We start from the raw sequence: 45,287 nt of genomic DNA on the forward strand, positions 1-45,287 counted from the left end.
CTGACGACGCGTCGGCTTCACCGCCCGCGCGAGCCGGGCCGCCGACGGGCCCGGAAGGCGTGCCGGGTACAGCAGAGCCGGGCGGCCGGCCCCCGAAGGGGTCGGCCGCCCGGCTCACCGGTCGCGCGCGGTGCGCGACCGGACACAGCACGACGCCGGCTGCTGGTTTTGGCGCCCGGGATCAGCGCTCGTCGTCTACGGCCGTGGCGGCGGCGGTCGTGGTCAGGCGGCCACTCTCGTCCTGTATCTCCACGGCGATCTTCTTGAGCTCGGGCTCGAACTTCCGGCCGTGGTGGGCACAGAAGAGCAGCTCTCCGCCGCTGGCGAGTACGACGCGCAGGTAGGCCTGGGCGCCGCAGCGGTCGCAGCGGTCAGCCGCGGTGAGCGGGCTCGCAGGGGTCAGAACAGTAGTCACGTCGCCTCTTCTCTAGCTCGACGAGCTGTCGTACCAGGGTCAACATCCAACCAGGCCGAAAACGTTCCCGCTCGTGGCTTTTCTTCTCTGAGGATTCTGCTGTGTTGATGAGGACGTGCCCCGGGCGTCGGTGGTTCATGCGTGCCGAAATCCCGGGATCCGCCCGCCGCTCGAACGCCCGATCGGGATCGGGTGCGGCGTCCGCGTAGCATAATCCTCTGCCGGGTTGGAGCATAAGCCCCGCCCCGGGCCCCGGTAGCCTGCATAACGGCAGTTCCGGAGCCTGCGCCGGGCCCCACGATCCGCCAGGACCGGTGGTACCGGGAGGAGATGGCGCCCCTGGGGCCCGCGCCCGGGTGCGGTGCTTGTTCGCGCAGCGCGTACAAGCTGCGCGGGGCCGGCCCGCCGTGCTGCGCACCCGGTGTGGGGGATCGGGCACGCAGGGCGACGGGTGTCGGTGCGGCGTGCTGCACTGGCGTTTGGTCCGGATGCGTCCGGATGTGACCGATGAGACAGAACTTCACCGAGGAGAGTGCCGCGTGAGTGCCGAAACGACCGTGCCGTCCGCGCTGCTGGCCGGCGACGACGGTTCCAACTACACCGCGCGGCACCTGCTCGTCCTGGAGGGCCTGGAGGCGGTCCGCAAGCGCCCGGGCATGTACATCGGCTCGACGGACAGCCGCGGCCTGATGCACTGTCTCTGGGAGATCATCGACAACTCCGTCGACGAGGCGCTCGGCGGCTACTGCGACCGCATCGACGTCGTGCTGCACCCTGACTCCTCGGTCGAGGTCCGGGACAACGGGCGCGGCATCCCGGTCGACGTCGAGCCCAAGACCGGGCTGTCCGGCGTCGAGGTCGTGATGACCAAGCTGCATGCCGGCGGCAAGTTCGGCGGCGGCTCCTACGCGGCCTCCGGCGGTCTGCACGGTGTCGGCGCCTCGGTCGTCAACGCGCTCTCCGCCCGCCTCGACGTCGAGGTCGACCGCGGCGGGCACACCCACGCGATCAGCTTCCGCCGCGGCACTCCCGGCATCTTCACCGAGACCAGCCCGGACGCGCCGTTCGAGCCCGGCAACGGCCTGACCAAGGCCCGCAAGGTGCCCAAGACCCGTACCGGCACCCGGATCCGCTACTGGGCCGACCGGCAGATCTTCCTCAAGGACGCCAAGCTCTCCCTGGAGACGCTGCACAGCCGCGCCCGGCAGACCGCCTTCCTGGTCCCCGGCCTAACCATTGTGGTGCGTGACGAGCGACTCACCGAGAGTGAGCAGATCGAGGAGTCGGTCTTCCGCTACGACGGCGGCATCGCCGAGTTCTGCGAGTTCCTGGCCCCCGACAAGCCGGTCTGCGACGTGCTGCGGCTGCGCGGCGAGGGCACCTTCAAGGAGACCGTGCCGGTCCTGGACGACCTCGGCCACATGACCCCCACCGAGGTCACCCGCACCCTCGGCGTGGACATCGCGCTGCGCTGGGGCGCCGGTTACGACACCACCCTGCGGTCCTTCGTCAACATCATCGCCACCCCCAAGGGCGGCACCCACGTCACCGGCTTCGAGCGCTCGCTGGCCAAGACGGTCAACGAGGCGCTGCGCGCGAGCAAGCTGCTGCGCGTCGCCGAGGACGACATCACCAAGGACGACGCCACCGAGGGCCTCACCGCGGTGGTCACCGTCCGGCTCGCCGAGCCGCAGTTCGAGGGCCAGACCAAGGAGGTGCTCGGCACCTCGGCGGCCAACCGGATCGTCGCCGCCGTCGTCGCCAAGGAGCTCAAGGCCTTCCTCACGTCGGCCAAGAAGGACCAGAAGCTCCAGGCCAGGGCCGTGCTGGACAAGGTCGTCGCGGCCGCCCGCACCCGGGTCGCAGCCCGGCAGCACAAGGAGGCCCAGCGCCGGAAGACCGCGCTGGAGACCAGCTCGCTGCCCGCCAAGCTGGCCGACTGCCGCAGCGACGACGTCGAACGCAGCGAACTGTTCATCGTCGAGGGGGACTCCGCGCTCGGCACCGCCAAGCTCGCCCGCAACTCCGAGTTCCAGGCGCTGCTGCCGATCCGCGGCAAGATCCTCAACGTCCAGAAGGCCTCGGTGAGCGACATGCTCAAGAACGCCGAGTGCGCCGCGATCATCCAGGTGATAGGGGCCGGTTCCGGCCGCACCTTCGACATCGACCAGGCCCGCTACGGCCGGGTCATCTTCATGGCCGACGCCGACGTCGACGGCTCGCACATCCGCACCCTGCTGCTCACCCTCTTCCACCGCTACATGCGGCCGATGGTCGAGCAGGGCCGGGTCTTCGCCGCCGTGCCGCCGCTGCACCGGATCGAGCTCACCAACCCCAAGCGCGGCCAGGAGAAGTACCACTACACGTACTCCGACGCCGAACTGCGCTCCACGCTGCTGGAGTTCCAGCGCAAGGGGCAGCGCTGGAAGGAGCCGGTGCAGCGCTACAAGGGTCTGGGCGAGATGGACGCCGACCAGCTGGCCGAGACCACCATGGACCCGCGCCACCGCACGCTGCGCCGGATCAACCTGGGCGACCTGGAGCAGGCCGAGAGGATCTTCGACCTGCTGATGGGCAACGACGTCGCCCCGCGCAAGGAGTTCATCGTGGACTCGGCGGCCACCCTGGACCGTTCGCGCATCGACGCCTGACGCGGGCGCCCCGCGCGTCCCGCGCGTCCCGTCCGGCCGGGCCTCCACCCACGGGTGGAGGCCCGGCCGTTCGCGTTCCACCCGGGGTCCACCCCGGCTCCGATCAGCGGGAACCGGCGGATCCGTAGCGTCGGAGAGGTCAGCAACAAGCTTCTCCACGGGACGGAGTAGTCCGATGACCACCCTCACCAACCTGCTCGTGATCGCCGCGGTGATGGTCCTGGTCGTCCGGCGCCAGATGCGCGTGCAGCGCCTGGACTCCGAGCGCCGCTTCTGGATCCTTCCGCTGATCCTGGGCGCGCTCGCGCTGCGGGACCCGCAGATCATCGACCACCAGCACGCCGTGCTGTCCGGGGGCCTGCTGGCCGCCGGGCTGGTCGCCGTGCTCGCGATGGGGTCCGTCTGGGGCTGGACCGTACGGCTCTGGCGGGCCTCGGACGGCTCGGTCATGCTCAAGGGCACCAAGGCCACGGTCGCCGCGTGGACCGGGATGCTCGCCATCCGGCTCGGCCTGTACGGGATCGGCGCGGCGCTGCACGTCCACCAGTCCGGCAGCTCCCTGATGCTCGGCATGGCGGTCCTGCTGCTGGTCCGCTCGCTCGTGGTGAACTGGAGGGTCCGGGCGCTGGAGCCCGTGCCGCCCACCGCCGTCCTGCACTGAACCGCACCGGTCCCGCCGCGCCGACCCATCGCCGTGAGCACCGCCGTGAACACCGAGGAGGCAGCCGTGTCCGGCTGGTACTGGACCCGCTGGCCGGCCCGCGAGGGGATGGACCGCGAGGCCGAGAGCCGGCCGCGGCGGGCCCTGACCGTGCTGGGCCGCATCGTGCTGGTGGCCACCGTCACCTGGGGGACCATCGCCGACGGCAGGTTCGCCGGCTGGGCGGCGGTGGCCGCGACGGCCGGACTGGTCGCCGCCTTCGGGCTCTGCGCGGCCTGGCTGCGCGCCACCCGGGAGCAGCGTCGGCTGCCCGCGTACCTGCTGACCGGAGCGCTGCTCGGCGCCGCGTGGCTGGCCAACACCGGTGGGGCGACCCTGCTCGCCGACGTGCTCTGGTACGGCCTGGCGGTGATGGCGCTGGTCCGGATGCCGCTCGCGCCCGGGCTGATCACGGCGGCGGCCTCGCTGGCCTCGTACGCGGTGGTGACCACGTCGAGCTGGCTCAGCATCGCGGCCACCGTCGGCGGGATCGCGCTGCTCGGCTACCTGCTGCGGCTGGACATCGAAGCGCGCGGCACCTCCCGCCGGCTGCTCGCCCAGGAGCGGGCCGCCCGGGCCGCCGAGGCGGAGAGCGCGGCGCTCGCCGAACGGGCCAGGATCGCCCGGGAGATCCACGACGTGCTCGCCCACAGCCTGTCCGCGCAGCTCGTCCACCTGGAGGCGGCCCGGCTGATGCTGGACGCGGGGACGGACCGTGAGCAGATCCGCGAACGGGTCGTCGCCGCACGGCGGATGGCGCAGGACGGGCTGGCCGAGACCCGGCAGGCGCTGTCCGCGCTGCGCGGGGAGTTCACCCCGGTCGGGGAGTTCCTGGTCGAGCTGGCAGGGCGGGAGCGCGCCGAGCTCACCGTCACCGGCACGCCCCGGCCGCTCGCCGCCGAGGCCGCCCTCGCGGTGCGGCGCACCGCGCAGGAGGCGGTCACCAACGTCCGCAAGCACGCGGCCGGCGCCCGCTGCTCCGTGCGACTGCGCTACCTGGAGGGGGTGGTGGAGCTGGAGGTGCGCAACGCCCGGCCGCCGCGCGGCCCGTCCGAAGACCGCTCGGAGCAGGGGGAGCTGGCCGACAGCGGCAGCGGGTACGGTCTGCTGGGAATGCGCGAACGCGCGGAACTGCTCGGCGGCACGCTGCTGGCGGGCCCTGAGGACGGAGGGTGGCGCGTGCTGCTGCGGGTGCCGGCATGACGGCGGCGGGGGCGGGGGCGACCAGGGTGCTGGTCGCGGACGACCAGACGGTGGTGCGCGAGGGCATCGTGATGCTGCTGGGGCTGCTGCCCGGCATCGAGGTGGTCGGTGCGGCGGGGGACGGGGAGGAGGCCGTCGCCCTGGTGGAGCGTCATCACCCGGACGTGGTGCTGATGGATCTGCGGATGCCGCGTTGTGACGGCGTCGAGGCGACCCGGCGGATCCGCGCCGCGCACCCGGAGACCGAGGTGGTGGTGCTCACCACCTACGCCGACGACGACTCGCTGTTCCCGGCGCTCCAGGCCGGGGCTCGCGGCTACCTCACCAAGGACGCCGGCGCCGAGGAGATCGCGAGGGCCATCGCGGACGTCCGCTCGGGCGCCGCCGGGCTCTCCCCGCAGGTCCAACTTCGGCTGCTGGAAAGGCTTTCGGAGCAGCCGACCGGCTCCCGGAAGGCCGCCGAGCGGCCCGCGGCGCGGCCGGGGGAACTGCCCGACGGGCTGACCGTCCGGGAGGCCGAGGTGCTGGCGCTGATCGCCGAGGGGCTGTCCAACGCCGAGATCGCCCGGCGGCTGTTCGTCAGTCCGGCGACCGTGAAGACCCACATCAACAATCTGTTCGCCAAGACGGCGGTGCGGGACCGCGCCCAGGCGGTCGCCTACGCCTTCCGACACGGAATCACCGGGACGCAGCAGTAGTCCGATGAGTGTCTGTCGGATGATCGATCACCTCATCGAGTGAACGTATCTGCGATGGTCAGGGGCGTTGTCCGGGGGCCGCCATCATGGTTCGGGTCAGAACATCCGGCCGTCCAGGAGCAGCAGTGCCACAGCAGCAGACGAGCAGTCCCGGCCCGGGACAGCAATTCGACTGGTGGGCCGCTCCGGCCGCCGGCGCCCCCGTTGAGTCCGCCGAGCCATCGGCCGCGCACCGCCGGACGGCGGTACCGACGCAGTCGGGCCCCGACCGTACGGCCCAGTCGGCGGAGGCCGCCGGCGGGCCAGTGGCCGTCGGCGCACCGGTCCACGGGGCCGCCGACGAGCCGTTCGCCCAGACCACGCCCGACGACCAGGAGGCATCGGCCCTACCGCACGCGCCACTTGACGAGGAGCCGGTCGCCGACCGCACCGAGGTCTACCGGGCGGTCCAGGCCAGCGACACGTTCCGGCAGATCCGCCGCAGCTACCGGACCTTCGTCTTCCCGATCACCGGCGCCTTCCTCGCCTGGTACCTGCTGTTCGTCGCCGCCCAGGCCGGAGCCCCCGACCTGATGCGCAGGACGGTGGCCGGTCCGCTCAACGTGGCCTGGCTGCTGGGCCTGCTGCAGTTCGCCACCACCTTCCTGCTCACCTGGCTCTACGCCCGCAACTCCCGGACCAAGCGCGACCGCGCCGCCCTGGGCTTGCGCTGGGACACCCAGGACCAACTGCGATGACGACCGTGATGCCCACCATGCCCACCGACGCCGCCGTGGCCGCCGTCCGGACCGCGGTGCGCACCGCGGTGACGACCGCCACCCCGCCGCCCGTCGCCCCCACCGGCGACCACCACTCGCTCGCGATCGCGCTGTTCGCCGTCGTCGTCCTGGTCACCCTGGGGGTCACCCTCTGGGTCGGCCGCCAGGGCAACGCCGCCGAGGACTTCTTCGCCGGCGGCCGCGACTTCACCCCGCTGCAGAACGGTTTCGCGCTCTCCGGGGACTACCTCTCCGCCGCCTCCTTCCTGGGCGTCGCCGGGCTGATCGCGCTGTACGGCTACGACGGCGTGCTCTACAGCATCGGCTTCCTGGTCGCCTGGCTGGTGGTGCTGATGCTGGTCGCCGAACTCGTCCGCAACGCCGGCCGGTACACCCTCGCCGACGTGCTCGCGCTGCGGCTGCGCCGCCGCAGGGTGCGCGCCGCGGCCGGCGGCGCCAGCGTCGTGGTCACCCTGCTCTACCTGGTGGCCCAGATGGTCGGCGCCGGCTCGCTGGTCGCCCTGCTGCTCGGCACCGGCAGCCCGCACGCCCGCACCTGGACCATCATCGCCGTCGGCGCCCTGATGATCGTCTACGTCACCATCGGCGGGATGCGGGCCACCACCTGGATCCAGATCATCAAGGCCTTCCTGCTGACCGGCGGTTCGGTCCTGCTCACGGTGCTGCTGGTGGTCCGCTTCCACGGGGACCTCGGCGAGCTGATGCGCCAGGCCGCCCAGCACAGCGGCGCCGGGCACCGCTACCTGGAGCCCGGGCTCAAGTACGGCGGCAGCCTCACCAGCCGGCTGGACTTCGTCAGCCTCGGCCTCGGCCTGGTGCTCGGCACCGCCGGCCTCCCGCACATCCTGTCCCGCTTCTACACGGTGCCCACCGCGCGGGCCGCCCGCCGCTCCACGATGTGGGCGATCGGCCTGGTCGGCAGCTTCTACCTGATGGCGATCGTGCTCGGCCTCGGCGCCACCGCGCTGATCGGCTCGGCCGAGGTGCGGCACGCCAACTCGGCCGGGAACACCGCCGTTCCGCTGCTCGCACTGACGCTCGGCGGCGGCAACGGCAGCACCGGTGGGGTGGTGCTGTTCGCGCTGATCTCGGCGATCGCCTTCGCCACCATCCTCGCCGTGGTCGCCGGGCTGACCCTGGCCTCCTCGGCCGCCTTCGCCCACGACATCTGGGCCGGCGCCTGGCGCGCCCGGCCGGGGCGCGAGCAGACGAAGGACGGCCGCGGGCGGCGCCGCCGGGGCGAGGCCGTCCCGGCCTCCCGGGCGGCGAGGGAGTCGGAGTCCGAGGTCAGCGAGCAGCAGGAGGTGGTGGTCGCCCGGATCGCCGCCGCCGGGATCGGTGCGACGGCGATCGTGATCAGCCTCTTCGCCCAGCAGCTGAACGTCGCCTTCCTGGTCGGCCTGGCCTTCGCCGTCGCCGCCTCGTCCAACCTGCCGGTACTGCTGTACAGCCTGTTCTGGTCGCGGTTCACCGCTCGCGGCGCGGTCTGGGCGGTGTACGGAGGGCTGATCCCGGCGATCGTGCTGGTGTGCTTCTCGCCGGTGGTGTCCGGCTCCCCCGAGGCGCTGTTCCCGGGCGTCGACTTCCACTGGTTCCCGCTGGAGAACCCGGGCATCGTCTCCATCCCGCTCGGCTTCCTGGCCGGCTGGATCGGGACGGTCACCTCGTCCGAGCCCGCCGACCCGGACCGGTTCGCCGAGCTGGAGGTACGTGCCCTCACCGGTGCGGGCGCGGCCTGAGCCGTCGCGCCCGGGGAACCCCGGCGGGCCTGGGGCCGCCGGGGTTCCCCCCTGTCCGGCCCCTGTCCGGCCCCTGTCCGGCCCCGGGCCGGACAGGGGCGCGCCTCAGGCCCGGGCCGCCGGCGCGTAGCGGTGCTCCGGGCGGCCGGTGTCGCCGTACCGCAGGGTCAGCCGCAGCCGGCTGTCCCGCTCCAGCTGCTTGAGGTAGCGCTGCGCCGTGGAGCGGCTCAGCCCGGTGGCCTCGGCGACCTCCTGGGCGGAGAGCGGCCGGCCGGCCCGGCGCAGCACGCCCATCACCAGGTCGGTGGTGGGCGCCGAGTGGCCCTTGGGGAGCGTTCCGGCCGGGGCGGCGGCGCTGCGCAGGGTCGCGAACAGCCGGTCCACCTCGTCCTGACCGGCCTCCCTGGCGGGGGCGGCGAGCGCGTGCCGCAGCTGCGCGTACGCCACCAGCTTCTCCCGCAGCCCGGCGAAGGTGAACGGCTTGACCAGGTACTGGAGCGCGCCGTGCTGCATCGCGGCGTGCACCGTCGACACGTCCCGGGCGGCCGTCACCATCATCACGTCGCAGGCCACCTGGCGGTCCCGCAGGCGGCGCACCAGGGCCAGGCCGGTCTCGTCGGGCAGGTGGTGGTCGAGCAGCAGCAGGTCCACCGGGCGGCGCTCCACGGCGGCCAGTGCCTCCCCGGCCGAGTGCGCGGTGCCGGTCACCCGGAAGCCCGGGACCTTCGCCACGTAGGCGGCGTGCACGTCCGCGACCCGGAAGTCGTCGTCCACCACGAGTACGTCGATCATCACGCCTCCACGAGCCGAGTGGTGAGCAGGGCCTCGGGCAGCTCGACGGTGAACCGGGCGCCGCCGAGCGGCCCGCCGTCGAGCACGATCCGGCCGCCGGTCCGTTCGACCAGCCGCCGCACCATCGCCAGCCCCAGCCCGCGCGGACGGTGCGCGGGCGCGTCCTTGCTGGTCCACCCCTCCTCGAAGACCTGCTCGCGCAGTTCCTCCGGCACCCCCGGGCCGCTGTCCGCGACCTGCAGCAGCAGGGTCGGGCCGGCCGCGGCCAGGCTCACCTCCACCCGGCCCCCGCCGCCCGCGGCCAGTGCGTCCACCGCGTTGTCGATCAGGTTGCCGAGCACCGTGACCAGTGCCCGGGGGTCCACCACGGCGTCCGGCAGGTGCGCCGCCGGGGCCAGCGCCAGCCGTACCCCGCGCTCGCCCGCCACCGCGGTCTTGCCCGCCAGCAGTGCCGCCACGTGCGGGTCCCGCACCTGCTCGGCGATCCGCGCGGCGACCACCGCGTGCGAGCCGGACTGCTCCGAGATGAACGCCACCGCCTGCTCCTGGCGGCCCAGCTCCAGCAGGCCCAGCAGGGTGTGCATCCGGTTGGCGTGCTCGTGGTCCTGGGCCCGCAGGGCCTCGGTGAGACTGCGGGTGGTGTCCAACTCGCGGACCAGCGACTCCAGTTCGGTGCGGTCGCGGAGGGTCACCACCGCGCCTCCCTCGGGCGTGGCCATCCGGTTCACCACCAGGACGCGGTCGTCCCGGACGGCCGGCAGGTCGGTGCCGGGGATCCGCCCGGCGAGCACGTCCGCCAGCCGGCCGGGTGGCAGCACCGCGCCGATCGGGCGGCCGGCGCAGTCCTCGGGCAGGCCGAGCAGCCGCAGGGCCTCGTCGTTGGCCAGCCGGATCCGGCCGCGCTCGTCCAACGCCACCATGCCCTCGCGGATGCCGTGCAGCATCGCCTCCCGCTCCACCAGCAGCGCGGAGATGTCGGCCAGCGCGATGTTGTGGGTGCGGCGCTTGAGGCGGCGGGCCAGGAGGAGGGTGGCGATGGTCCCGGCGGCCAGGCCGGCGGCCGCGCACAGCAGGATCCCGGTGAGCATCGTCAGCAGCCGGCGGCGGATCGAGTCGTCGCTGATGCCGACCGACACCTCGCCGACGATCCGGCCGTCCGCCGTCCGCAGCGGCACCTTGCCGCGGGCGGTGCGGCCCAGGGTGCCCTCCTGGATGGCGGTGACGCTGCGGCCGCTGAGGGCCGGCTCCGGGTCGGTGCTGACCCGCTGGCCGATCCGGCCCGGGTCGGTGTGCGAGAGCCGGATGCCGTCCAGGTCGGTGACCACCACGAAGCTGGCGCCGGTGGCCAGCCGGATCTGTTCGGCGTTGCGCTGCGCGGCCACCACATCGCGGGCGGCGGCGGCCCGGGCGATGCTCTCGTCGGTGGCGGTGGCCTGGGCGATCGACAGCGCCCGTTGCATCGCGTCGTGGTCCAGCTCGCTGCTGACCGGGGCCAGGAACAGCCCGGCGGTCACGGCGGTGACCCCGACGGTGACGACGGTCTGGCTCAGCAGTAGCTGGGCGAAGACCCGGCGGGGTCCGCGGGGGAGCTTCATCCGGGCCTCCTCTCGGCGGCTGCGGGGGATCGGGCGTCCTCGGAGGGCGGTCGGGGGCGCCGGTGGGTGGGTCGGGACACCCTATGTTTCCGGGATGTTCCTGTCAGCCGCGTCCCCGCAGTTGTAGCGGAAGCAAAACGAGCAGAACACCCCTCTATGCGGAGAAGTCGCACTACGCGAAGAAGGCTCCCGCCGGGGCCGGGCCCGCTCCTACCTTTCCGGGGCAGGCACAGACCCCGGAGGATGGACATGAGCAACACCCCGGCGATCGAGCTGACCGGCGCGACCAAACGGTTCCGCACCCCGTCCGGGGCGCTGCACACCGCCGTCCGCGATCTCGATCTGACCGTCGCCCAAGGCGAGTTCGTCGCCGTCGTCGGCCCCACCGGCTGCGGCAAGTCCACCACGCTGACCCTGGTCAGCGGCTTGGAGGAGCCCACCGAGGGCGAGGTCAGGGTGTACGGCGAGCCCGTGCGCGGGATCGACCCCAAGGTCGGCTTCGTCTTCCAGCAGGACGCCGTCTTCCCCTGGCGCACCGTCCTGTCCAACGTGACGGCCGGCCCGCGCTTCCGCGGCGTGCCCGCCGCCGAGGCCAGGGAGCGGGCCCGGGACTGGCTCGGCCGGGTCGGCCTGGCCGCGTTCGAGGACCGCTACCCGCACCAGCTGTCCGGCGGCATGCGCAAGCGCGTCGCGCTCGCCCAGACCTTCGTCAACGATCCGGCGATCCTGCTGATGGACGAGCCGTTCTCGGCGCTGGACGTGCAGACCAGGGCGCTGATGTCGGACCAGCTGCTGGAGCTGTGGGCCGGTACGGGCTCGTCCGTCGTCTTCGTCACCCACGACCTGGACGAGGCCATCGCGCTCGCCGACCGGGTCGTCGTCATGACGGCCGGCCCCGCCACCGTCAAGGAGGTCTTCACCGTCGACCTGCCGCGCCCGCGCACCGTGGAGGCCGTCCGGCTGGAGCCGAGGTTCGTCGAGCTGTACCGCGAGATCTGGGCCTCGCTCGGCGAAGAGGTGCGCATCACCAGGGAGAGAGGAGCGGGTCGTGCCGCTTGAGACCGAGTCCGAGTCCGCGTCCGCATCCGAGCCCGTGCCGGCCGGCGCCGGGAAGCCCACGGCCGGCACGACGAGAACCGAGGCCCGCGAACGGGCCGCCCGCCAGCGGAAGTCGCTCGTCCACGGCGCCCGGGCCGCGGTGCTGCTCGCCTTCCTCGGGCTGTGGGAGGTCTGCGCCCGTACGGACGTCATCGACCCGTTCAACTTCTCCCAGCCGTCGAGGATCTGGGACCAGATATGGCAGTGGATCACCCACGGCACCGCCCAGGGCTCGCTCGGCGAGCAGATCGGCTACACCCTCTACGAGGCCCTCACCGGCTGGGTGATCGGCGTCGTCGGCGGTGTGCTGCTGGGCATCGCCCTCGGCCGGGTCCGCTTCCTGGCCGACGTGTTCGGGCCGTACATCAAGGTGCTCAACGCCATCCCGCGGATCGTGCTCGCGCCGATCTTCCTGATCTGGTTCGGCCTGGGCCCGGCCTCCAAGGTCGCCTCCGCGGTGGTGCTGGTGTTCTTCCCCGTGTTCTTCAACGCCTTCCAGGGCGCCCGCGAGGTGGATCGCAACCTCGTCGCCAACGCCCGCATCCTCGGCGCCGACAACCGCAGGGTCACCCTCCAGGTGGTCATCCCCGCCGCCACCACCTGGATCTTCACCAGCCTGCACGTCAGCTTCGGCTTCGCGCTGATCGGCGCCATCGTCGGCGAGTACATCGGCGCCACCAAGGGCCTCGGCCTGCTCGTCGCGGCCGCCCAGGGCACCTTCAACGCCGCGGGCGTGTACGCGGCCATGACCATCCTCGCCGTCGTCGCACTGCTCACCGAAGGGCTGCTGACCTTCGCCGAGAAGAAGCTGTTCCGCTGGAAGCCCGCCGACGCGGGCGACGGCCGCTGAACTCCCCCTGCCAGAACCGAGAAAGAGGCCCCCACCCATGCGCCCCAACCCGATCGGCAGACCAGCCGCGGCCGCCCTCGCCGCCGTCCTGCTCCTCCCGCTGTCCGCCTGCGCCAACGACGCCGCCACCGCCGGCCACGGAGCCGTCGCCGCCCCCGCCGGGCAACAGGTCGACGGGCCCAAGGTCAAGATCATGGTCGGTGGCCTGGACAAGGTCATCTACCTGCCCGCGATGCTCACCCAGCGGCTCGGCTTCTTCGCCGAGGCCGGCGTCAACGTCGAGCTGATGACCGAGCCCGCCGGCGTCAACGCCACCACCGCGCTGCTCGCCGGGGACGTCCAGGGCGCCGTCGGCTTCTACGACCACACCATCGACCTCCAGGCCAAGGGCAAGAAGGTCGAGTCCGTGGTGCAGTTCGCCCAGGCGCCCGGCGAGGTCGAGGTGGTCTCCACCAAGCAGGCCGACGCGATCAGGTCCGGCGCCGACTTCAAGGGGAGGAAGCTCGGCGTCACCAGCATCGGCTCCTCGACCGACTTCCTCACCAAGTACCTCGCGGTCAAGAACGGCACCGCCGTCAGCGAGTTCAGCCCGATCGCGGTCGGCGCCGGCCAGACCTTCATCGCCGCGCTCCAGCAGGGCAGCATCGACGCCGGGATGACCACCGACCCGACCGTCGCCGCCGTCCTGGACAAGGGCCTCGGCAAGGTCCTCTACGACATGCGCACCCCCGAGGGGTCGCGCGAGGCGCTCGGCGGCCTCTACCCGTCCTCGTCGCTGTACATGAACACCGACTGGGTGGAGAAGAACAGGGACACCACCCAGAAGCTCGCCGACGCCTTCGTCAAGACCCTGAAGTGGATGGCCACCCACAGCCCCGAGGAGATCGCCGCGAAGATGCCCGCCGACTACGCGCAGGGCGGCGCCGAACGGTACGCGGCGGCGATCAAGGCGACGCTGCCGATGTTCACCACGGACGGCGTGATGCCGGCCGACGGGCCGAAGACCGTGCTCGCGGTGCTCGCCGCGTTCCACCCGGACGTCAAGGGCAAGGAGGGGTCGATCGACCTGGCGAAGACGTACACCACGGAGTTCGTCGCCAAGGCCGCCGGCTGACACCCCGGCGGCCACGGCTCCGGCCGCAGCGGTCCCGCGCTCACCCCCACGGGCGCGGGGCCGCTCCTCACAGGCCCCGGACCGACAGCACCTCCATCCGGGAGGGCGTCCCCGCCGCCTTGCCGCAGCTCTCCGGACGCGCCGGCTCGCTGACCGTCTCGATCACGTCCACCTCCCAGGACCGCCCGTCCCGGTGCAGCACCGTCACCAGCCAGCGGCCCTCGCCGTCCGGCCGCTGGGTGAGCGTCAGCACGTCCACCGCCGTCTCGCCGGTGGCCAGCCGCACCGCGTGCTCGGCCGCCTGGCCCGGACGCTCCCAGCCCGAGCAGCCGCGCGACCACTCCGGCACCGTGTGCCCGGCCGCCGTCGCCGCCAGCACCTCCTTGGCGGTCTCCGGCGTCAGCCGCCCGTACGCGTAGCCGTACGGCAGCACCAGCATGGTGGGGGAGAAGCGGTGCCCGCCCAGGTGGGTGACCTCCCACACCTCGCTGTGCCCGGCCGCGGCCAGCTCCGCCGCGAGCGGACGGCCCAGCAGCGCGCAGCAGCGGTCCCGCCGCCCGTTGGTGCACACCAGGGCCACCGGGCCGCCGACGTGCTCCGCCCCGAAACCGGTGTGGTCACCGGCGCCCAGCGCCGCGAAATCCAGCTCCAGCAGCTCCGCCGGATCCGTCACCCCCGCCCGGCGCACCCAGCCGCGGCCGGGCACGGTGTGCGCCACCAGCACCTCGTGGCGCGCGGTCGGCAGGCAGTCGGCGTGCCGCCCGGGCCGTCGGATCAGGGCCACCCGCACGCCCGTCCCGGCCGCGGCCGCCTCCAGCGCCCGCCCGACCGCGGCGTCCAGGTGGCTCTCGCCCAGCGCCTTCGCGCCCCACGGTCCGTTCTGCTCCACCAGCAGCCAGGTGGTGGCCACCGCCGCCGTCGCGGCCAGCGGCTCCGAAAGTTCACGCGACACGGTCGCACAGGTGCTCACTTGGGCAAGGCTACCCTCACCTGATCACCCCCACGCGAACACCCGAAGGCGGCCCTCACCCGCCGTGCCACCGCCTCGTGGCGGAGCGCGGAGACGGTCGGGAGGCCGCCGGTACTCGTCCGGCAGCGGCAGGTGACCCGCTCGGTGCCGAGCACCCGTGGAAGACGGGTCCGCGTTCCCCACCGGACGGGCACGACAAGGCGGAGGGGTACCGGACGACTCCGGTACCCCTCCGCCCGCGCCAGGGCGAGAGCCGCTACGCCGGGCCGGCGACCACCGCGATCGGGGTGGTGACCGGAGTGCCGGAGCCGTCGCGGCGCGGGTCGCGCTCGGGCAGCTCGACCGGGGCGCCCTTGGCGGTGGCGGCACGGGCCGGGACGGCACCGGCCCAGGCGAAGGCCAGGCCGTCCTCACCGCGCAGGAAGCGCTGGCAGCGCACACCACCGGTGGCACGGCCCTTGCGCGGGTACTGCTCGAACGGGGTGACCTTCCAGGTCGTCTGCTCGCCGTCGGACAGCGTGCCCGTGGCCGTGGCCACCGAGACCACCACCGCGTCCGCCGCCGGATCCACCGCCGTGAAGGACAGCACCCGGGCACCGTCCGACAGCTTGATGCCCGCCATGCCGCCCGCCGGGCGGCCCTGCGGACGGACCTGGCCCGCCGGGTAGCGCAGCAGCTGGGCGTCCGAGGCGATGAAGACCAGGTCCTCCTCGCCGGTGCGCAGTTCGACCGCGCCCACCAGCTCGTCACCCTCCCTGAGAGCGATCACCTCGAACTCGTCCTTGTTCGCCGGCCACTCCGGCACCACCCGCTTCACCACGCCCTGCAGCGTGCCCAGCGCCAGCCCCGGCGAGGACTCGTCCAGCGTGGTCAGCGCCAGCGCCCGCTCCCCGGCCTCCAGCCGCAGGAACTCGCCCACCGCGGCCCCGCCCGCCAGCGTCGGCGACGGCGTCGGAGGCAGCGCCGGCAGGTCGATCACCGGCAGCCGCAGCACCCGGCCCGCGGACGTCACCACACCCACGTCCGCCCGCGCCGTCGCGTGCACCGCCGACACGATCACGTCGTGCTTCGCCCGCTTCTCCGACACCTCGAACGGCTCGCCGTCCGTCGTCCGCGCCAGCAGCCCCGTCGACGACAGCAGCACCCGGCACGGGTCGTCCGCGACCTCCAGCGGCACCGCCAGCGCCGCCGACGGCACCGCCCCCGCCTCCAGCAGCACCGTGCGCCGCTCCGTGCCGAACTGCTTCGCCACCGCGCCCAGTTCGGACGACACCACACTGCGCAGCTTGGTGTCCGACTCCAGGATCTCGGTCAGCTCCGCGATCTCCGAGGTCAGCTTCGCCTTCTCCTGCTCCAGCTCCACCCGGTCGAAGCGGGTCAGCCGCCGCAGCGGGGTGTCCAGGATGTACGCCGTCTGCGTCTCCGACAGCGAGAAGCGCTCCATCAGGCGCTCCTTCGCCTGCTGCGCGTTGTCACTCGACCGGATGATCGCGATGACCTCGTCGATGTCGAGCAGCGCCACCAGCAGGCCCTCGACCAGGTGCAGCCGCTCCTCGCGCTTGCGGCGGCGGAAGTCGCTGCGCCGGCGCACCACGGTGAAGCGGTGGTCGACGTAGACCTCCAGCAGTTCCTTCAGCCCGAGCGTCAGCGGCTGCCCGTCCACCAGCGCCACGTTGTTGATGCCGAAGGTCTCCTCCATCGGCGTCAGCTTGTACAGCTGCTCCAGCAGCGCCTCCGGCACGAAGCCGTTCTTCACCTCGATGACCAGCCGCAGCCCGTGCTCACGGTCGGTCAGGTCCTTGACGTCCGCGATGCCCTGGAGCTTCTTCGCGTTGACCAGGTCCTTGATCTTCGAGATGACCTTCTCCGGGCCGACGTTGTACGGCAGCTCGGTGACCACGATGCCCTTGCGGCGGGCCGTCACCGCCTCCACCGACGTCGTCGCCCGGATCTTGAAGGTGCCGCGGCCCGACTCGTACGCGTCCCGGATGCCCGACAGGCCCACGACCCGCCCACCGGTCGGCAGGTCCGGACCGGGCACGAACCGCATCAGCGTGTCCAGGTCCGCGTTCGGGTGCTTGATCAGGTGCCGGGCCGCGGCCACCACCTCGGACAGGTTGTGCGGCGGCATGTTCGTCGCCATGCCCACCGCGATGCCCGTGGCGCCGTTCACCAGCAGGTTCGGGAACGCGGCCGGCAGCGCCAGCGGCTCCTGCTCGCTGCCGTCGTAGTTCGGGCCGAAGTCGACGGTGTCCTCGTGGATCGACTCCACCATCGCCATCGACGCGGCCGTCAGCCGCGACTCGGTGTAGCGCATCGCGGCCGGCGGGTCGTCGTTGCCCAGCGAACCGAAGTTGCCGTGCCCGTCGATCAGCGGCAGCCGCATCGAGAACGGCTGCGCCATGCGCACCACCGAGTCGTAGATGGACGCGTCACCGTGCGGGTGCAGCCGGCCCATCACCTCGCCCACCACGCGGGCGCACTTCACGTGCGCGCGGTCCGGGCGCAGGCCCATCTCGTTGGCCTGGTACAGGATGCGGCGGTGCACCGGCTTCAGGCCGTCCCGCGCGTCGGGCAGCGCACGCGAGTAGATCACCGAGTAGGCGTACTCCAGGAAGGAGCCCTGCATCTCGTCCACGACGTCGACGTCGAGGATCCGCTCCTCGAAGTCTCCGGGCGGCGGGGTCTGCGAACTGCGGCGGGCCATCGCGGCGGGGCTCCCTTACGTGTCGCTGGCTGTGTCTCGGTCCGTCTCGGCCGGCCGCCGCGCGCCGTGGGGCGAACGTCGGCCGTCTCCTCGCCACTCCCGCCGCCGGACCCGTCAACCGGGCACCGTCGACAGGGCGCGGCGCCCCCATTGTGGACCCTCGGGCCGACACTCCCGGTCAGCGGCCCTCTTCCGCCCCTGGCGAACGCCCCCCTCCGCGCGGACACGAACACGGCTCCCGCGCGTTGCACCACAATGGGGGACGCCACACGAACCCCCGACATCGACGACGGGAAGGACCCGAGCGCATGGCCAACCCGGCCCCCGCCTCCAGCCGAGGCATCGCCATCACCGAGCACCGCCTGGCCAACGGCCTGCGCGTCGTCCTCTCCGAGGACCACCTCACCCCGGTCGCCGCCGTCTGCCTCTGGTACGACGTGGGCTCCCGCCACGAGGTCAAGGGCCGCACCGGCCTCGCCCACCTCTTCGAGCACCTGATGTTCCAGGGCTCGGCCAACGTCTCCAACAACGGGCACTTCGAGCTCGTCCAGGGCGCCGGCGGCTCGCTCAACGGCACCACCAGCTTCGAGCGCACCAACTACTTCGAGACCATGCCCGCCCACCAGCTGGAGCTCGCCCTCTGGCTGGAGGCCGACCGGATGGGCTCGCTGCTCGCCGCGCTCGACGAGACGTCCATGGAGAACCAGCGCGACGTCGTCAAGAACGAGCGCCGCCAGCGCTACGACAACGTCCCGTACGGCACCGCCTTCGAGAAGCTCACCGCGCTCTCCTTCCCCGACGGCCACCCGTACCACCACACCCCGATCGGCTCCATGGCCGACCTCGACGCGGCCACCCTGGAAGACGCCCGCACGTTCTTCCGGACGTACTACGCGCCCAACAACGCCGTCCTGTCCATCGTCGGCGACATCGACCCCGAGCAGACCGTCGCCTGGGTCGAGAAGTACTTCGGCTCCATCCCCGCGCACGACGGCAAGCAGCCGCCGCGCTCCGGTGAACTCCCCGAGACCATCGGCCGCGAGATCCGCGAGGAGATCCACGAGGACGTCCCCTCGCGTGCCCTGATGGCCGCCTACCGCCTCCCGCACGACGGCACCCGCGAGGCCGACGCCGCCGACCTCGCCCTCACCATCCTCGGCAGCGGCGAGTCCAGCCGCCTCTACAACCGGCTGGTCCGCCGCGACCGCACCGCCGTCGCCGCCGGCTTCGGCCTGCTGCGCCTGGCCGGCGCCCCCAGCCTCGGCTGGCTCGACGTCAAGACCTCCGGCGACGCCACCGTCGAGCAGATCGGCACCGCCGTCGACGAGGAGCTCGCCCGCTTCGCCGCCGAGGGCCCCACCGCCGAGGAACTCGAACGCGCCCAGGCCCAGATCGAGCGCGAGTGGCTCGACCGGCTCACCACCGTCGCTGGCCGTGCCGACGAACTGTGCCGCTACGCCGTCCTGTTCGGCGACCCCAAGCTGCTCAACGACGCCCTCCCCAAGGTCCTCGACGTCACCGCCGAGGAGGTCCAGGCCATCGCCAAGGCCCGGCTCCACCCCGACAACCGGGCTGTGCTCGTCTACGAGCCCACCGCCGCCGAGACCGACGCCGACTCCGACGCCGCTTCCGAAGAGGAGGGTGCCGCCGTATGAGCACCGACTACGTCCCCGCCATGACCTTCCACCCGCAGCCCCAGCCGGGCACGCCCAGCCCCTGGGACTTCCCCGCCCCCGAGCGGGCCGCCCTCGGCAACGGCATCACCGTCCTGCACTGCCACCGGCCCGGCCAGCAGCTGGTCGCCGTCGAGGTGCTGCTCGACGCCCCGCTCGCCGCCGAGCCCGACGGCCTCGACGGCATCGCCGGCATCCTCGCCCGCGCCTTCAGCGAGGGCACCGACACCCTCAGCGCCGAGGAGTTCGCCGCCGAGCTGGAGCGCGCCGGCGCCACCCTCGACGCCCACGCCGACCACCCGTGCATCCGGATCTCCCTGGAGGTCCCCGCCTCCCGGCTCCAGCGCGGTCTGTCCCTGCTGGCGGACGCCCTGCGCGCCCCCGCCCTGCCCGAGGCGGAGATCGAGCGGCTGGTCGCCAACCGCCTGGACGAGATCGTCCACGAGCAGGCCAACCCCGCCCGGCGCGCCGCCAAGGCCCTGTACGCCGAGCTGTTCGACGCCGCCGACCGGCTCTCCCGGCCCCGCGCCGGCACCGCCGACACCGTCAAGTCGATCGACCGCGCGGCCGTCAAGGCCTTCTACGACGCCCACGTGCGCCCCGCGACCAGCACCGTCGTGGTCGTCGGCGACCTCACCGGCGTCGACCTGCCCGCGCTGCTGGAGAGCACCCTCGGCACCTGGACCGCGGCGGCCGCCGAGCCGTCCGCCCACGCCCCGGTCACCGGCGACGACCGCGGCCGCGTCGTCATCGTGGACCGTCCCGGCTCCGTCCAGACCCAGCTGCTCATCGGCCGGATCGGGCCCGACCGCCACGACCCGCTCTGGGCCGCCCAGATCCTCGGCACCTACTGCCTGGGCGGCACCCTCACCTCCCGCCTCGACCGCGTCCTGCGCGAGGAGAAGGGCTACACCTACGGCGTACGGGCTTTCGCCCAGCCGCTGCGCTCGGCCGCCGACGGCAGCGGGCGCGCGATGCTCGCCATCAGCGGCTCGGTGGACACCGCCTCCACCGCCCCTGCGCTGGCCGACACCTGGACCATCCTGCGCACCCTCGCCGCCGAGGGCCTCACCGACGCCGAGCGCGACGAGGCCGTGCAGTTCCTGGTCGGCGTCGCCCCGCTGAAGTACGAGACCGCGGGCTCGGTCGCCGGCACCCTGGCCGACCAGGTCGAGCAGTACCTGCCGGACGACTACCAGGCCGAGGTCTACCGGCAGCTCGCCGAACTGCCCACCGCCGCCGCCACCGAGGCGGTCGTCGCGGCCTTCCCGCCGGACCGTCTCGTCACCGTCCTGGTCGGCGACGCCGCCGTGATCGCCGACGACGTGCGGGCGCTCGGCATCGGCGAGGTCACCGTCGTCAGCTGATCCGTCCGTCGGATCCCCGTCCGGCCCGGTGGAGCACCCGCTCCGCCGGGCCGGACGCGTTGTTAAACCCGTTGCGGGCCGCCCCCGTTCCGTGGATAGATGTTCCCCGGCGCACAGCACGTGCGAACCACGACGAGGGAAGGGAGGCGGTCATCATGCGGGTCGAGCGAGTCATACGACGCTCCCCACGGCCGTATTCCCCCTGCCCCGTCGCCCTGGGCCGCTGAGCCCCACCCCCTGAACTTCCCCGAGCCGCGCCGGGATTCCACGCGCGGCAGCTTCCTCACGTGAACTTCCCGACCTCTGGAGGTCGTTCGACCATGACGTACACCGAGGTGCCCGGCGTCCGGGTGCCGATCCGGATGTGGACCGACCCGGCGACGGTCGAGGGCCAGGCCATGCAGCAGCTGCGCAACATCAGCTCCCTGCCCTGGCTGCACGGCCTCGCCGTGATGCCCGACGTCCACCTGGGCAAGGGCGCCACCGTCGGCTCCGTCATCGCCATGAAGGACGCGGTCTGCCCGGCGGCCGTCGGCGTCGACATCGGCTGCGGCATGAGCGCGGTGAAGACCTCGCTCACCGCCGAGGACCTCCCGGACGACCTCTCCGGCCTGCGCCGCGAGATCGAGCGGGCCATCCCGGTCGGCCGCGGCCTGCACACCGACCCGGTCGACCCGGCGAAGCTGCAGGGCTTCCGCGCGGCGGGCTGGGACGACTTCTGGCGGCGCTTCGACGGCATCGCGGAGGACGTCAGGTGGCGCCGCGAGCGGGCGATGCAGCAGATGGCCACGCTCGGCGGAGGAAATCACTTCATCGAACTGTGCGTCGACACGACTGGCGCGGTCTGGCTGATGCTCCACTCCGGTTCCCGCAACATCGGCAAGGAGCTGGCCGAGCACCACATGGGCACCGCCCGCTCGCTGCCGCACAACCAGGGCCTGATCGACCAGGACCTGGCCGTCTTCCTCGCGAAGACCCCGGAGATGGCGGCCTACCGCCAGGACCTCTTCTGGGCGCAGGAGTACGCGAAGCACAACCGGGCGGTGATGATGGCGCTGTTCCAGGACGTCGTCCGGCGGGAGTTCACCAAGGCGGAGGTCGCCTTCGACGAGGTGATCAGCTGCCACCACAACTACGTGTCGGAGGAGCGGTACGACGGCGTCGACCTGCTGGTGACCCGCAAGGGCGCGATCCGGGCCGGCTCCGGGGACCTCGGGATCATCCCGGGTTCCATGGGGACGGGTTCCTACATCGTCCGCGGCCTGGGCAACGCGGCGTCGTTCAACTCCGCCTCGCACGGCGCCGGCCGCAAGATGAGCCGCAACGCGGCGAAGAAGCGGTTCACCACCGAGGACCTGGTCGAGCAGACCAAGGGCGTGGAGTGCCGCAAGGACGGCGGCGTGGTGGACGAGATCCCGGGCGCCTACAAGAACATCGAGAAGGTCATCGAGCAGCAGAAGGACCTCGTCGAGGTGGTCGCGCACCTCAAGCAGGTGGTCTGCGTGAAGGGCTGACCGAAAGCCGATCGGGGTGGCGCCACAGTGTGGCGGCACCCCGATCGGGTGGGCGTCGCGAGGCTCAGACCGCGGCGGGGAGCTCGTCGAGGCCCTCGGAGACGAGCTTGGCGAGGCGGTCGAGGGCGTCGTCCGCGTTCTCGGCGTCGGAGGCGAGGATGACCTCGTCGCCGCCCTGGGCGCCCAGGCCGAGGAGGCCGAGCATGGAGGCGGCGTTGACCGGGTTGCCGCCCGGCTTGGCGATGGTGATCGGCACGCCGGTGGCCGTGACGGCCCGGACGAAGACGGAGGCGGGACGGGCGTGCAGGCCCTCGGCCCAACCGATGGTGACGCGGCGCTCAGCCATGAGACGTGCCTTTCCGGTGAAGCTGGTCACGGCCGTGCTCGGGGGAGCGGGGGAAGCGGCCATGTTGTCTAGACCAGTGTTGCACGCAGGTGGCCCCTGGGAACCGCTGCGTTCAGGAGTTGTGATTGTTTCTTTTCGGGGCATAAACCCCGGTCGATGGGTCCTGCCCACCCTGCCGTGGGTACGCGTCCGGCGCCATTCGGCTCATTGCCGGATAACCTGACGAATGTGGAAGACCCCGCGGTGGCGAACCCCGAGCAACCCGACTACCCGCAGCACTGGGAAGCGGACATCCTGCTGCGCGACGGAGGTACGGCCCGGATCCGTCCGATCACGCCCGACGACGCCGGACGGCTCGTGGAGTTCTACGAGCAGGTGTCGGACCAGTCCAAGTACTTCCGGTTCTTCGCCCCCTACCCGCGGCTCTCCGACAAGGACGTCCGCCGCTTCACCCACCACGACTTCGTGAACCGGGTCGGCCTCGCGGTGGTGGTCCGGGACCGCTTCATCGCCACCGTCCGCTACGACCGGATCGACGCCGAGGGCCGCCCCTCCGACACCGGCACCGACGCCGAGGTGGCCTTCCTGGTGCAGGACGCCCACCAGGGCCGCGGCGTGGCCTCCGCCCTGCTGGAGCACATCGCGGCGGTCGCGCAGGAGCGCGGCATCCGCCGCTTCCAGGCCGAAGTGCTGCCGGAGAACCGGAAGATGGTGAAGGTCTTCACCGACGCCGGCTACACCCAGCACCGCAGCTTCGCTGACGGCGTGGTGCACCTGGAGTTCGACCTCGAACAGACCGACCGCTCGCTCGCCGTGATGCGTGCCCGCGAGCACCGCGCCGAGGCGCGCTCGGTGCAGCGGCTGCTCACCCCGCGCTCGGTGGCGGTGATCGGGGTCTCGCGCACCCCGCAGACCGTCGGTCGCGCCATCCTGCGCGACCTGCTGGGCGACGACGCCCAGGCCGACCGCCCGGTGTACGCGGTGAACCGCAACGCCGTACCGGGCACCGAGCTGGACGGTGTCCCGGTCCACCGTTCGATTCTGGACATTCCCGGGCCGGTGGACCTCGCGGTGATCGCCGTCCCCGAGGGCGCCGTCCCGGCCGCCGTCGCCGACTGCGGCGCCCACGGGGTGCAGGGCCTGGTGGTGGTCACCGCCGGCTACGCGGAGACCGGCCCGGAGGGCCGGGACCGGCAGCGCGCGCTGGTCCGCCAGGCCCGTGCGGCCGGCATGCGGGTGATCGGCCCGAACGCCTTCGGCCTGATCAACACCGACCCGAAGCGCCCGCTGAACGCCTCGCTCGCCCCACGGCTGCCCGGCAGCGGCGGCTTCGGGATCTTCTGCCAGTCCGGCGCGATCGGCGTGGCCCTGCTGGAGGCCGCCCACAAGCGCGGCCTCGGCGTCTCCTCCTTCGCGTCGGTCGGCAACCGCGCCGACGTCTCCGGCAACGACTTCCTCCAGTACTGGGCCGAGGACGAGGCCACCCAGGTGGTGCTGCTGTACCTGGAGTCCTTCGGCAACCCGCGCAAGTTCACCCGGATCGCCCGCCGTCTCGCCGCCGTCAAGCCGGTCGTGGTGGTCAAGGGCGCCCGGCACACCGGCAGCCTGCCGCCCGGCCACGCCGTCCCCGCCACCGCCACCGGTCTGCGTGACGCCACCGTGGACGCGCTGTTCGAACAGGCGGGCGTCACCCGGGTGTCGACCATCACCGAGCTGTACGACACCGGCGAGCTGCTGGCCCAGCAGCCGCTGCCGCCGGGCAACCGGGTCGCGGTGGTCGGCAACTCCGACTCGCTCGGCCTGCTCACCTACGACGCCCTGCTGAGCGCCGGCCTGCGCCCGTGCACGCCTGTCGACCTCACCACCGCCGCGACCGGCGAGAACTTCCGGATCGCCCTGGACGTCGCTCTCGCCGACCCGGCCGTGGACGCGGTGATCGCCGTCGCCATCCCGCCGATCGGCACCTCCGCCCACGCCTTCATGGGCGGCCGGCTGACCGGCGAGGACGACCCCGCGATGGGCTCGGACGACCCGGAGATCGCCGCCGCCCTCCTCGACGCCGGCCACCGCGCCCGGGAGCTGGGCAAGCCGCTGCTGCTCACCCACCTGGCGCTGACCGACCTGCCCGCCCGGTTGCGCCCCGGCGGCATCCCCGCGTACGCGGCGCCCGAGCGGGCCGTGCACGCCCTCGCCCACGCCGTGCACTACGCGCAGTGGCGCCGCCGTACGGCCGAGGCGGAGGAGACGGCGCGCGTCCCGGAGCTGGACCGGATCGACGAGCCCGGCGCCCGCCGGCTGGTGGAGGCGGCGCTGAGCACCCGGGCCGCCGCCCGCCCGTCGCCCACCACCACCCTTGCCCGAGGCGCTACGCGCCGCACCGTCATGCTGCGCACCCAGCCCGGCGGTGCCCGGATCACGCTGTCCGAGGCCGAGGCGCAGGAACTGCTGGCCCGCTACGGGATCGACGTCTCGCCGGTGCTGCCGGCCCCGGACGAGGAGGCCGCCGTCAGGGCCGCCGGGACGCTCGGCTACCCGGTGGCGCTGAAGGCGACCGCCCCGCACCTGCGCCACCGCCCCGACCTGGGCAGCGTCCGGCTGGACCTGACCGGCGAGGCGGGCCTGCGCCGCGCCCACCGTGAGCTGGACGCGCTGCTCGGCGGCGCCGCCCCGGCCGACCTGGTGGTCCAGCGGATGGCGCCGCGCGGGGTGGACACCGTGATCGCCGCCACGGTGGACCCGGCGGTCGGCGCGATCCTGTCCTTCGGCCTGGCGGGCGCCCCGGCCGAACTGCTGGGCGACACGGCGCACCGGCTGGTTCCGGCCACCGACCAGGACGTCGCCGGGCTGATCCGGGAGGTCCGGGCCGCGCCGCTGCTGTTCGGCTGGCGCGGCGCCGAGGCGGTGGACACCGACGCGCTGGAGGAGCTGCTGCTGCGGGTGTCGCAGCTGGTGGACGACGTGCCGGAGATCGCCTCGGTGGATCTCGAACCGGTGGTCGTGGCCCCGCACGGACTGGCGATCCTGGGGGCGCGGGTGCGGGTCGCACCCCTGCCGGTCCGCAGCGATCTGGGTCCGCGCGCCATGAGCACGCTGTAACCTTCCTTGGTTGCGCCCTGCCCGGGCGCTGTTGTCCGAAGCTCGGCGCCGTGCCGCCCGCTTCGTCGGCGGACCATGCCAGGATGGAGATATGGCGAAGACCGGTACCACCACCACTCAGGACCTGCGCTCGGCGATCGAGCGCAGCGGCTACTACCCGGCCCTGGTGTCCGAGGCGGTCGAGTCCGCGGTGGGCCCGGAGCCGATCAGCTCCTACCTGGTGCACCAGGAGACGACCTTCGACGCCAACGAGGTGCGCCGGCACGTGACGGTGCTGGTGCTCACCCCGACCCGGTTCGTGGTGAGCCACACCGACGAGCAGTCCGGCGCCGAGGGCAGCCCGGCGGTGCCGTTCGCGACGACGTCGACGGAGAGCGTCCGACTGGACCGGATCGGCTCGGTCGTGGTGAGCCGGATGGTGGCCAACCCGGAGACGTACACCCCGGGCACCCTGCCGCGCGAGGTGGTGCTGACGATCGGCTGGGGCGCCGTGCAGCGCCTGGACCTGGAGCCGGCCGGCTGCTCGGACCCGAACTGCGAGGCGGACCACGGCTACACCGGTTCCGCCACGGCCGACGACCTCTCGCTGCGGGTGAGCGAGGCCGGTGACGGCCCGGAGACGGTGGCCCAGGCGCTGGTGTTCGCCCGGGCGCTGTCCGACGCGACGATCGACAACGGCCCGCGGGTCTGATCGCCGCCGTCTGACCGTCGCCGTTTCCGCCCGCTACGAATCCGGTTCCATGTCCTTCGTTCCTGCCGACGGCTTCGACGCCTTCGAGATCCTCGACCCGGCCACGGCCCCCGCGCCCCCGTACGGCAGCGGCTCGCTCTGCGACCTGCTGCCCTCGGTGGCGGCGGGGCTCGGCGTTCCCGGGTTCACCGCGACGCTCCCGATCGCCCCGGCGGACCGGGTGGTGGTGTTCCTGGTGGACGGCCTGGGCTGGGAGCTGCTGCTGCGCCACCCCGAGTACGCGCCGTTCCTGTCCTCGCTCGCCGGGAGTTCGCTGGGCGGCAGCGGCCGTCCGCTGACGGCGGGCTTCCCGTCCACCACGGCGACCTCGCTGGCCTCGGTCGGCACCGGTACGCCGCCGGGCCTGCACGGCCTGGCCGGGTACACCGTGGCGGTGCCGGGCGCCGGCTACCTGATGAACCAGCTGCGCTGGCAGCCGCCGACCGACCCGCACGCCTGGCAGCCGTACCCGACGGTCTTCCAGCGCACCCACGAGGCCGGGGTGGCGACGGCGCAGGTCTCGTCCCCGCTGTTCGCGCAGACCCCGCTGACCAGGGTGGCGTTGTCCGGCGGCACCTTCATGGGCCGCACCACGGGCGAGGAGCGGATGGACCGGGCGGCCGCCTGGCTGGCCGAGCACGACCGGGCGCTGGTGTACACCTACGTCAGCGAGCTGGACGGCGCGGGCCACCGCTTCGGGGTGGACTCGGACGAGTGGCGGATGACGCTGGACGCGGTGGACCGGCTGGCCCGCCGGCTGGCCGAGCAGCTGCCGCCGCGCTCGGCGATGTACGTGACGGCCGACCACGGCATGATCGACATCGCGCCGGAGGACCGGATCGACTTCGACGAGGACTGGGAGCTGGGCGCCGGTGTCGCCCTGCTCGGCGGCGAGGGCCGGGCCCGGCACGTCTACGCGGTGCCGGGGGCGGCGGCCGACGTGCACACGGTCTGGAGCGAGGTGCTGGGCGACCGGATGTGGGTGGCCACCCGGGACCAGGCGATCGCGGCGGGCTGGTTCGGCCCGGCGGTGGACGACCGGGTGTACGCCCGGATCGGCGACGTGGTCGCCGCGGCGCGCGACGACATCGCGATCGTCGCCTCCCGCAACGAGCCCGGCGAGTCCGCGATGATCGGTCTGCACGGTTCGATGACCCCGGTCGAGCAGTTCGTGCCGCTGCTCGAAATCCGCGGCTGATCCGCTCACTTGACTCTTCTGTGCCCGAACTCCCCTGATTTGAAAGGCCCTTGCTCCACCCATGGCTGAACTTGTGTTCTTCTCGGGCACGATGGACTGCGGCAAGTCGACGCTGGCGCTGCAGATGGACCACAACCACACCGCGCGCGGCCGGCAGGGCGTGATCCTCACCCGCAACGACCGGGCGGGCGCGGCGACGATCTCCAGCCGGCTGGGCCTGCGCGCGGACGCGGTCGAGGTGACGGACGACTTCGACTTCCACGCCCACGTGGTGCACCGGCTCTCGGCCGGCGGCCGGGTGGACTACCTGATCTGCGACGAGGCCCAGTTCTTCGCCGCCGAGCAGGTCGACCAGCTGGCCCGGGTGGTGGACGAACTGGACATCGACGTCTACACCTTCGGCATCACCACGGACTTCCGCACCCGGCTGTTCCCCGGCTCGCAGCGGCTGATCGAGCTGGCCGACCGGGTGGAGGTGCTCCAGGTCGAGGCGCTGTGCTGGTGCGGCGCGCGGGCCACCCACAACGCCCGGACGGTCGGCGGGGTGATGGTGGTCGAGGGCGCCCAGGTGGTGATCGGCGACATCTCGGTGGCCCGGGACGAGGTCGGCTACGAGGTGCTGTGCCGCCGCCACCACCGCCGCCGGCTGACCGCCGCGACGGCGCACGCCTCGGTGCTCTCCCCGGACGTGCTGCCCTTCGAGGAGCAGCAGGCCTGAGTCCACCGCGGGCCTGAGGTCCGGATCCGTTCCGGGATCCGGCCGGAGCCGCCCCGGGACCTAGGGGAGCACCTCCAGTACGGAGAAGTGCCCGCCCTGCGGGTCGGCCAGCCGGGCGGCGCGGCCGCGGACGGTGTCCTGCGGTTCGACCAGGACCCGGCCGCCGAGCTCGACGGTGCGCCGGGCGGTCAGCGCGGCGTCGCGGACCGCGAAGTGGGTGCGCCAGCGCGGCGGGTGGCCGCGCAGCTCGGCGCGGTGCCGGATACCGGCGACCGGCTGCCCGTGCACCAGCAGCGCGCTCTCCTCCGGGGTGGAGCGGACCGGGCGGTCGAGCACGGTGGAGTAGAAGGCGGCCGCGCCCGGCGCGTCGGGGGTGAGCAGTTCGGCCCAGGCGGGGGCGCCCGGTTCGTGCCCGGCCTCCCGGCCGAGGTGCTCCTCGCCCTGCCAGAGGCCGAAGACCGCGCCCGAGACGTCGGAGGCGATGGCCATCCGCCCGGCGCGCTCGGCCTGGAGCGGCCCGACGGCGACGGTGCCGCCGCACTCGCGGACCAGTTGGGCGGTGCGGTCGGCGTCGTCGACGGCGAAGTAGGTGGTCCACTGCACCGGGAAGCCGGTGGCGGTGGAGACACCGAGGCCGGCCACCGGCGCCCCGTCGAGCTCGGCCCGGACGTAGTCGCCGAGTTGGCCCGGCCCGGGGGTGTACGTCCAGCCGAGCAGGGCGCCGTAGAAGGCGCGGGCGCCGGGCAGGTCATCGGTCAGCAGGCTGACCCAGCAGGGCGTGCCCTGGGCCAGTCGGAGTTCCACCGCGGGCAATGCGGGCCTCCTCGTGGGTGGTTGGCGCACGGAAATCCTCGGGCGCGAGGGTGATGCTTCCACCCTGGCGGGCGCCCAACCCTCGGGCCGCGCGGAAAGTCCGGCAAAGACCCCACAAAGAGCGGCGATTCGGGCGTGTCGCTGCGGATTCCGTCGGATTCCGGCGGTCGGACCGCGGTGGGGACCCGGATGCCCCGCCGCCGGACACCCGCGCTGCGCGACAATGGCCGCCATGACCACCACCTACAACGACGGTTCCCCGCTGATCTCCGCGGCCGGGCTGCGGGAGGCGCTGGCCTCCGCGCTGCCGCCGGTGCTGCTGGACGTGCGCTACCAGCTGGTCGGTGCCGCGCCGGGCGGCCCGACCGCGGCCGAGGAGTACCGGGCCGGTCACCTCCCGGGCGCCCACTTCGTCGATCTGGACCGGGACCTGGCGGCCCCGCCCGGCGCTCCTGGCCGGGGCGGGCGCCACCCGCTGCCGGACCCGGAGGAGTTCGGCGCGGCGATGCGCCGCTTCGGGGTGAGCGCGCGGCGCCCGGTCGTGGTGTACGACGGCGCGGCCTCGATGGCGGCGGCCCGGGCCTGGTGGCTGCTGCGCTGGGCCGGGCACCGGGATGTCCGGGTGCTGGACGGCGGCTTCGCGGCCTGGCGGGAGGCCGGGCTGCCGGTGACGGCCGAGCTGCCGGAGCCCGCGGAGGGCGACTTCAAGCCGGTGCCGGGGCAGCTGCCGACGGTGGACGGGGACGGCGCCGCGGCCTGGGCGCGCAGCGGCCTGCTGCTGGACGCCCGGTCCGGGGAGCGCTACCGGGGCGAGACCGAGCCGGTGGACCCGCGGGCCGGGCACATCCCGGGCGCGGTCTCGGCGCCGACGGCCGGCAACGTGGGCCCGGACGGCCGGTTCCTGCCGGCGCCCGAGCTGGCCGCCCGCTTCCGGGCGCTGGGCGCGGGGGAGCGGGAGACCGCGGTGTACTGCGGTTCGGGCGTGACGGCGGCGCACCAGATCCTGGCGCTGGAGGTGGCGGGCCTGCCGGCCACGCTGTACCCGGGCTCGTGGAGCGAGTGGTCGAGCGACGAGGCGCGCCCGGTGGCGGTCACCGGGCAGCCGGGCTGATCCCCGGGTACGCCGAAGGGGCGGGAGGCCCGGCCTCCCGCCCCTTCGGCGTCCTGCTACTCCTGCTTCTTGCGTCGGCTGCCGAAGACGATCTCGTCCCAGCTGGGCACGGTGGCCCGGCGCCCGGGCCGGACGCCGTCCGCCTCGGCCTGCCGGTCGGTGGTGCCGACCAGGCGCTCGCGGTGCGGGGCGACGGCGCGCGGCATCAGGATGTCGGCGTAGGCCGAGCCCGCGCCGACCGCCGGGGCGGCCGCGGCAGCCGGTTCCTCGCCGTCCTCGGCGACCTCGGCGGGCACCGGTTCGATCGAGGCCGGGGCGCCGACGGCGAGGTCGCCGCGGAAGGCGGGGACCACGTCGAGCAGGCTGGTCAGCGAGTCCCGGGACTCGGCGGTGGCCTCCCGCGACTCGCGGACCTCGCGGGCCGACATGATGCGGTCGGCCGAGGGCCGGTCGATCATCGGGCGGGGCGGCCGGTCCTGGGGGAGCCGGGCGATCCGCGGGATGAACGGGAAGACCGACTCCTCCTCGCGCTCGACGTTCTCGCCGATCAGCGCGCGGGCCTCGTCGTCGTTGGGCTGGACCAGGCGCCGGGGCGGGTCGTACGTCCACGACGCGCTGCGGCCCTCGCCGTCGGCCCGGTAGGAGAGGATGACCTCCCAGGTGCCGTCGTCGCGCCGCCAGGAGTCCCAGCGCTCGGTCTCCTTCTCGGCGCCGCGCAGCGCGAGCCGCTCGGCCACGGCCTCGCCGAGTTGCGGGCCGGGGGACTCGCCGTTGCGGCGGATGGCGGTCTTGCGGGCGCGCTCGGCCATGAAGGCGCGCTCGGCGAGCACCGGGCCCTCGAAGCGGCGGACGCGGTCGACGGAGATCCCGGCGGCCTGGGCGACCTCCTCGGCGGAGGCACCGGCTCGTATCCGGGCCTGGATGTCCCGGGGGCGCAGATGGCTCTCGACCTCGATCTCGATCTGGCCGAGGCGCGGCCGGTCGCCGCGGATGGCGGCGCGCAGCCGCTCGTCGATGGGAAGGGTGTACTCCGTGCTGTCGGCAGCCTTGAGCACCAGCCGTGTGCCGTCGTTGCTGACGGCCACAACCCGCAGTTCGGGCACGGTTACCTCCCGGGTGGTGCCTGCCGACGTCACCTGCGTCGCTGCTCCCGTACTGAGTGTGGCCTGCCCACTCGCGACTGGCCACAACCTTGCTGAGTTCCCCGGCGTGTCGGGCTTACGCCCGCGCACGCCGCTGTGGCACGGTTGCCTTTTTGCCACGCCATCCGTCGACGTCGCGCCTGGGTGTCCCGGCCGTCCTCGCACGCGCAGTGAACGCGACGATCCGGGACGGGCGTCGCCGTGCGTGCCCGTTCCGTGGCTCCTCGTCAAGCTACCGGTGTAGACGTAGTCGACAAGTCGACCCAAGGCTCGGGCTTTACGAACAGTACTCCATTCGTGGCATCCAGAGGGGCGGCTCGCCGCTCAAGTCTCCCGCGATTCACGGGAATCTCAAGAGCGCGCTCCCCCAATGGCGGACCACCGCCGGATGAACGGTGATCATCTTCACACAATCCGGGTGCGAAGAACCGCATTTTCGTCCCTTGTGTCCTTCTTTGGGCAAGATGGAGAGCCTTGCTCGAAGAACAGTCGTACGGACCGAGGGATGTTGATGCCGGAGCGGAGCCCCGCCGAGGAGGGCGGCAAGGCCAAGGAGGAGCGCAGGCGCATCGATCTGAGTGTGGCTCAGGTCGCGGCGAGTGCGCTGGCCACGGTGGTGGGTGCGCTGCTGGCCTCCGAACTGGGGGTGTACGGCACGATCCTGGGCGCCGCCGTGGTGAGCGTCGGCGCCACCACCGGCAGTGCCGTGTTCCAGCACATCTTCAAGCGGACCGGCGAGCAGCTGCGCGAGGCGGTGGACCGGGGGCCGAACCAGGCCGCCAACACCCTGCGCCAGGTGCCGGTGGAGGCCGAGCGGCCCGGGACGCGGGCGCGGCCGCCGGTGATCACCTCGGAGTGGAACGAGCCGCAGGTGGTCCGGGCGCGTCGGCGGTGGGGCTGGAAGACGTACGCGGCGGTGTCGGGGCTGGTCTTCGTGCTGGCGATGACGCCGATCCTGGCGTTCGAACTCGCCACCGGGCAGCCGGTGTCGGCGACGGTCAAGGGCGGGTCCGGCAGCGGCACGTCCTTCGGCGGCTCGGTGGCGCCCAAGTCCTCCCGGCCGCAGGACGCCCCGGTGGACCGGCCCTCCCCGGGTGGCCGGCCCGGCCAGGGCGGCGCGCCGTCCGGCGGCGCCTCGGCCCCGGCGAGCACCGCGCCGAGCCGGGAGCCGGGCGACACGCCGAGCACCGGCACGGGGACGGCCTCGCCCTCGGCGGGCCCGAGCACGACCCCGTCGGCCGGGGCCTCCCCGTCGGCGGGCGGCGGCAGGCCCACCGGCGGGGCGAGCCCGCAGCCGCCGGCGTCGGGCGACACGCCGGCGAAGGACCAGGTGAAGGAGCCCGCGAACGAACCCGCGAAGGCCCCGCCGGCCGCCGCTACGCCGTAACCGCTACGCGCCCAGCACCCGGCGCAGGTAGTCGTTGCCGAACACCCGCTGCGGGTCGACCTCGTCGCGCAGCGCGGTGAAGTCGGCGAAGTGCGGGTAGACGCCGGCCAGGTACGCGGCGTCGCGGGTGTGCAGCTTGCCCCAGTGCGGCCGTCCCTGATGGGCGGTCATCAGCTGTTCGACGCCGGTGAAGTAGCCCTGGTCGGCGGTGCCCCGGTAGAGGTGGACGGCGATGTAGGCGCTGTCCCGGCCGGAGGCGGTGGAGAGCCAGAGGTCGTCGGCGGGGGCGAAGCGCACCTCGACCGGGAAGCCGACCTTCCAGTCGGAGCGCTCGACCAGGGCCTTCAGCTCGCGCAGCACCTCGCCGACGGCCGCGCGCGGCACCGCGTACTCCATCTCCACGAAGCGGACCTTGCGCGGGCTGGTGAACACCTTGTACGCGGTGTCGGTGAAGCTGCGCTCGGACCAGGCCCGGCTGGCCAGCGAGGCGATCGAGGGGATCGAGCCGGGGAAGCGCCGGCCGACCCGGCAGGCGCCCTCCCAGACCGTGTTGGAGAGGAAGTCGTCCTCCAGCCACTCCTTGAACCGGGGCAGCGGGGCGACCGGGCCCTGGCTGCGGTTGTTGCGCTTGGTGGAGCAGCGGTCGGTGTGCGGGAACCAGTAGAACTCGAAGTGCTCGTTGACGGCGGTGAGGTCGTCCAGGCGCTCCAGCACCTCGTCGAAGCCCATCGGCTGCTCGTGCGCGGTGAGCAGGAAGGCCGGCTCGACGCCGAAGGTGAGCGCGGTGATCACGCCGAGGGCGCCGAGCCCGAGCCGGGCGCCCTGGAAGAGCCGGGGGTTCTCGGTGGGGGAGCAGTGCCGGACGGTGCCGTCGGCGAGGACGATCTCCAGGGAGCGGATCTGGGCGGCCAGTGAGCCGGAGTCGCGGCCGGTGCCGTGGGTGCCGGTGCTGGTGGCGCCGGCCACGGTCTGGACCTCGATGTCGCCCATGTTGGTCAGCGAGAGGCCCTCGGCGGCGAGGACCCGGTTGAGCCGGTGCAGCGGGAGGCCGGACTCGACGGTGATGGTGCCGGCCTCGCGGTCGATCCCGCGGACGGCGGTGAGCGCGTGCGGGCGAATCTGGACGCCGTCGCCGGCGGAGGCGATCGAGGTGAAGGAGTGGCCGGAGCCGACGGCCTTGACGGTGCGGCCCTGTTCGGCGGCCCGCAGGATCTCCTTGGCCAGTTCCTCCACGGTGCCGGGGGCGGCGGCCCGGACGGGCCGGGCGCTCTGGTTGCCGGCCCAGTTGGTCCACCGGGTGGGGGTCGCGGTGCTGGCCTGGGGCATTGCGCTGCCTCCTGCTCCGTGGCCGAACGGGTCGGCGCGGTCGGGGGCGGCGCGGCCGCCCTACCCACAGGTAGCCCCGTGGGTAGGGCGAGAGACTAGTCAGTTCACCGTTCGGCGTCTACGGTCCGTTCGGCCCCCCGGACGGCCGTCTCGGCGCCGGGTGCGGCGGCCAGTCCGGCGCGCAGCCGGCCGAGGCCGGCGAGGGCGGCGACCACCCCGAGCAGGCCGGCGGCCAGCGGCACCCAGTAGCCCGCGGCGGCGCCGGAGGCGTCGACCACCCAGCCGGCGGCCGAGGAACCGACCGCGACGCCGAGCGCCAGGCCGGTGGTGGTCCAGGTCATGCCCTCGGTCAGCTGGGAGGCCGGGACGAGCCGTTCCACCAGGGCCATCGCGGTGATCAGGGTGGGGGAGATGGCGATGCCGGCGATCAGCAGCGCCGCGCCGACCGCGACCAGCCCGCCGATGCCGTGCACCGCGTGGGCGACCAGCAGCAGCGGGACCATGCTGACGGCCATGAACAGGACGCCGCCGAGGAAGCGCACCGCCATCGAGCCGGTGAGCTTGAGGGTCCCGAAGACCACCCCGGCCAGGCAGGAGCCGAGCGCCCACAGGGCGAGGATCACGCTGGAGATCGACTTGTGGCCCTGGGCCTCGGCGAACGCGACGGTGACCACCTCGACCGAGCCGAAGATCGCACCGGTGGCGACGAAGGTCACGATCAGCACCTGGAGGCCGCGGTTGAGGATCACCGAGCCGCCCTCCTGCCGGGCGGCCGGGTGGATCGGCGGCTCGGTGGAGCGCTGTCCGGCGAACAGCAGGACGCCGACGGCGAGGAAGATCCCGGCCAGCAGCACACCGGCCTCGGGGAAGACGGAGGTGGCCAGGCCGATGGAGAGGATCGGGCCGACGATGAAGCAGACCTCGTCGACCACGGCCTCGAAGGAGTAGGCGGTGTGCAGCTTGCCGGTGTCCTCGCGGTAGAGGTGGGCCCAGCGGGCGCGGACCATCGCGCCGGTGCTCGGCATCACGCCCATGCCGGCGGCGAAGACGAACAGCGTCCAGTCCGGGGCCTCCAGCCGGGCGCAGAGCAGCAGGCCGGTGACCGCGACGACGGTGATCGCCATGGCGGGGACGATGATCCTGCGCTGGCCGTGCCGGTCCACCAGGCGGGAGACCTGCGGGCCGAGGACCGCGGCGGAGATCGCGAGGCAGGCCGAGACCAGGCCCGCCACCCCGTAGGAGCCTCGGAGCTGGGACAGCATGGTCACGATGCCGATCCCGGTCATGGAGATGGGCAGGCGGGAGACGAAGCCGGTGGAGGAGAAGGCCAGAGTGCCGGGGGAGGCGAATATCTGGCGGTAGCTGGACAGCACGGGAGCTCCGGGCAGGGGAGTAAGGAACAAGGCTGGTAAACACAGCTTACGTACGTTGGCAAACGTTATTTTCCGGACGCCCGCGCGGCCCCGGCGACGGCGCCCGCCCCCTCAGTGGCAGGATCGGTGCCATGTCCGACGCGCGCAAACCCTCACCGTCCGGCGCCGCCCCGTACGACGCCCTGCTGCTGCTGTCCTTCGGCGGGCCCGAGGGCCCCGAGGACGTCGTCCCCTTCCTGGAGAACGTCACCCGCGGCCGCGGCATCCCCAGGGAACGGCTGAAGGAGGTGGGCAGGCACTACTTCATGTTCGGCGGGGTCAGCCCGATCAACGGGCAGAACCGCGAGCTGCTCGCCGCGCTGCGCAAGGACTTCGCCGAGCACGGGCTGGACCTGCCGGTCCACTGGGGCAACCGGAACTGGGCGCCCTACCTGGTCGACACCCTGCGGGAGCTGGCCGCCGACGGCCACCGCCGGATCGCCGTGCTCGCCACCAGCGCCTACGCCGGCTACTCGGGCTGCCGCCAGTACCGGGAGAACCTGGCCGACGCGCTGGCCACGCTGGCCGAGGAGGGTGTGCCCGCCCTGCGGGTCGACAAGCTGCGGCACTTCTACAACCACCCCGGCTTCGTCCAGCCCGTGATCGACGCCACCCTGGCCGCCCTGGACGGGCTGCCCGAGGCCGTCCGCCCCGGCGCCCGGCTGGCGTTCACCACCCACTCCATCCCGGAGACCATGGCCGAGAGCTCCGGCGCCCCGGACGACCCGGCCCGCGGCGAGCCCGGCGGCGCGTACGTCGCCCAGCATCTGGACGTGGCCCGGCTGATCGCCGCCGCGGTGGCCGAGCGCACCGGCGTGGCCGACCGGCCGTGGGAGCTGGTGTACCAGAGCCGCAGTGGCGCCCCGCACATCCCGTGGCTGGAGCCCGACATCTGCGACCACCTGGAGGCCCAGCACGCCGACGGGGCGCCCGCCGTGGTGATGGTCCCGATCGGCTTCGTCTCCGACCACATGGAGGTCAAGTACGACCTCGACACCGAGGCCGTCGCCAAGGCCGCCGAACTCGGCCTGCCGGTGGCCCGCGCCGCCACCGTCGGCGCCGACCCCCGGTTCGCCGCCGCGGTGCGCGAGCTCGTCCTGGAGCGGGCCGCCACCGAGCGCGGCGAGCCGGTGACCCGCTGCGCCCTCGGCACCCTCGGCCCCAGCCACGACGTGTGCGCGGTGGCCTGCTGCCCCAACCCGCGCGCCCCGCGTCCGGCCGTCGCCGAGCGCTGACCGCCGGCCCCGCCCGTCCCGCCCGTCCCGTCCGTTCCGCCCGTCCCGTCGCCCCGGAGGAGAACCCGTGCCCACCCCCGCCCTGCCCGACGACCGGCTCCTCGACGACCTGCTGGAGGTCGCCCTGGACGCGGCCCGGCGGGCCGGCGCCCTGCTGCGCGACGGCCGGCCCGCCGACCTCGGCGTGGCCGGCACCAAGTCCAGCCCGGTCGACGTGGTCACCGAGATGGACCTCGCCTCCGAGAAGCTCGTCCTGGAGCTGATCACCGACCGCCGTCCGGAGGACGGCTACCTCGGTGAGGAGGGCGCCGAGCGCCCGGGCACCAGCGGGGTCCGCTGGGTCGTGGACCCGCTCGACGGAACGGTCAACTACCTTTACGGGCTGCCCTCCTGGGCGGTCAGCGTGGCCGCCGAGGTGGACGGCCGGGCGGTCGTCGGCGTGGTGTACGCCCCGGCCCGCGGCGAGCTGTTCCACGCCGTCCTGGGCCGCGGTGCCCGCCTCGACGGCCGCCCGCTCTCGGCCCGCCCGGCCCCGCCGTGGGGCCAGGCGCTGATCGCCACCGGCTTCAACTATGTCCAGTCGGTGCGGGTCCGGCAGGCCGAGGTGCTGCTGGCGCTCATGCCGGAGGTGCGGGACGTCCGCCGGGGCGGGGCGGCCGCGGTGGACCTGTGCGACGTCGCCGCCGGGCGGCTGGACGGCTACTACGAGCGCGGCCTGGCCCCCTGGGACCGGGCGGCCGGCTGCCTGATCGCCGCCGAGGCCGGTGCCCTGGTCGGCGGCCGCCCCGGGCACGGCCCGGACGGCGAGCTGACTGTGGCCGCCGCCCCCGGGGTGTACGAGCCGCTCCAGGAGCGGCTGGCCGCGCTGCGCGCCTGGGCGGACTGACCGGTTCCGCCGCGCCCGCCCGCGGAGCCACGGGCGGGGCGCGGCGGCCCCGTGGATGCGAAGAGCCCTGACATACGGGGGATGCCAGGGCCTGGGTTTCGCACGGCCCCCGCAGGGCCGCTGGTGCCGGAGATCCGGCGACGGGTCGGTGTGCCGGACGGGTCAGGCAGCGGTGCGGTGGCGCTCCAGCACCGTGTCGACGCCGTGCTCGGCGGCGAGTCGGCGGAGGTCGTCCAGCTCGGACTGCTCCACCTCGGCGAGGAACTCGTCCCCGGCCTCGATCGCTCGGTGCAGGTCCTGCTCGGCGTTGGCTATGCGCTGCAGGATTCCGGCCTTGAAGGCGTCCATACGGGCCCCCTTACTGTGTCGGACGTGCACGGTCGTGCGCTCTCCGCCCCGGGGAGGTCCAGCCGGTGAAAGCACCCAAGCCGGAAGGTGGTGAATCTCCGGACGGGGTGCGGAGCGGCCACGGGCCGCTCCCGGTGATGTCCCAGCCCCAGGGCCGGCGCGGATGAACGCACGGCGGGTGGGTGCGACCGGCCGTCAGCCAGATCGCGGGTGTGCAGCTGTCCTCCCCGCCCCGGAGGTCGGGAAACCTCCCGGCGGAAGAAAGTTGCCCGTGTCACATTCCAAGCGGAGTGATACGGGTGCGAACGGTGACCGCCGGGGACCCAGGGGTCGTGCCCGTGGGGCAGCTTATCGCTGCTTTACCGCCGGACCAGGCAGGATGGAGGCACCGTCGGAGCCGTGCGTCCGCTTCCGGGGCCGGCCTGGAGAAGGGACAACGACCGTGCGGGTTCTCGTCGTCGAGGACGAGCAGCTGCTTGCCGAGGCCGTCGCGACCGGCCTGCGCCGCGAGGCGATGGCCGTCGACGTGGTGTACGACGGGGAGGCCGCGCTCCAGCGCATCGCGGTCAACGACTACGACGTCGTCGTCCTGGACCGGGACCTTCCGCTGGTCCACGGGGACGACGTCTGCCGCAAGGTGGTCGAGCAGGGCCTGGCCACCAGGGTGATCATGCTGACCGCCTCCGGCGACATCAGCGACCGGGTCGAGGGCCTGGAGATCGGCGCGGACGACTACCTTCCGAAGCCGTTCGCCTTCAGCGAACTCGTCGCCCGGGTAAGGGCGCTGGGCCGCCGCGCGACCATTCCGCTGCCCCCGGTGCTGGAGCGCGCCGGCATCTCGCTCGACCCCGGCCGGCGCGAGGTGATCCGCGACGGACGCACCGTCCAGCTCGCCCCCAAGGAGTTCGCCGTCCTGGAGGTGCTGATGCGGGCCGGCGGCGCCGTCGTCTCGGCGGAGCAGCTCCTGGAGAAGGCCTGGGACGAGCACACCGACCCGTTCACCAACGTCGTGCGCGTCACCGTGATGACGCTGCGCCGCAAGCTCGGCGACCCGCCGGTGATCGTCACCGTGCCGGGCTCCGGCTACCGGATCTGACGACCGGAGTCCGCCCACCCCGCGACTCCCCGCCGCGGGCGCCCGCCCCGGCGGACGCCCCGAGAGGACCATCATGACCACCCCGCCCCCGGCCGGCGGGCCCTCCGGCGCGCCCGCCGGCGGCCCGCGCGCCGTCCCGCCGAAGCCCCTGGCCCCGCCGAGCGTCCACCGCCCGGGGCACTACGTCCCCGGTGACGGCATGCTCGCCTGGCTGCCCTTCCGCCCCACCATCCGGATGCGGCTCACCCTGCTGTACGGCGGGATGTTCCTGATGGCCGGCGTCGTGCTGCTGCTCCTGATGTACGTGTTCTTCCAGGACGCCGTCTCGTACCTGGCCCCGCGCCAGCTGCGCTTCGACAACTACATCCAGGTCACCAGCCCCGACGGGGCCGTCCGCAACATGAACAGCGCGGACTTCAACCAGTGGCAGGCCGCCGACTACCTGGCACGCTCCGACTCCGCGCTCAACACCCTGCTGCGCAAGTCGCTGACCATGCTGGTCTGCCTCGCCGTGATCGCCTTCGCGGCGGGCTACGCGATGGCGGGACGGGTGCTGCGCCCGCTCGGCCGGATCACCCGCACCGCCCGCGACGTCGCCTCCTCCGACCTGCACCGCCGGATCGAGCTGGACGGCCCGGACGACGAGCTCAAGGAGCTCGCCGACACCTTCGACGACATGCTGGACCGACTGGACCGCTCGTTCGACTCCCAGCGCCGCTTCGTCGCCAACGCCTCGCACGAGCTGCGCACCCCGCTGGCGATCAACCGCACCCTGCTGGAGGTCCAGCTCTCCGACCCGGCGGCCTCACCCGACCTCCAGCAGCTGGGCAAGACCCTGCTGGCCACCAACGAGCGCAGCGAGCAGCTGGTCGAGGGCCTGCTGCTGCTCGCCCGCAGCGAGAACGCGCTGACCGACCGGCGCCCGGTGGAGCTGTCCGAGGTGGCCACCCGGGCCCTGGAGCAGACCCGGGGCGAGGCCGAGAAGCGCGAGGTCGAGCTGCGCTCGAAGCTCGATCCGGCCGTGGCCGCGGGCAACGGTGTGCTGCTGGAGCGGCTCGCGCTCAACCTGCTGCAGAACGCCGTCCGCTACAACACCCCGGGCGGCTGGGTCGAGCTGGCCACCACCGCGGTGCCCGGTGGCGGCGAGCTGGTGGTCTCCAACACCGGCCCGGTGGTGCCCGGGTACGAGCTGGAGCACATCTTCGAGCCGTTCCGCCGGGTCAAGGGCGCCGACCGCACCCGCAGCGACAAGGGGGTCGGGCTCGGCCTGTCCATCGTCCGGTCGGTGGTGCGCGCCCACGGCGGCACCATCGAGGCCACGGCGCGCGCCGGCGGCGGCCTCACCATGAGGGTCCGCATCCCCTCTCCGTAAGGGTCCAACGCCCCTTCCGCAGGCGACCGTTTCCAGCCGCCCCCGTCAGGTCCGTCAAGAAGACATAAGGCCTGGCGGGGGCGGCTTGTCATTTACGGCCCGATCAACTTACGGTGTCGTAACCTACGGAACCGTAGGTGAATCCGTCGGCAGCCCGCCGTCGGGTGCGAAAAGACGTGTCCCCGTCCAGCGCGCCGCGCCCGTCCCAGCGCGTGCCGTCCCCTCAGGAGCAAGACCGTGACCATCGCCCCTGTGCAGAGCAGCTCCCCGCTCGTCGCGAGCGGCTGGACCGACGCGCGGCTGATCCTCGCCCTCGAAGAGGTCGTCGAGAAGGAGCTCAACCGCCACCTGGGCGTGGCCAGGGAATGGATGCCGCACGAGTTCGTCCCGTGGAGCCAGGGCCGCGACTTCGACGGCGTGCTCGGCGGCGAGGCCTGGTCGCTCGAACAGTCCCAGGTGACGGCCGTGGGCCGGGTGTCGCTGGTGGTGAACCTGCTGACCGAGGACAACCTGCCCAGCTACCACCACGAGATCGCGACCATGTTCGGCCGCGAGGGCGCCTGGGGTACCTGGGTGCACCGCTGGACGGCCGAGGAGGGGCGCCACGGGATAGCGATTCGCGACTACCTGCTCGCCACCCGGGCCGTCGACCCGGTGGAGCTGGAGCGGGCCCGGATGAACCACATGTCGGAGGGCTTCGAGTCCGACAACGCGCACAGCATGCTGCACTCGGTCGCGTACGTGGCCTTCCAGGAGCTCGCGACCCGCATCGCGCACCGCAACACCGGCAAGTACGCCGGCGACCCGCTCTGCGAGCAGCTGCTGGCGAAGATCGCCAACGACGAGAACCTGCACATGGTCTTCTACCGGAACCTCCTGAAGGCCGCCCTGGAGATCGCCCCGGACCAGGCCATGCGGGCCGTCGCCGACGTGGTCACCGACTTCCGGATGCCCGGCCACGGAATCCCCGGTTTCGAGCGCGCCGCCGCGCAGATCGCCCTCGGCGGGGTGTACAACCTGCGCATCCACCACGACGACGTGCTCCAGCCGGTGCTGCGCCACCTCAAGGTGATGGAGATCGGCGGGCTCGGCCCGGAGGGCCTGCTGGCGCAGAACGAGCTGGGCGTCTTCCTGGACGGGCTGGACGGTCAGGCCCGTAAGTTCGAGGAGCGCCAGGCCGCCCTGCTGGCGCGTCGCGCAGCCCGGAAGAACGCCGGCTGAGGCGCCGCACCGAACGGTCGGACTGGGTGGATTTTCTGCGGTTTGCCCTGGAAGATTCTTAACGTGACCAAGCTCACACCGTGTCGCTCCACGATTTCGGGCGACCCCGGAGAGTTATCGCCCCATCAGGGGTGCCGATCGCCGTCCGTGACCGGATTCCGACCCCCGGCCGGTCCACGGAATCGGTCGGCGTCCCTGGTAGGCAAGGGATTTCGCAGACACCCGCGGCTGTCACGCTCACTGTGCGTGGTCGGTTCACCGGGCTCGGGAAGGGTTGACGATGGCCCAGCGTGAGGCCTTCGGCGGCCCCGGGGATCACCCCGATGGAGCCCGGGCTGAGTGTCGATTGAGTAACAGGGCTTGAAGTAAGGCAAAATCTCCGCCTCGGGTCGGGCACAAGACCGGCCCCCCATGCGTTACGTGCGCTGGAGATACCGCACACACCGCACAACCCGGAGGGGGAGAGCGAAAAATGGCAACCGACTACGACACCCCACGCAAGACTGACGACGAGCTCAACGAGGACTCCATCGAGGAGCTCAAGGCTCGGCGGAACGACAAGGGCGGCAGCTCGGTCGACGTCGACGAGTTCGACGCCGCCGAGGGCATGGAGCTTCCCGGCGCCGACCTCTCGAACGAGGAGCTCGCCGTCCGTGTCCTGCCGAAGCAGGCGGACGAGTTCACCTGCATGAGCTGCTTCCTGGTGCACCACCGCAGCCAGCTCTACAGCGAGAAGAACGGCAACCCGATCTGCCGGGACTGCGGCGCCTGAGCACCGCGGCGGACAGGGCCCGGTGCCCGCGGCTGCGCCCGCGGGACCGGCACACCGCTCCTTCCGGCCCCGGGCAGCGGGGCCGGACGGCAGATCCGGGAACCGTCCGGTCGGACGGGCCCGGGAGGACGGAGTCGACCGGCGCGCCGGTCAGGACAAAGTCGTAGGGACGGTCCCGCATCAGCGGAACCGTCCCTCTCCGTTTGTCCGGCCCCTTCCGGCCGGCTCGTGTCGGGGCCCGGCCGGCTCTCGGCCGGCCCGGGCCCGCCTCAGGTGCGGGCGCCGCGCCGGGCGTCCTCCAGCGCCTCCGCCAGCTTCATCGGCGAGCGGGTCGACAGATAGAGGTACGGCGTCGGGTCGGCCGGGTCGGTCACCTCGATCCGCAGCGCCGTCGGGACGTAGCTGCGCAGCAGCATGAAGGCGCGCGGATCGGCCTTCGGGCCGCGCCAGGCCGCCGCCTCGGCGGGGCTCAGCGCCTGCGCGCCGCCGAGCGCGTCCACCGGGATCCGGGCCGGGCCGGCCACCAGCGAGCCCTGGACCACGCGGATGCGGGCCGAGCCGTAGCTGCTGATCGCGACCGCGCCGGCGGCGATGCCCACCACCAGCCCGATCAGCGCGGCCGGACCACTGACCCGGATCAGGATCAGCGCGAGCGTGAGACCCACCGCGACCGGGAGCAGCCACCAGGAACGCGGCACCGTGAGGCGTTCGTCGTACATGCCCTCCATTGTGGTCGCCCTGACGTCCGGCCCGGGACGCCACCCCCACCGGAGGGCCCACTACCCCTGGGTAGGGTTGGACCCCGTGACCGGTACGACAGCCCCCAGCACCCCCACCGACCGGCCGGCGCCCGCCATACCGCCGACCCCGACCACCCCGCCGCCGGACGCCGTCCTGCCGGAGCGCCACCCCCAGGCGCCCGCCCCCGGCACCCGGCTCGGCTCCCACTACGAGCACTGCTTCGGCTGTGGCCCGCAGCACCCCGGCGGCCTGCGGATCGACGCGGTCGCCGGCGAGGGACTCGACGTGACCGCCGAGTTCACCGTCCGCGGCGCCCACCAGGGCGGCCCCGGCCTGGCCCACGGCGGGCTGCTGACCACCGCCATGGACGAGACCCTCGGCACGCTCAACTGGCTGCTGCACGCCCCCGCCGTGACCGGCCGGCTGGAGACCGACTTCCTCTCCCCGGTGCCCGTCGACTCGGTGCTGCACCTGCGCGCCTGGATCACCGGTGTGCACGGACGGAAGATCTACAGCGCCGCCGAGGCGCGGATCGGCGGTCCGGACGGGCCCGTCGCGGTGCGAGCCCAGGCCCTCTTCATCCAGGTGAAACTGGAACACTTCACCACGCACGGTCGTCCCGAGGACATCGAGAAGGTCCTCGACGACCCGGATCTGATGAAGCGCGCACGAGCCTTTGAGGTGAACCCTTGAGCGACACCCCCCGCCCGCAGCTGGACGTCCTGATCAAGCGCATCGACCCCGAGCTGCCGCTGCCCGCCTACGCGCAGCCCGGGGACGCCGGCGCCGATCTGCGCACCACCGTCGACGCCGAGCTGGCCCCCGGCGAGCGGGCCGTGCTGCCCACCGGCGTCGCGATCGCCCTGCCGGACGGCTACGCGGCCTTCGTCCACCCCCGGTCCGGGTTGGCAGCTCGTTGCGGCGTTGCCCTCGTGAACGCCCCGGGGACGGTCGATGCCGGGTACCGTGGAGAGATCAAGGTGATCGTCGTCAATCTGGACCCGCACGAGGGGGTCAGCTTCCGCCGAGGGGACCGGATCGCCCAGCTGGTCATCCAGCAGGTCGAGAAGGCCCGCTTCCACGAGGTGGAGGAGCTGCCTGGGTCGGCACGCGCCGAGGGCGGGTTCGGGTCGACCGGCGGCCACGCCGCGGTCTAGCATGCCCGCGGCCTCGCAGGAAGCCGAGCAGGTATTCGCATCGGTCTTGGACCGGGAAGGACAGTGACCGTGTTCCGTCGTCGCCAGAAGAGCGAGGACGCTGTCGAGCAGCTCGCCGACGACGCCATCAGCGCCGACGAGACGGCCGATGACGTCGAAGGTTCCGCCGAGAGCGAGAACGTGACCGAGCTGGACCCGGCCGACAAGGTCGGCCTGCCGCCGGCCCCGCGGCCGGACGGTCCGTGGGACCACTCCGAGCTGGAGAACCCCGAGGAGGGGCGGGTCGACCTCGGGGGTCTGTTGGTCCCCGGCGTCGAGGGCATGGAGCTGCGCGTCGAGGTCGCCGGTGACGCGATCGTGGCCGCCACCCTCGTGCTCGGCAACAGCGCCATCCAGCTCCAGGCCTTCGCGGCCCCGAAGTCGGAGGGCATCTGGGGGGAGGTCCGGGAGGAGATCGCCAACGGCATCACCTCGCAGGGCGGCCTCATCGAGGAGGAGGAGGGCCCGCTCGGCTGGCACCTCCGCGCCCAGGTCCCCGTGCAGCTGCCGGACGGCACCCAGGGCGTGCAGCTGGTGCGGTTCGTCGGCTGCGACGGTCCGCGCTGGTTCCTGCGCGGTGTGATCTCGGGCCAGGCCGCGGTGCAGCCGGAGATGGCCGGGATCCTGGAGCAGGTCTTCCGCCAGACGGTCGTCGTGCGCGGCGAGTCCCCGATGGCCCCGCGCGACCCGATCGTGCTGAAGCTTCCCGAGGACGCCCAGATGGTCGCCGACGGTGGCGGGGCGGCCGCTGCCGCCGGTGAGGGTGACAGCCGCTTCGGCGGCGCCTCGATCGACCCGTTCGCGCGCGGCCCGGAGATCACCGAGGTCCGCTGACCGACTCCGGCCGGCCCTGATCCGGCCGGCGCCGATCGGCACCGATCAGCACTGATCGCCCCTGCCCGGGCTCCCGGGCAGGGGCGATTTGCATGTGGCGGGTCCGTCCCCGTACAGTTCCGGAGTCGCCGCGGGAGACCGGGGCGGCAAAGCGGAAAGTGAATCCGATGAATGAAACTCCGGAAAACGGAGCGGAAAACATCTGATAAGCTGGAAACACGAAAGAACGAAGCCCGGAGGGCCCGCTGGAAGGCGGTCCGAAGGAAGCGTCCGTTCCTTGAGAACTCAACAGCGTGCCAAAAGTCAACGCCAGATATGTTGACATCCCCGGCCTCGATCGCTTGATCGGGGTTGGAGATTCCTTTTGAAACAAACACTAGCGAGGACGCAGTGCGCGGGGCCGCCCTATTCCGGTGGTTGCCGTGCCGCTCAACGCGGGTGT

38 protein-coding genes and 1 pseudogene are annotated in these 45,287 nt (G+C 73.1%); 27 read left to right on the plus strand and 12 right to left on the minus strand.

Annotation, left to right across the window (positions count from 1 at the left end; genetic code table 11):
• Positions 1-181: 181 nt before the first annotated feature.
• Positions 182-415, minus strand: a complete 234-nt coding sequence (locus tag ACIQ87_RS37830) for a hypothetical protein (RefSeq protein WP_402416306.1) — start codon at positions 413-415, stop codon at positions 182-184.
• 539 nt (positions 416-954) lie between these two features.
• On the opposite strand from ACIQ87_RS37830, the gene ACIQ87_RS37835 reads away from it, so the two are divergent.
• The 6 genes from ACIQ87_RS37835 to ACIQ87_RS37860 all read left to right on the plus strand — a co-directional run bounded on the left by ACIQ87_RS37835 (position 955) and on the right by ACIQ87_RS37860 (position 8,185).
• The gene (locus tag ACIQ87_RS37835) at positions 955-3,066 is read left to right on the plus strand and encodes a type IIA DNA topoisomerase subunit B (protein ID WP_402416309.1); all 2,112 of its coding nucleotides are present in this window, start codon (positions 955-957) and stop codon (positions 3,064-3,066) included.
• 175 nt (positions 3,067-3,241) lie between these two features.
• On the plus strand, positions 3,242-3,727 hold the full coding sequence (locus tag ACIQ87_RS37840; RefSeq protein ID WP_402416312.1) for a DUF1453 domain-containing protein: 486 nt from the start codon (positions 3,242-3,244) through the stop codon (positions 3,725-3,727).
• 108 nt (positions 3,728-3,835) lie between these two features.
• Positions 3,836-4,969, plus strand: coding sequence for a sensor histidine kinase (locus tag ACIQ87_RS37845; protein WP_402416380.1), 1,134 nt, complete (start codon positions 3,836-3,838; stop codon positions 4,967-4,969).
• Positions 4,966-5,667: a response regulator gene (locus ACIQ87_RS37850; protein WP_402416383.1), complete on the plus strand. Its 702-nt coding sequence runs from the start codon at positions 4,966-4,968 to the stop codon at positions 5,665-5,667. The genes ACIQ87_RS37845 and ACIQ87_RS37850 overlap by 4 nt, the downstream gene beginning before the upstream one ends.
• 125 nt (positions 5,668-5,792) lie before the next feature.
• Entirely contained in the window at positions 5,793-6,404 is a 612-nt protein-coding gene (locus ACIQ87_RS37855; protein ID WP_402416314.1) for a DUF485 domain-containing protein, read from the plus strand.
• Positions 6,401-8,185 carry a cation acetate symporter gene (locus ACIQ87_RS37860; RefSeq protein WP_402416317.1) on the plus strand — a complete coding sequence of 595 codons (1,785 nt, stop codon included), beginning with the start codon at positions 6,401-6,403 and terminating at the stop codon, positions 8,183-8,185. The genes ACIQ87_RS37855 and ACIQ87_RS37860 overlap by 4 nt, the downstream gene beginning before the upstream one ends.
• A 105-nt stretch (positions 8,186-8,290) precedes the next feature.
• Here ACIQ87_RS37860 and ACIQ87_RS37865 read toward each other — a convergent pair whose 3' ends face one another.
• Complete coding sequence (locus tag ACIQ87_RS37865) at positions 8,291-8,977, minus strand: response regulator (protein ID WP_392923948.1); 687 nt, start codon at positions 8,975-8,977, stop codon at positions 8,291-8,293.
• Positions 8,977-10,572, minus strand: a complete 1,596-nt coding sequence (locus tag ACIQ87_RS37870) for an ATP-binding protein (RefSeq protein ID WP_402416320.1) — start codon at positions 10,570-10,572, stop codon at positions 8,977-8,979. The genes ACIQ87_RS37865 and ACIQ87_RS37870 overlap by 1 nt, the downstream gene beginning before the upstream one ends.
• Positions 10,573-10,821: 249 nt before the next feature.
• On the opposite strand from ACIQ87_RS37870, the gene ACIQ87_RS37875 reads away from it, so the two are divergent.
• From ACIQ87_RS37875 to ACIQ87_RS37885, 3 genes are read left to right on the plus strand one after another with little or no spacing between them, the layout of a single operon-like run.
• Positions 10,822-11,631, plus strand: coding sequence for an ABC transporter ATP-binding protein (locus ACIQ87_RS37875; protein ID WP_392883708.1), 810 nt, complete (start codon positions 10,822-10,824; stop codon positions 11,629-11,631).
• Entirely contained in the window at positions 11,621-12,520 is a 900-nt protein-coding gene (locus tag ACIQ87_RS37880) for an ABC transporter permease (protein ID WP_402416323.1), read from the plus strand. Before ACIQ87_RS37875 ends, ACIQ87_RS37880 begins: the two co-directional genes overlap by 11 nt.
• Before the next feature lie 37 nt (positions 12,521-12,557).
• Positions 12,558-13,634 (plus strand): ABC transporter substrate-binding protein, encoded by a 1,077-nt coding sequence (locus ACIQ87_RS37885; RefSeq protein ID WP_402416326.1) that lies wholly within the window; start codon positions 12,558-12,560, stop codon positions 13,632-13,634.
• A 67-nt stretch (positions 13,635-13,701) separates the two neighbouring features.
• Here ACIQ87_RS37885 and ACIQ87_RS37890 read toward each other — a convergent pair whose 3' ends face one another.
• On the minus strand, positions 13,702-14,604 hold the full coding sequence (locus ACIQ87_RS37890) for a sucrase ferredoxin (RefSeq protein ID WP_402416330.1): 903 nt from the start codon (positions 14,602-14,604) through the stop codon (positions 13,702-13,704).
• A gap of 256 nt (positions 14,605-14,860) precedes the next feature.
• Complete coding sequence (locus tag ACIQ87_RS37895; protein ID WP_402416333.1) at positions 14,861-17,311, minus strand: DNA topoisomerase (ATP-hydrolyzing) subunit A; 2,451 nt, start codon at positions 17,309-17,311, stop codon at positions 14,861-14,863.
• Positions 17,312-17,619: 308 nt separating this feature from the next.
• On the opposite strand from ACIQ87_RS37895, the gene ACIQ87_RS37900 reads away from it, so the two are divergent.
• From ACIQ87_RS37900 to ACIQ87_RS37910, 3 genes are all read left to right on the plus strand, one after another.
• Positions 17,620-18,966: a M16 family metallopeptidase gene (locus ACIQ87_RS37900; RefSeq protein WP_402416335.1), complete on the plus strand. Its 1,347-nt coding sequence runs from the start codon at positions 17,620-17,622 to the stop codon at positions 18,964-18,966.
• 20 nt (positions 18,967-18,986) lie between these two features.
• Positions 18,987-20,351: a M16 family metallopeptidase gene (locus ACIQ87_RS37905; RefSeq protein ID WP_402416386.1), complete on the plus strand. Its 1,365-nt coding sequence runs from the start codon at positions 18,987-18,989 to the stop codon at positions 20,349-20,351.
• Between the two features lie 320 nt (positions 20,352-20,671).
• A complete protein-coding gene (locus ACIQ87_RS37910; RefSeq protein WP_402416338.1) occupies positions 20,672-21,865 on the plus strand; it encodes an RtcB family protein in 1,194 nt (397 codons plus the stop codon).
• A gap of 64 nt (positions 21,866-21,929) precedes the next feature.
• On the opposite strand, the gene ACIQ87_RS37915 is transcribed toward ACIQ87_RS37910, so the two are convergent.
• On the minus strand, positions 21,930-22,211 hold the full coding sequence (locus ACIQ87_RS37915; protein ID WP_359817494.1) for an HPr family phosphocarrier protein: 282 nt from the start codon (positions 22,209-22,211) through the stop codon (positions 21,930-21,932).
• 156 nt (positions 22,212-22,367) lie between these two features.
• Here ACIQ87_RS37915 and ACIQ87_RS37920 point away from each other — a divergent pair, with 156 nt between their 5' ends.
• From ACIQ87_RS37920 to ACIQ87_RS37935, 4 genes are all read left to right on the plus strand, one after another.
• On the plus strand, positions 22,368-25,307 hold the full coding sequence (locus ACIQ87_RS37920) for a GNAT family N-acetyltransferase (protein WP_402416341.1): 2,940 nt from the start codon (positions 22,368-22,370) through the stop codon (positions 25,305-25,307).
• 91 nt (positions 25,308-25,398) lie between these two features.
• The gene (locus ACIQ87_RS37925; RefSeq protein ID WP_402416344.1) at positions 25,399-25,998 is read left to right on the plus strand and encodes a DUF5998 family protein; all 600 of its coding nucleotides are present in this window, start codon (positions 25,399-25,401) and stop codon (positions 25,996-25,998) included.
• A 49-nt stretch (positions 25,999-26,047) separates the two neighbouring features.
• Positions 26,048-27,235 (plus strand): alkaline phosphatase family protein, encoded by a 1,188-nt coding sequence (locus tag ACIQ87_RS37930; protein ID WP_402416346.1) that lies wholly within the window; start codon positions 26,048-26,050, stop codon positions 27,233-27,235.
• Between the two features lie 61 nt (positions 27,236-27,296).
• Positions 27,297-27,953 (plus strand): thymidine kinase, encoded by a 657-nt coding sequence (locus tag ACIQ87_RS37935; RefSeq protein WP_402416349.1) that lies wholly within the window; start codon positions 27,297-27,299, stop codon positions 27,951-27,953.
• 60 nt (positions 27,954-28,013) lie between these two features.
• Here the strand turns inward: ACIQ87_RS37935 and ACIQ87_RS37940 are convergent, their stop codons facing one another.
• Positions 28,014-28,757, minus strand: a complete 744-nt coding sequence (locus tag ACIQ87_RS37940) for a VOC family protein (protein ID WP_402416389.1) — start codon at positions 28,755-28,757, stop codon at positions 28,014-28,016.
• Between the two features lie 241 nt (positions 28,758-28,998).
• Here ACIQ87_RS37940 and ACIQ87_RS37945 point away from each other — a divergent pair, with 241 nt between their 5' ends.
• Positions 28,999-29,877: a sulfurtransferase gene (locus ACIQ87_RS37945; RefSeq protein WP_402416352.1), complete on the plus strand. Its 879-nt coding sequence runs from the start codon at positions 28,999-29,001 to the stop codon at positions 29,875-29,877.
• 56 nt (positions 29,878-29,933) lie between these two features.
• Here ACIQ87_RS37945 and sepH read toward each other — a convergent pair whose 3' ends face one another.
• Positions 29,934-31,013 (minus strand): septation protein SepH, encoded by a 1,080-nt coding sequence (gene sepH, locus ACIQ87_RS37950; protein ID WP_402416355.1) that lies wholly within the window; start codon positions 31,011-31,013, stop codon positions 29,934-29,936.
• Between the two features lie 517 nt (positions 31,014-31,530).
• Here sepH and ACIQ87_RS37955 point away from each other — a divergent pair.
• The gene (locus ACIQ87_RS37955; RefSeq protein WP_402416358.1) at positions 31,531-32,406 is read left to right on the plus strand and encodes a hypothetical protein; all 876 of its coding nucleotides are present in this window, start codon (positions 31,531-31,533) and stop codon (positions 32,404-32,406) included.
• A gap of 3 nt (positions 32,407-32,409) precedes the next feature.
• On the opposite strand, the gene ACIQ87_RS37960 is transcribed toward ACIQ87_RS37955, so the two are convergent.
• Positions 32,410-33,732, minus strand: coding sequence for a D-arabinono-1,4-lactone oxidase (locus ACIQ87_RS37960; protein WP_402416361.1), 1,323 nt, complete (start codon positions 33,730-33,732; stop codon positions 32,410-32,412).
• 104 nt (positions 33,733-33,836) lie between these two features.
• A complete protein-coding gene (locus tag ACIQ87_RS37965) occupies positions 33,837-35,105 on the minus strand; it encodes an MFS transporter (protein ID WP_402416364.1) in 1,269 nt (422 codons plus the stop codon).
• Positions 35,106-35,236: 131 nt separating this feature from the next.
• On the opposite strand from ACIQ87_RS37965, the gene ACIQ87_RS37970 reads away from it, so the two are divergent.
• Both ACIQ87_RS37970 and ACIQ87_RS37975 read left to right on the plus strand, forming a co-directional pair.
• The gene (locus tag ACIQ87_RS37970; protein WP_402416367.1) at positions 35,237-36,379 is read left to right on the plus strand and encodes a ferrochelatase; all 1,143 of its coding nucleotides are present in this window, start codon (positions 35,237-35,239) and stop codon (positions 36,377-36,379) included.
• A 67-nt stretch (positions 36,380-36,446) separates the two neighbouring features.
• Entirely contained in the window at positions 36,447-37,265 is an 819-nt protein-coding gene (locus ACIQ87_RS37975) for an inositol monophosphatase family protein (RefSeq protein ID WP_402416369.1), read from the plus strand.
• A gap of 162 nt (positions 37,266-37,427) precedes the next feature.
• Here ACIQ87_RS37975 and ACIQ87_RS37980 read toward each other — a convergent pair whose 3' ends face one another.
• Positions 37,428-37,613, minus strand: coding sequence for a hypothetical protein (locus tag ACIQ87_RS37980; RefSeq protein ID WP_030057688.1), 186 nt, complete (start codon positions 37,611-37,613; stop codon positions 37,428-37,430).
• A 442-nt stretch (positions 37,614-38,055) separates the two neighbouring features.
• Between ACIQ87_RS37980 and ACIQ87_RS37985 the strand changes: the two genes are divergently transcribed.
• The 4 genes from ACIQ87_RS37985 to ACIQ87_RS38000 all read left to right on the plus strand — a co-directional run bounded on the left by ACIQ87_RS37985 (position 38,056) and on the right by ACIQ87_RS38000 (position 42,074).
• A complete protein-coding gene (locus ACIQ87_RS37985; RefSeq protein ID WP_030057689.1) occupies positions 38,056-38,709 on the plus strand; it encodes a response regulator transcription factor in 654 nt (217 codons plus the stop codon).
• Positions 38,710-38,782: 73 nt separating this feature from the next.
• A complete protein-coding gene (locus tag ACIQ87_RS37990; RefSeq protein ID WP_402416372.1) occupies positions 38,783-40,081 on the plus strand; it encodes a sensor histidine kinase in 1,299 nt (432 codons plus the stop codon).
• A 237-nt stretch (positions 40,082-40,318) separates the two neighbouring features.
• A complete protein-coding gene (locus ACIQ87_RS37995; protein ID WP_402416373.1) occupies positions 40,319-41,302 on the plus strand; it encodes an acyl-ACP desaturase in 984 nt (327 codons plus the stop codon).
• Between the two features lie 472 nt (positions 41,303-41,774).
• Entirely contained in the window at positions 41,775-42,074 is a 300-nt protein-coding gene (locus ACIQ87_RS38000; RefSeq protein ID WP_030285479.1) for a DUF4193 domain-containing protein, read from the plus strand.
• Positions 42,075-42,343: 269 nt separating this feature from the next.
• On the opposite strand, the gene ACIQ87_RS38005 is transcribed toward ACIQ87_RS38000, so the two are convergent.
• A complete protein-coding gene (locus tag ACIQ87_RS38005; RefSeq protein WP_402416375.1) occupies positions 42,344-42,793 on the minus strand; it encodes a DUF3093 domain-containing protein in 450 nt (149 codons plus the stop codon).
• A 136-nt stretch (positions 42,794-42,929) separates the two neighbouring features.
• Here ACIQ87_RS38005 and ACIQ87_RS38010 point away from each other — a divergent pair, with 136 nt between their 5' ends.
• From ACIQ87_RS38010 to ACIQ87_RS38020, 3 genes and pseudogenes are all read left to right on the plus strand, one after another.
• Positions 42,930-43,508, plus strand: a complete 579-nt coding sequence (locus ACIQ87_RS38010) for a PaaI family thioesterase (RefSeq protein ID WP_402416393.1) — start codon at positions 42,930-42,932, stop codon at positions 43,506-43,508.
• Positions 43,505-44,039, plus strand: a pseudogene (gene dut / locus ACIQ87_RS38015) (dUTP diphosphatase). The gene ACIQ87_RS38010 and the pseudogene dut overlap by 4 nt, the downstream one beginning before the upstream one ends.
• Positions 44,040-44,041: 2 nt before the next feature.
• Positions 44,042-44,845, plus strand: a complete 804-nt coding sequence (locus ACIQ87_RS38020) for a DUF3710 domain-containing protein (protein ID WP_402416378.1) — start codon at positions 44,042-44,044, stop codon at positions 44,843-44,845.
• The last annotated feature ends 442 nt before the right edge of the window (positions 44,846-45,287 follow it).

This window comes from Kitasatospora sp. NPDC096204, from assembly GCF_044763205.1.
Lineage (GTDB): Bacteria > Actinomycetota > Actinomycetes > Streptomycetales > Streptomycetaceae > Kitasatospora.

What these genes read in the sequence shown, in the direction of transcription:
- ACIQ87_RS37840 (WP_402416312.1), top strand. Translation starts at nt 3,242, where the DNA reads ATGACCACCCTCACCAACCTGCTCGTGATCGCCGCGGTGATGGTCCTG.
- ACIQ87_RS37845 (WP_402416380.1), top strand. Translation starts at nt 3,836, where the DNA reads ATGGACCGCGAGGCCGAGAGCCGGCCGCGGCGGGCCCTGACCGTGCTG.
- ACIQ87_RS37850 (WP_402416383.1), top strand. Translation starts at nt 4,966, where the DNA reads ATGACGGCGGCGGGGGCGGGGGCGACCAGGGTGCTGGTCGCGGACGAC.
- ACIQ87_RS37860 (WP_402416317.1), top strand. Translation starts at nt 6,401, where the DNA reads ATGACGACCGTGATGCCCACCATGCCCACCGACGCCGCCGTGGCCGCC.
- ACIQ87_RS37865 (WP_392923948.1), bottom strand. Translation starts at nt 8,977, where the DNA reads ATGATCGACGTACTCGTGGTGGACGACGACTTCCGGGTCGCGGACGTG.
- ACIQ87_RS37870 (WP_402416320.1), bottom strand. Translation starts at nt 10,572, where the DNA reads ATGAAGCTCCCCCGCGGACCCCGCCGGGTCTTCGCCCAGCTACTGCTG.
- ACIQ87_RS37875 (WP_392883708.1), top strand. Translation starts at nt 10,822, where the DNA reads ATGAGCAACACCCCGGCGATCGAGCTGACCGGCGCGACCAAACGGTTC.
- ACIQ87_RS37885 (WP_402416326.1), top strand. Translation starts at nt 12,558, where the DNA reads ATGCGCCCCAACCCGATCGGCAGACCAGCCGCGGCCGCCCTCGCCGCC.
- ACIQ87_RS37895 (WP_402416333.1), bottom strand. Translation starts at nt 17,311, where the DNA reads ATGGCCCGCCGCAGTTCGCAGACCCCGCCGCCCGGAGACTTCGAGGAG.
- ACIQ87_RS37900 (WP_402416335.1), top strand. Translation starts at nt 17,620, where the DNA reads ATGGCCAACCCGGCCCCCGCCTCCAGCCGAGGCATCGCCATCACCGAG.
- ACIQ87_RS37905 (WP_402416386.1), top strand. Translation starts at nt 18,987, where the DNA reads ATGACCTTCCACCCGCAGCCCCAGCCGGGCACGCCCAGCCCCTGGGAC.
- ACIQ87_RS37910 (WP_402416338.1), top strand. Translation starts at nt 20,672, where the DNA reads ATGACGTACACCGAGGTGCCCGGCGTCCGGGTGCCGATCCGGATGTGG.
- ACIQ87_RS37915 (WP_359817494.1), bottom strand. Translation starts at nt 22,211, where the DNA reads ATGGCTGAGCGCCGCGTCACCATCGGTTGGGCCGAGGGCCTGCACGCC.
- ACIQ87_RS37920 (WP_402416341.1), top strand. Translation starts at nt 22,368, where the DNA reads ATGGGTCCTGCCCACCCTGCCGTGGGTACGCGTCCGGCGCCATTCGGC.
- ACIQ87_RS37925 (WP_402416344.1), top strand. Translation starts at nt 25,399, where the DNA reads ATGGCGAAGACCGGTACCACCACCACTCAGGACCTGCGCTCGGCGATC.
- ACIQ87_RS37930 (WP_402416346.1), top strand. Translation starts at nt 26,048, where the DNA reads ATGTCCTTCGTTCCTGCCGACGGCTTCGACGCCTTCGAGATCCTCGAC.
- ACIQ87_RS37935 (WP_402416349.1), top strand. Translation starts at nt 27,297, where the DNA reads ATGGCTGAACTTGTGTTCTTCTCGGGCACGATGGACTGCGGCAAGTCG.
- ACIQ87_RS37945 (WP_402416352.1), top strand. Translation starts at nt 28,999, where the DNA reads ATGACCACCACCTACAACGACGGTTCCCCGCTGATCTCCGCGGCCGGG.
- ACIQ87_RS37955 (WP_402416358.1), top strand. Translation starts at nt 31,531, where the DNA reads ATGCCGGAGCGGAGCCCCGCCGAGGAGGGCGGCAAGGCCAAGGAGGAG.
- ACIQ87_RS37960 (WP_402416361.1), bottom strand. Translation starts at nt 33,732, where the DNA reads ATGCCCCAGGCCAGCACCGCGACCCCCACCCGGTGGACCAACTGGGCC.
- ACIQ87_RS37970 (WP_402416367.1), top strand. Translation starts at nt 35,237, where the DNA reads ATGTCCGACGCGCGCAAACCCTCACCGTCCGGCGCCGCCCCGTACGAC.
- ACIQ87_RS37980 (WP_030057688.1), bottom strand. Translation starts at nt 37,613, where the DNA reads ATGGACGCCTTCAAGGCCGGAATCCTGCAGCGCATAGCCAACGCCGAG.
- ACIQ87_RS37990 (WP_402416372.1), top strand. Translation starts at nt 38,783, where the DNA reads ATGACCACCCCGCCCCCGGCCGGCGGGCCCTCCGGCGCGCCCGCCGGC.
- ACIQ87_RS38000 (WP_030285479.1), top strand. Translation starts at nt 41,775, where the DNA reads ATGGCAACCGACTACGACACCCCACGCAAGACTGACGACGAGCTCAAC.
- ACIQ87_RS38005 (WP_402416375.1), bottom strand. Translation starts at nt 42,793, where the DNA reads ATGTACGACGAACGCCTCACGGTGCCGCGTTCCTGGTGGCTGCTCCCG.